The 54144-nt window shown below is 70.8% G+C and carries 61 protein-coding genes, 4 tRNA genes, 2 pseudogenes and 1 riboswitch (2 of these 68 only partly in view); of the genes and pseudogenes, 46 read left to right on the plus strand and 21 right to left on the minus strand.

Annotated elements, in window-relative coordinates; genetic code table 11:
- The 4 genes from N912_RS0127570 to N912_RS0127590 form a co-directional block, all read left to right on the plus strand.
- On the plus strand, nucleotides 1-914 hold the 3' portion of the coding sequence (locus tag N912_RS0127570) for a cobyrinic acid a,c-diamide synthase CobB (protein WP_028924943.1). 457 nt of this gene lie to the left of the window's left edge; only the last 914 of its 1371 coding nucleotides appear in the window; its start codon lies beyond the left edge, outside the window; the stop codon is at nucleotides 912-914.
- Nucleotides 887-1864, plus strand: coding sequence for a cobalamin biosynthesis protein (locus N912_RS65875; RefSeq protein ID WP_084211255.1), 978 nt, complete (start codon nucleotides 887-889; stop codon nucleotides 1862-1864). Before N912_RS0127570 ends, N912_RS65875 begins: the two co-directional genes overlap by 28 nt.
- Nucleotides 1865-1954: 90 nt before the next feature.
- Nucleotides 1955-3166: a uroporphyrinogen-III C-methyltransferase gene (cobA, locus tag N912_RS0127585; RefSeq protein WP_028924944.1), complete on the plus strand. Its 1212-nt coding sequence runs from the start codon at nucleotides 1955-1957 to the stop codon at nucleotides 3164-3166.
- On the plus strand, nucleotides 3163-3600 hold the full coding sequence (locus tag N912_RS0127590) for a hypothetical protein (RefSeq protein ID WP_028924945.1): 438 nt from the start codon (nucleotides 3163-3165) through the stop codon (nucleotides 3598-3600). Before cobA ends, N912_RS0127590 begins: the two co-directional genes overlap by 4 nt.
- Before the next feature lie 24 nt (nucleotides 3601-3624).
- Here N912_RS0127590 and N912_RS0127595 read toward each other — a convergent pair whose 3' ends face one another.
- On the minus strand, nucleotides 3625-3990 hold the full coding sequence (locus N912_RS0127595; RefSeq protein ID WP_051580860.1) for a cupin domain-containing protein: 366 nt from the start codon (nucleotides 3988-3990) through the stop codon (nucleotides 3625-3627).
- Between the two features lie 25 nt (nucleotides 3991-4015).
- On the opposite strand from N912_RS0127595, the gene N912_RS0127600 reads away from it, so the two are divergent.
- Complete coding sequence (locus tag N912_RS0127600; RefSeq protein ID WP_051580901.1) at nucleotides 4016-4381, plus strand: pyridoxamine 5'-phosphate oxidase family protein; 366 nt, start codon at nucleotides 4016-4018, stop codon at nucleotides 4379-4381.
- On the opposite strand, the gene N912_RS54975 is transcribed toward N912_RS0127600, so the two are convergent.
- On the minus strand, nucleotides 4345-5763 hold the full coding sequence (locus N912_RS54975) for an MFS transporter (protein WP_051580861.1): 1419 nt from the start codon (nucleotides 5761-5763) through the stop codon (nucleotides 4345-4347). The genes N912_RS0127600 and N912_RS54975 overlap by 37 nt on opposite strands.
- Nucleotides 5764-5788: 25 nt before the next feature.
- On the opposite strand from N912_RS54975, the gene N912_RS54980 reads away from it, so the two are divergent.
- Nucleotides 5789-6478 carry a GntR family transcriptional regulator gene (locus tag N912_RS54980; RefSeq protein WP_211261413.1) on the plus strand — a complete coding sequence of 230 codons (690 nt, stop codon included), beginning with the start codon at nucleotides 5789-5791 and terminating at the stop codon, nucleotides 6476-6478.
- Here the strand turns inward: N912_RS54980 and N912_RS0127615 are convergent.
- A complete protein-coding gene (locus tag N912_RS0127615) occupies nucleotides 6417-7715 on the minus strand; it encodes a sensor histidine kinase (RefSeq protein WP_028924947.1) in 1299 nt (432 codons plus the stop codon). The two genes, N912_RS54980 and N912_RS0127615, sit on opposite strands and share 62 nt — an antisense overlap.
- A gap of 124 nt (nucleotides 7716-7839) precedes the next feature.
- Here N912_RS0127615 and N912_RS0127620 point away from each other — a divergent pair, with 124 nt between their 5' ends.
- On the plus strand, nucleotides 7840-8829 hold the full coding sequence (locus N912_RS0127620) for a R2-like ligand-binding oxidase (RefSeq protein ID WP_028924948.1): 990 nt from the start codon (nucleotides 7840-7842) through the stop codon (nucleotides 8827-8829).
- A gap of 24 nt (nucleotides 8830-8853) precedes the next feature.
- Here the strand turns inward: N912_RS0127620 and N912_RS0127625 are convergent, their stop codons facing one another.
- The 3 genes from N912_RS0127625 to N912_RS0127635 all read right to left on the minus strand — a co-directional run bounded on the left by N912_RS0127625 (nucleotide 8854) and on the right by N912_RS0127635 (nucleotide 11912).
- Nucleotides 8854-9504 (minus strand): response regulator transcription factor, encoded by a 651-nt coding sequence (locus N912_RS0127625; RefSeq protein ID WP_028924949.1) that lies wholly within the window; start codon nucleotides 9502-9504, stop codon nucleotides 8854-8856.
- Nucleotides 9505-9528: 24 nt separating this feature from the next.
- Nucleotides 9529-10695 carry an acyl-CoA dehydrogenase family protein gene (locus tag N912_RS0127630; protein ID WP_028924950.1) on the minus strand — a complete coding sequence of 389 codons (1167 nt, stop codon included), beginning with the start codon at nucleotides 10693-10695 and terminating at the stop codon, nucleotides 9529-9531.
- A gap of 74 nt (nucleotides 10696-10769) precedes the next feature.
- Nucleotides 10770-11912 carry an EstA family serine hydrolase gene (locus tag N912_RS0127635; protein WP_028924951.1) on the minus strand — a complete coding sequence of 381 codons (1143 nt, stop codon included), beginning with the start codon at nucleotides 11910-11912 and terminating at the stop codon, nucleotides 10770-10772.
- Between the two features lie 148 nt (nucleotides 11913-12060).
- Here N912_RS0127635 and N912_RS0127640 point away from each other — a divergent pair, with 148 nt between their 5' ends.
- Together N912_RS0127640 and N912_RS0127645 are read left to right on the plus strand one after the other, a co-directional pair.
- A complete protein-coding gene (locus N912_RS0127640; RefSeq protein ID WP_037066764.1) occupies nucleotides 12061-13572 on the plus strand; it encodes an MFS transporter in 1512 nt (503 codons plus the stop codon).
- 22 nt (nucleotides 13573-13594) lie between these two features.
- Nucleotides 13595-14662 (plus strand): permease, encoded by a 1068-nt coding sequence (locus tag N912_RS0127645; protein WP_211261414.1) that lies wholly within the window; start codon nucleotides 13595-13597, stop codon nucleotides 14660-14662.
- Here N912_RS0127645 and N912_RS0127650 read toward each other — a convergent pair.
- The gene (locus N912_RS0127650; RefSeq protein WP_211261415.1) at nucleotides 14659-15165 is read right to left on the minus strand and encodes a hypothetical protein; all 507 of its coding nucleotides are present in this window, start codon (nucleotides 15163-15165) and stop codon (nucleotides 14659-14661) included. The genes N912_RS0127645 and N912_RS0127650 overlap by 4 nt on opposite strands.
- A 587-nt stretch (nucleotides 15166-15752) precedes the next feature.
- Here N912_RS0127650 and rpmF point away from each other — a divergent pair.
- Nucleotides 15753-15944: a 50S ribosomal protein L32 gene (rpmF, locus tag N912_RS62385; protein ID WP_425415321.1), complete on the plus strand. Its 192-nt coding sequence runs from the start codon at nucleotides 15753-15755 to the stop codon at nucleotides 15942-15944.
- 210 nt (nucleotides 15945-16154) lie between these two features.
- On the opposite strand, the gene N912_RS0127660 is transcribed toward rpmF, so the two are convergent.
- Nucleotides 16155-16478, minus strand: a complete 324-nt coding sequence (locus tag N912_RS0127660; protein WP_028924956.1) for a hypothetical protein — start codon at nucleotides 16476-16478, stop codon at nucleotides 16155-16157.
- A 424-nt stretch (nucleotides 16479-16902) separates the two neighbouring features.
- Between N912_RS0127660 and N912_RS0127665 the strand changes: the two genes are divergently transcribed.
- On the plus strand, nucleotides 16903-17412 hold the full coding sequence (locus N912_RS0127665; protein WP_156994061.1) for a hypothetical protein: 510 nt from the start codon (nucleotides 16903-16905) through the stop codon (nucleotides 17410-17412).
- A 573-nt stretch (nucleotides 17413-17985) separates the two neighbouring features.
- On the opposite strand, the gene N912_RS60750 is transcribed toward N912_RS0127665, so the two are convergent.
- Nucleotides 17986-18459 (minus strand): hypothetical protein, encoded by a 474-nt coding sequence (locus N912_RS60750; protein WP_051580862.1) that lies wholly within the window; start codon nucleotides 18457-18459, stop codon nucleotides 17986-17988.
- 308 nt (nucleotides 18460-18767) lie between these two features.
- Here N912_RS60750 and N912_RS0127680 point away from each other — a divergent pair, with 308 nt between their 5' ends.
- The 3 genes from N912_RS0127680 to N912_RS62395 all read left to right on the plus strand — a co-directional run bounded on the left by N912_RS0127680 (nucleotide 18768) and on the right by N912_RS62395 (nucleotide 20490).
- Nucleotides 18768-19334 carry a hypothetical protein gene (locus N912_RS0127680; RefSeq protein ID WP_156994063.1) on the plus strand — a complete coding sequence of 189 codons (567 nt, stop codon included), beginning with the start codon at nucleotides 18768-18770 and terminating at the stop codon, nucleotides 19332-19334.
- Between the two features lie 7 nt (nucleotides 19335-19341).
- Nucleotides 19342-19896, plus strand: coding sequence for a hypothetical protein (locus N912_RS0127685; RefSeq protein WP_169747958.1), 555 nt, complete (start codon nucleotides 19342-19344; stop codon nucleotides 19894-19896).
- Between the two features lie 66 nt (nucleotides 19897-19962).
- Nucleotides 19963-20490 (plus strand): HD domain-containing protein, encoded by a 528-nt coding sequence (locus N912_RS62395; RefSeq protein ID WP_342670879.1) that lies wholly within the window; start codon nucleotides 19963-19965, stop codon nucleotides 20488-20490.
- Here N912_RS62395 and N912_RS62400 read toward each other — a convergent pair.
- The 3 genes from N912_RS62400 to N912_RS55000 all read right to left on the minus strand — a co-directional run bounded on the left by N912_RS62400 (nucleotide 20478) and on the right by N912_RS55000 (nucleotide 22258).
- Entirely contained in the window at nucleotides 20478-20954 is a 477-nt protein-coding gene (locus tag N912_RS62400; RefSeq protein ID WP_037066773.1) for an NUDIX hydrolase, read from the minus strand. The genes N912_RS62395 and N912_RS62400 overlap by 13 nt on opposite strands.
- Nucleotides 20955-21719 carry a helix-turn-helix domain-containing protein gene (locus N912_RS62405; RefSeq protein ID WP_245645439.1) on the minus strand — a complete coding sequence of 255 codons (765 nt, stop codon included), beginning with the start codon at nucleotides 21717-21719 and terminating at the stop codon, nucleotides 20955-20957. It abuts the gene before it with no gap.
- A 194-nt stretch (nucleotides 21720-21913) separates the two neighbouring features.
- Entirely contained in the window at nucleotides 21914-22258 is a 345-nt protein-coding gene (locus N912_RS55000; protein ID WP_084211259.1) for a GntR family transcriptional regulator, read from the minus strand.
- 115 nt (nucleotides 22259-22373) lie between these two features.
- Here N912_RS55000 and N912_RS0127700 point away from each other — a divergent pair, with 115 nt between their 5' ends.
- The 20 genes from N912_RS0127700 (at nucleotide 22374) to N912_RS61595 (ending at nucleotide 37867) form a co-directional block, all read left to right on the plus strand.
- On the plus strand, nucleotides 22374-22679 hold the full coding sequence (locus tag N912_RS0127700; RefSeq protein ID WP_028924962.1) for a hypothetical protein: 306 nt from the start codon (nucleotides 22374-22376) through the stop codon (nucleotides 22677-22679).
- Nucleotides 22679-22921 (plus strand): hypothetical protein, encoded by a 243-nt coding sequence (locus N912_RS55005; protein ID WP_156994065.1) that lies wholly within the window; start codon nucleotides 22679-22681, stop codon nucleotides 22919-22921. The genes N912_RS0127700 and N912_RS55005 overlap by 1 nt, the downstream gene beginning before the upstream one ends.
- Nucleotides 22921-23220: a hypothetical protein gene (locus tag N912_RS0127710; RefSeq protein ID WP_028924963.1), complete on the plus strand. Its 300-nt coding sequence runs from the start codon at nucleotides 22921-22923 to the stop codon at nucleotides 23218-23220. The genes N912_RS55005 and N912_RS0127710 overlap by 1 nt, the downstream gene beginning before the upstream one ends.
- A complete protein-coding gene (locus N912_RS0127715; RefSeq protein ID WP_028924964.1) occupies nucleotides 23217-23471 on the plus strand; it encodes a DUF6197 family protein in 255 nt (84 codons plus the stop codon). Before N912_RS0127710 ends, N912_RS0127715 begins: the two co-directional genes overlap by 4 nt.
- Nucleotides 23468-24235: a hypothetical protein gene (locus N912_RS0127720; protein WP_028924965.1), complete on the plus strand. Its 768-nt coding sequence runs from the start codon at nucleotides 23468-23470 to the stop codon at nucleotides 24233-24235. Before N912_RS0127715 ends, N912_RS0127720 begins: the two co-directional genes overlap by 4 nt.
- Before the next feature lie 46 nt (nucleotides 24236-24281).
- On the plus strand, nucleotides 24282-24638 hold the full coding sequence (gene traA, locus N912_RS60755; protein ID WP_156994067.1) for a plasmid transfer protein TraA: 357 nt from the start codon (nucleotides 24282-24284) through the stop codon (nucleotides 24636-24638).
- A 121-nt stretch (nucleotides 24639-24759) separates the two neighbouring features.
- Nucleotides 24760-26859 (plus strand): plasmid transfer protein TraB, encoded by a 2100-nt coding sequence (gene traB, locus N912_RS60760; RefSeq protein WP_156994069.1) that lies wholly within the window; start codon nucleotides 24760-24762, stop codon nucleotides 26857-26859.
- Between the two features lie 230 nt (nucleotides 26860-27089).
- Entirely contained in the window at nucleotides 27090-27719 is a 630-nt protein-coding gene (locus N912_RS55020; RefSeq protein ID WP_156994071.1) for a Pycsar system effector family protein, read from the plus strand.
- Nucleotides 27720-27774: 55 nt separating this feature from the next.
- The gene (locus N912_RS0127740) at nucleotides 27775-27981 is read left to right on the plus strand and encodes a hypothetical protein (RefSeq protein ID WP_028924966.1); all 207 of its coding nucleotides are present in this window, start codon (nucleotides 27775-27777) and stop codon (nucleotides 27979-27981) included.
- A complete protein-coding gene (locus N912_RS0127745) occupies nucleotides 27978-28331 on the plus strand; it encodes a WhiB family transcriptional regulator (RefSeq protein ID WP_051580867.1) in 354 nt (117 codons plus the stop codon). Before N912_RS0127740 ends, N912_RS0127745 begins: the two co-directional genes overlap by 4 nt.
- An 83-nt stretch (nucleotides 28332-28414) precedes the next feature.
- On the plus strand, nucleotides 28415-29119 hold the full coding sequence (locus N912_RS0127750; RefSeq protein WP_028924968.1) for a hypothetical protein: 705 nt from the start codon (nucleotides 28415-28417) through the stop codon (nucleotides 29117-29119).
- A 2-nt stretch (nucleotides 29120-29121) separates the two neighbouring features.
- Nucleotides 29122-29754, plus strand: a complete 633-nt coding sequence (locus tag N912_RS55025) for a GGDEF domain-containing protein (protein ID WP_051580868.1) — start codon at nucleotides 29122-29124, stop codon at nucleotides 29752-29754.
- Nucleotides 29755-29855: 101 nt separating this feature from the next.
- Nucleotides 29856-30263, plus strand: a complete 408-nt coding sequence (locus tag N912_RS60765; protein ID WP_051580869.1) for an SsgA family sporulation/cell division regulator — start codon at nucleotides 29856-29858, stop codon at nucleotides 30261-30263.
- Nucleotides 30263-30820 carry a hypothetical protein gene (locus tag N912_RS0127765; RefSeq protein WP_028924969.1) on the plus strand — a complete coding sequence of 186 codons (558 nt, stop codon included), beginning with the start codon at nucleotides 30263-30265 and terminating at the stop codon, nucleotides 30818-30820. The genes N912_RS60765 and N912_RS0127765 overlap by 1 nt, the downstream gene beginning before the upstream one ends.
- Nucleotides 30817-31329, plus strand: coding sequence for a hypothetical protein (locus tag N912_RS63805; RefSeq protein WP_156994073.1), 513 nt, complete (start codon nucleotides 30817-30819; stop codon nucleotides 31327-31329). Before N912_RS0127765 ends, N912_RS63805 begins: the two co-directional genes overlap by 4 nt.
- 35 nt (nucleotides 31330-31364) lie before the next feature.
- Entirely contained in the window at nucleotides 31365-32126 is a 762-nt protein-coding gene (locus N912_RS0127775) for a hypothetical protein (RefSeq protein ID WP_028924971.1), read from the plus strand.
- A 275-nt stretch (nucleotides 32127-32401) separates the two neighbouring features.
- Nucleotides 32402-32857, plus strand: coding sequence for a single-stranded DNA-binding protein (locus N912_RS0127780; RefSeq protein ID WP_028924972.1), 456 nt, complete (start codon nucleotides 32402-32404; stop codon nucleotides 32855-32857).
- Between the two features lie 137 nt (nucleotides 32858-32994).
- Entirely contained in the window at nucleotides 32995-33936 is a 942-nt protein-coding gene (locus tag N912_RS0127785; RefSeq protein ID WP_245645440.1) for a bifunctional DNA primase/polymerase, read from the plus strand.
- Nucleotides 33933-35576 carry a YfjI family protein gene (locus N912_RS55035; protein ID WP_051580871.1) on the plus strand — a complete coding sequence of 548 codons (1644 nt, stop codon included), beginning with the start codon at nucleotides 33933-33935 and terminating at the stop codon, nucleotides 35574-35576. The genes N912_RS0127785 and N912_RS55035 overlap by 4 nt, the downstream gene beginning before the upstream one ends.
- A 788-nt stretch (nucleotides 35577-36364) precedes the next feature.
- Nucleotides 36365-37867, plus strand: a complete 1503-nt coding sequence (locus N912_RS61595; RefSeq protein WP_064745386.1) for a LacI family DNA-binding transcriptional regulator — start codon at nucleotides 36365-36367, stop codon at nucleotides 37865-37867.
- A gap of 108 nt (nucleotides 37868-37975) precedes the next feature.
- On the opposite strand, the gene N912_RS0127800 is transcribed toward N912_RS61595, so the two are convergent.
- From N912_RS0127800 to N912_RS0127815, 4 genes are all read right to left on the minus strand, one after another.
- Nucleotides 37976-38050 (minus strand) — tRNA-Val (locus N912_RS0127800).
- Between the two features lies 1 nt (nucleotide 38051).
- Nucleotides 38052-38123, minus strand: a tRNA-Cys gene (locus N912_RS0127805).
- A 53-nt stretch (nucleotides 38124-38176) separates the two neighbouring features.
- A tRNA-Gly gene (locus N912_RS0127810) sits at nucleotides 38177-38249 on the minus strand.
- An 84-nt stretch (nucleotides 38250-38333) separates the two neighbouring features.
- Nucleotides 38334-38765: an SsgA family sporulation/cell division regulator gene (locus N912_RS0127815; protein WP_028924975.1), complete on the minus strand. Its 432-nt coding sequence runs from the start codon at nucleotides 38763-38765 to the stop codon at nucleotides 38334-38336.
- Nucleotides 38766-39007: 242 nt separating this feature from the next.
- Here N912_RS0127815 and N912_RS55040 point away from each other — a divergent pair, with 242 nt between their 5' ends.
- The 5 genes and pseudogenes from N912_RS55040 to N912_RS55050 all read left to right on the plus strand — a co-directional run.
- Nucleotides 39008-39676, plus strand: a complete 669-nt coding sequence (locus N912_RS55040; RefSeq protein ID WP_051580872.1) for an RNA polymerase sigma factor — start codon at nucleotides 39008-39010, stop codon at nucleotides 39674-39676.
- Nucleotides 39673-40551 (plus strand): anti-sigma factor, encoded by an 879-nt coding sequence (locus N912_RS62415; RefSeq protein ID WP_084211263.1) that lies wholly within the window; start codon nucleotides 39673-39675, stop codon nucleotides 40549-40551. Before N912_RS55040 ends, N912_RS62415 begins: the two co-directional genes overlap by 4 nt.
- Before the next feature lie 41 nt (nucleotides 40552-40592).
- Nucleotides 40593-40955, plus strand: a complete 363-nt coding sequence (locus tag N912_RS0127825) for a TIGR02611 family protein (RefSeq protein WP_281176308.1) — start codon at nucleotides 40593-40595, stop codon at nucleotides 40953-40955.
- Between the two features lie 43 nt (nucleotides 40956-40998).
- Nucleotides 40999-41070: transfer RNA gene (locus N912_RS0127830), tRNA-Val, on the plus strand.
- 2271 nt (nucleotides 41071-43341) lie between these two features.
- Nucleotides 43342-43524: pseudogene (locus N912_RS55050) on the plus strand (NUDIX hydrolase); the annotation flags it as partial.
- A gap of 120 nt (nucleotides 43525-43644) precedes the next feature.
- Here N912_RS55050 and N912_RS0127840 read toward each other — a convergent pair.
- Both N912_RS0127840 and N912_RS0127845 read right to left on the minus strand, forming a co-directional pair.
- Nucleotides 43645-43932: a hypothetical protein gene (locus tag N912_RS0127840; protein ID WP_028924977.1), complete on the minus strand. Its 288-nt coding sequence runs from the start codon at nucleotides 43930-43932 to the stop codon at nucleotides 43645-43647.
- 192 nt (nucleotides 43933-44124) lie between these two features.
- Nucleotides 44125-44595, minus strand: coding sequence for an RrF2 family transcriptional regulator (locus tag N912_RS0127845; RefSeq protein WP_028924978.1), 471 nt, complete (start codon nucleotides 44593-44595; stop codon nucleotides 44125-44127).
- An 87-nt stretch (nucleotides 44596-44682) separates the two neighbouring features.
- Between N912_RS0127845 and N912_RS0127850 the strand changes: the two genes are divergently transcribed.
- A complete protein-coding gene (locus tag N912_RS0127850) occupies nucleotides 44683-45426 on the plus strand; it encodes an SDR family oxidoreductase (protein ID WP_028924979.1) in 744 nt (247 codons plus the stop codon).
- A gap of 107 nt (nucleotides 45427-45533) precedes the next feature.
- On the opposite strand, the pseudogene N912_RS65880 reads toward N912_RS0127850, so the two are convergent.
- Nucleotides 45534-46034, minus strand: a pseudogene (locus tag N912_RS65880) (nitroreductase/quinone reductase family protein); the annotation flags it as partial.
- A 20-nt stretch (nucleotides 46035-46054) separates the two neighbouring features.
- On the opposite strand from N912_RS65880, the gene N912_RS55055 reads away from it, so the two are divergent.
- Nucleotides 46055-46645, plus strand: a complete 591-nt coding sequence (locus N912_RS55055; RefSeq protein ID WP_037067024.1) for a TetR/AcrR family transcriptional regulator — start codon at nucleotides 46055-46057, stop codon at nucleotides 46643-46645.
- A gap of 2 nt (nucleotides 46646-46647) precedes the next feature.
- The gene (locus N912_RS55060; RefSeq protein WP_156994077.1) at nucleotides 46648-46986 is read left to right on the plus strand and encodes a cupin domain-containing protein; all 339 of its coding nucleotides are present in this window, start codon (nucleotides 46648-46650) and stop codon (nucleotides 46984-46986) included.
- Here the strand turns inward: N912_RS55060 and N912_RS55065 are convergent.
- Nucleotides 46940-47728: an IclR family transcriptional regulator gene (locus tag N912_RS55065; RefSeq protein ID WP_037066780.1), complete on the minus strand. Its 789-nt coding sequence runs from the start codon at nucleotides 47726-47728 to the stop codon at nucleotides 46940-46942. The genes N912_RS55060 and N912_RS55065 overlap by 47 nt on opposite strands.
- A gap of 85 nt (nucleotides 47729-47813) precedes the next feature.
- On the opposite strand from N912_RS55065, the gene N912_RS0127880 reads away from it, so the two are divergent.
- On the plus strand, nucleotides 47814-48593 hold the full coding sequence (locus N912_RS0127880) for an SDR family NAD(P)-dependent oxidoreductase (RefSeq protein ID WP_245645442.1): 780 nt from the start codon (nucleotides 47814-47816) through the stop codon (nucleotides 48591-48593).
- Here N912_RS0127880 and N912_RS0127885 read toward each other — a convergent pair.
- Nucleotides 48590-49585, minus strand: a complete 996-nt coding sequence (locus tag N912_RS0127885) for a sigma-70 family RNA polymerase sigma factor (RefSeq protein ID WP_028924982.1) — start codon at nucleotides 49583-49585, stop codon at nucleotides 48590-48592. The genes N912_RS0127880 and N912_RS0127885 overlap by 4 nt on opposite strands.
- Before the next feature lie 141 nt (nucleotides 49586-49726).
- Here N912_RS0127885 and N912_RS0127890 point away from each other — a divergent pair, with 141 nt between their 5' ends.
- From N912_RS0127890 to N912_RS55070, 3 genes are all read left to right on the plus strand, one after another.
- Nucleotides 49727-50473 (plus strand): DUF899 domain-containing protein, encoded by a 747-nt coding sequence (locus N912_RS0127890; protein WP_028924983.1) that lies wholly within the window; start codon nucleotides 49727-49729, stop codon nucleotides 50471-50473.
- Nucleotides 50474-50490: 17 nt separating this feature from the next.
- Nucleotides 50491-50690: riboswitch (cobalamin riboswitch) on the plus strand.
- 102 nt (nucleotides 50691-50792) lie between these two features.
- On the plus strand, nucleotides 50793-53030 hold the full coding sequence (metE, locus tag N912_RS0127895; RefSeq protein WP_028924984.1) for a 5-methyltetrahydropteroyltriglutamate--homocysteine S-methyltransferase: 2238 nt from the start codon (nucleotides 50793-50795) through the stop codon (nucleotides 53028-53030).
- An 11-nt stretch (nucleotides 53031-53041) separates the two neighbouring features.
- Nucleotides 53042-54144 carry the 5' portion of a glycoside hydrolase family 172 protein gene (locus tag N912_RS55070; RefSeq protein ID WP_064745387.1) on the plus strand. The gene runs 19 nt beyond the window's last position, so the window shows 1103 of its 1122 coding nt (coding positions 1-1103); the start codon lies at nucleotides 53042-53044; its stop codon lies off the right edge, out of view.

The following is a 54144-nucleotide window of genomic DNA, read 5'->3' on the forward strand; positions in this document are numbered from 1 at the left end:
ACCAGGTCGGTAGTTCGCGCCACGAGGCCGTGCTGCGCGAGGCGTGCGCGGAGGTGGGGCTGGCGGTGCTGGGTGCGCTGCCCCGCCGCGACGCGCTGGCCGTGCCGTCGCGGCACCTCGGGCTGGTGACCGCCGCGGAGAGCGGGCCGGCCGCGACCGAGGCGGTGGCCGCGATGGCCGAGCTGGTCGCCGGCCACGTCGACCTGGACGCCGTGCTCGCCGCTGCGGTGACCGGCCCGGTGGCGCCGGCATGGGACCCGGCGGCGGAGGTGGGGGAGACGGCGGCCGGGCGGCCGGTGGTGGCGGTGGCCGGTGGCACGGCGTTCAGCTTCGGTTACGCCGAACACCCCGAGCTGCTGGCCGCCGCCGGCGCCGAGGTCGCGGTGTTCGACCCGCTGCGCGACGAGTCGCCGCCCCCGGGCACGGCCGGGCTGGTGCTGCCCGGCGGCTTCCCGGAGGAGCACGGCGCCGGGCTGGCCGCCAACGCCGCCCTGCGCGCGTCCGTCGCGGCCGCCGCGCGCGCCGGCGCCCCGGTGCACGCCGAGTGCGGCGGCCTGTTGTACCTGGCCAGCGAGCTGGACGGGCACCCGATGTGCGGGGTGCTGCCGGCCGTCGGGCGGATGACGCCCCGGCTGCGCCTCGGTTACCGGGACGCGGTGGCGTTGACCGACTCGGCGCCGTTCCGGGCCGGCCAGCGGGTCACCGGGCACGAGTTCCACCGCACCACGCTGGAACCGGCCAGCGACGACTCCGGACCCGCCTGGCGGTGGACCCAACGCGGTGCGCCGGCCGAGCCGGAGGGCTACGTCCGAGGCCGGCTGCACGCCTCCTACCTGCACACCCATCCCGCCGGCCAGCCCGAGACGGTGGCCAGGTTCGTGGCCGAGTGCGCCCGGTTCGCCGCGAGCCGGTGACCGACCACGGGCTCGTGATCGGCCTCGGCGCCCGACCCGGCGTCCGGGCCGAGGACGTCCGCGCCACCGTCGACGCGCTGCTGTCCAGGCTCGCGCCCGTACCCGTCACCGTCCGCGCCTACGCCACGGTCGACGCCCGCGCCGACGAACCGGGCCTGCGCGCGGTCGCCGGCCCCGCGCTGCTGGCCTACCCGCCGCACGTGCTGGCCGGAGTCCCGGTGCCCAACCCGAGCCCGCTGGCCGCCGCCGCCGTCGGCACCCCGAGCGTCGCCGAGGCCGCCGCCCTGCACGCCGCCACCCAACTGGCCGCCCCCGGCGCGGTGGTCGAGCTGGTCGGCGAGAAGCTGGCCGGCCCCGCCGTCACGGCCGCCGCCGCCCGGATCGTGGAGCCGCTCAGGACGGCGGCCCAGCCCGCCACCCGTCCGAGGAACGAGGGGGCCGAACCAAGGTCAACCGCGGGATACTCCCACGTACGACGGCGTGTCCGGCGCCGCCCGCGCGTGGAAGGGATCGGCGAGATGGCCGACAAGCAGCGCCCCGGAGACCGGGGGCCGGTCGACGAGGGCAACGGCGGCCCCGTGGCGCCGGGCGCCGCCCCGCCCCGGGGCGGGGCACACGGGACCGGGGGCAACGGGGTCGGCGGCCCGCCGGCGCTCGCGCGCGGCTCGGACGTCGAGGCGCAGGCGGCGACCAAGACGATCAAGCGGACCCGGATGAGCGGGCTGTGGGTGGGCGTGACGCTGTCCGCCGTGGTGCTGATGTTCCTGCTGATCTTCATCGTGCAGAACATCGAGCCGACCCGGATCCGGTTCCTGGGCACCGAGGGCACCCTGCCGATCGGGGTGGCGCTGCTGTTCGCGGCCGCGCTCGGGGTGCTGCTGGTGGCCATCCCGGGTTACCTGCGGATCCTGCAGCTGCGCCGGCTGGCCCGCAAGCGCGACCAGCACTGAGCGGGCGCCGTCACGTTGACCGGGCTCGCGCGCGGTGGGGAGGATGCACCGTGCGCACCCTGACAGTCCTCACCCCCGACCGGGCGACGCATGCCTGACGGGCACTACCTGGTCGGCCTGGACCTGCGCGATCGGCTGGTGGTGGCGGTCGGCGGGGGCTCGGTGCTGCAGCGCCGCGCGCCCCGGCTGCTGGCCGCCGGCGCCCACGTCCGGGTGATCTCGCCGAGCGTCACCGCGGCGGTGGAGGGCATGGCCGGCGCCGGCCAGCTGGAGTGGCGGCCGAGGCGGTACGCGGACGGCGACCTCGACGGGGCGTGGTACGCGCTGGCCTGCACGGACGACCCGGAGGTGAACGCCGAGGTGGTGGCCGAGGCAGCCCGGCGGCGGGTGTTCTGCGTGCGCGCGGACGCCGGCGAGCGGGGCACGGCGGTCACCCCGGCGGTGGGTGAGCACGAGGGCCTGACCGTGGGCGTGCTCTCCGGCGGGGAGCCGCGCCGCTCGGCCGCCGTGCGGACCGCCCTGGTGGAGGCGCTGGCGGCCGGCGTGATCGACGACTCCAGCGCGCCGATGACACCGGGCGTGGCGCTGGTCGGCGGCGGCCCCGGTGACCCCGGGCTGATCACCGTGCGCGGCCGGCGGCTGCTGTCGCGGGCCGACGTGGTGGTCGCCGACCGGCTCGCGCCGCAGCGGCTGCTGGAGGAGCTGCCCTCGCACGTCCAGGTGATCGACGCGTCCAAGATCCCGTACGGCCGGGCCATGCAGCAGGACCGGATCAACGCCGCGCTCATCGAGGCGGCCACCGCCGGCAAGTTCGTGGTCCGGCTCAAGGGCGGCGACCCGTTCGTCTTCGGCCGGGGCTTCGAGGAGGTCATCGCCTGCGCCGAGGCCGGCGTCCCCGTCACCGTCGTACCCGGCGTGACCAGCGCGTTCGCCGCGCCGGCCGCCGCCGGGGTGCCGGTCAGCCACCGGGGGGTGGCGCACGAGGTGGTGGTGGTCTCCGGGCACGCGACCCCGGACGACCCGACCTCGCTGGTCGACTGGCCGGCGCTGGCCCGGCTGCGCGGCACCCTGGTGCTGCTCATGGCGGTGCACCGGATCGCGGCGCTGGCCGAGGTGCTCATCGAGCACGGCCGCCCGGCGGACACCCCGGTCGCGGTGATCCAGGACGGCACCCTGGCCGGCCAGCGCACGCTGCGCAGCACCCTGGCCAAGGTGGCCGACGCGATCGCCGACGAGGGGGTGCGGCCGCCCGCGATCATCGTGATCGGCGCGGTCGCCGGTCTCCAGGCGCGTCCCCGATGAACGCCGGCGACGTGGTGCGGATCGGGGTGCCGTTCGTCTGGCTGGGCGCGGTGCTGGCGATCTCGTTCCTGGAGGCGCCGCTGAAGTTCCGTGCGCCCGGGATCACGGTGCCGCTGGGGCTGGGCATCGGGCGGCTGGTGTTCCGGGCGCTCAACGTCGCGGAGCTGGCGTTCGCGGTCATCCTCACGGTCGCCGTCGTGGCCGGGGACGCGCGCTCGGTGACGCCGGTGGTGGTCCTGCTCGTGGCGCTGTGGGCGCTGCTGGCCGTGCAGCTGCTGGGCCTGCGCCCCCGGCTGGACCGCCGGGCCCGCGACCTGCTGGCCGGCCGTACCCCGCCGAGGTCACGGCTGCACCTGGGCTACATCGTGGCCGAGGCGGTCAAGGCGGTGCTGCTGCTCGCGCTGGCCACCGTGCTCGTCCTCGCCAACCCGTGAGTGGCTAGGGGGGTCATAGCGCCCCTAGCCACTCACGGGTGGCGGCGGGCCGATCCGCATGCCCGGCCGGCGCCGGTGCACGGTGAGATAGACCAGCCCCTGGTCGCCGGCGGCCAGCGCGCGGGTGGTGCCCTTCGGCAGCCAGGCCAGCGTCCCCGGCGCGAGCGCGAGCGGTTCCTCGCCGGGGGACGTGAGGGTGCCGGCGCCGGCCAGCACCACCAGGAGCACGTCCAGGTCGCCCTCGGTGTGGGTGTCGATACGCCGCCCCGGGGCGAGGTTCAGCGCGTTCGCGTCGAGCTGGCGGCCTGGCTCGGCCAGCCGCCACGCGACCCCGTGCCCGGCCGACGCGGGATCGGTGAGGACCTCGCTCAGGTCGTGGTGAACGCCCATGGCCAGATTCTGCAACAGTGGACGGGTGATCCCACCCGAGCTGGCCGGTGCCATCGAGCGCCACCCGCTGGCGTACCTGATCACCGTGGGCGGCGACGCGCGGGCGCACGTCGCACCGGTGACGCCGGCCGTGGACGGCGGGCGGCTGCGGGTGACCGGCGTGGGCCGGCGCTCGCGCGGCATGCTTGCCGCGAACCCCGCACTCACCCTGCTCTGGCCGCCGCCGGACGCCCTCGGCCACTCGCTGATCGTCGACGGCACCGGCGAGCTGCTCGGTGACGACCTGACGGTCACCCCCGTCCGCGCGGTCCTGCACCGACCCGCGGTGGAGCCGTCGGCGGACACCCAGGGCTGTCAGGCGGACTGCATCGAGCTGCTCGCCGCCCGGTAGCGGCGGTTGAGCGGCCCCAGCAGCAGCGCCGCCGCCAGCGACAGCCCCGCCACGCACCCGGCCAGCGCCGCGAACCCGCCGGCCAGGAACGGCGCCATCAGCACCGCCACCCCGAGCGAGTTGCCCAGCCGCTGCATGGTGCTCAACACCCCGGCCGCCACCCCGGCGTGGCGCTCGGCCACCGCGCTGAGGATGACGTTGAGGATCGGCGTGAAGAACAGCCCCTCGCCGAGCCCGAACAGGATCATCGCCGGCAGCAGCCCGCCGGGCAGCCACCCCGGCGCGGCCAGGCACACCAGCGCCGCCAGCACCCCGGCGAGGGTGTGCAGCACCGCCCCGGCGACCAGCATGGCGCCGGCGGAAACCCGACGCACCCGCCCGGCGACGAACGAGACCAGCGAGAACGCCAGCGCGAGCGGCGCGAAGTAGAGCCCGGCCGCCAGGGCGCCGGCGCCGAACCCGGTCTGCAACAGCATCGTGTAGCCGAGGTACAGCGGCGGCATGGTGGCGCTGAACAGCAGCATCACCACCGCGCCCAGCCGAAACGCCGGATCCGCCAGCAGCCTCGTGTCCAGCAGCGGGGACACGCCGGCCGCCGTCTTGCCGGCCTGCTGCCGTACGAAGATCGCCAACACCACCGCCGAGCCGGCCAGCATGCCCAGCGACCACGGCGGCCAGCCGGACTGCCGCCCGGCCACCAGCGGGAGCAGCAGCAGGCCGAGCCCGGTCGTGCCCAGTGCCGCGCCCGACCAGTCCAGCCGGGGCGGCCCTCCCGCCGACCCAGCGGCCCGCGACTCGCGCACCACCAGCGGGCAGGCCAGCAGCACCGCGACACCCAGCGGCACGTTGAGCAGGAAGATCGGACGCCAGGCCAGCCCGAACAGGTCGGCGGCCACGACCGCGGCGCCGAGGATCTGCCCGAGCACGCTGGCCAGGCCGACCGCCACGCCGAACGCGGCGAACGCCCGCGCCCGCCGCGCCCCCTCGGCGAAGGTGACCCGGATGACCGCGAGCACCTGCGGGGACAGCACGGCGGCCGCCGCGCCCTGCACCAGCCGGCCGGCCACCAGCGCGCCCGGCGTCGGCGCCAGCCCGCAGGCCAGCGAGGATCCGGTGAACCCGGCCATGCCGAGCAGGAACATCCGGCGCCGGCCGTACGCGTCGCCCAGCCGGCCGCCCATGATCAGACCGACCGCGTAGGTCAGCGTGTAGCCGGCCACCACGAGCTCGGCCTCGGCCTCGTTCGCGCCGAGATCGGCCCTGATGCTCGGGACGGCCACGTTGACCACGAAGGTGTCCATCATCGCGACGAAGGCCCCGGTCAGCACCACCGCGAGCGCGAACCGACCCAATGTGTCCTCCCGCGCCATGTCGACGGTCACCTATGACCGGTGATATTTTACTGTAGTGCTCAAGGATGTTGAACTGCGCCGGACCAGCCTGCGCGACCAGGCGCTGGGCGTGATCAGGGAGGCGCTGATCACCGGGCGGATCGTGCCCGGCAGCGTGCACTCCGCGTCAGGGCTGGCCGCCGAGCTGGGGGTGTCCACCAGCCCGGTCCGGGAGGCGATGCTCGCGCTGGTCGACGCCGGGCTGATGGAGCCGGTGCCCAACAAGGGCTTCCGCGCCGTCACGCTGACCGAGCGGGACCTGCGCGAGATCGTCGAGCTGCGGACGCTGCTGGAGCCGCCGGCGATGGGCAAGGTGGCCGACCTGGACCTGACCCACCGGGCCGCGCACTACACCGAGCTGGTCGACGCCATCGAGGCCACCGCCGCCGCCGGGGACGTGCCGGGCAACCTGCGGGCCGACCGGGAGTTCCACCTCGGGCTGCTCGCCGAGGGCGGCAACCGCCGGCTGGTCGACACCGTGGCCCGGCTGCGCGACCAGACCCGGCTGTTCAACCTGCCCGCCCTGGCCGGCACCGACCTGCTCATCGGCGCCGCCGCCGAACACCGCCCGCTGCTGGCCGCCGTGCTCGCCCACGATGCCGACCTCGCCGAGGAGCTGACCCGCCGGCACCTGGACCACATCCTCACCGAATGGGCACCTCCAGCCGCGCGACCAGCCCGCCGCCGTCCCGGGCGGACAGGGTGAGCTGACCGTTCATCCCGCCGACCAGCTGCGCCACGATCCACAGCCCGAGCCCGGCGGTGCCGCGCCGGTCGCCGACGCTGACGTACTTGCGGGACACCTCGCCGAGCTGGTCGGGCGGCAGCCCCGGGCCTCGGTCGCGGACCTCGGCGACCAGCCGCCCCGGCTCGCCGGACAGGTGCAGCTCGACCGGCCCGGTCCCGCTGTGCCGGGCGGCGTTCTCGGCCAGGTTGGTCAGCACCCGCCGCAGCCGCTGCGGGTCGCTCCATACGGTGGCCCCGTCCGGGGTGACGGTGCGGACCCGCCGCTGCGGAGGGATGCCCGCCGCGTCCAGCACCACCTCGGCCAGGTCGGCCAGCGCCACCGTCCGCTCCCGTGGCCGCCCGACCGGGCTGCCGTCCGCGATGGCCAGGTCGGCCAGGTTGTCCAGCATGTCGCGCAGGTGCTCGGCGTGCGCGGCGACCAGCGAGGCCGCCTTGGCCGCCGACGGCCCGGCGAGCCGACCGGAGGCCAGGTCGCGGCTCAGCGCCGTCATCGACGTGACCGGCGTGCGGAACTCGTGCAGGATCACCCGCAGCCCGTCGTGCCGGGCCTGCTGCGACTCCAGCAGCCGCGCCCGCAGGTCGCGCTCCTCCAACAGCGCCTCGTGCTCGGCGATGGCCTCCGCCCGCGAGCGCGCCGTCACGTCGAACTGCTCCTCGAGCAGCTTGCGGAACACCTCGACGAGCACGGCGGCGGCCAGCAGGTACCCGGCCCACCACAGCCCGCGCGCCACCCGCTCGCCGACCGGCATGGTCCCGCTGGAGAGCAGGATGGCCGCCGTGTACCCGAGGCCGAGGCCGACCGCGACCGGGTAGCCCTGGCGCCCGCCCAGCCCGGCCGCGATCACGATCAGCGGCAGCGCCGCGACCAGCGGGGTCTCCGCGCCGCCGAGCAACCCGCAGGCGATCAGCGCGAACACCGAGTCGGCCAGCGAGACCGACCAGGCCGGCGGCGCCCACGGCCCGCGCAGCGCCAGCCAGCCCATCAGCACCGAGTAGACGGCGCCGGCCCCGATCAGCGCCCACGCCCACGGCCGGTGCGGCTGGGCGAGCCGTTCGTCGGCCGCCACCATGACCACCCAGGTGACCACCACGGCGGCCCGCACGACCACCACGGTGAGCCGTTCGCGCGGGTCGAGCAGGCCGGTCAGTCCGGTCGACGGCCACGTCCAGGTCCGTTCCTGCTCGGCAGTGCGCATGCCGCAGTGTCCTCCGGGTTGGCCCGGCGGGGCCATGGGTGGCGCGGACGGCCCGCGCGGTCGCCGACCGCCTGTGTGATGATCCACTCTGCCCACCCCGTACCCAACGAGGAGTACAGACGCCATGGCGATCGACCGGATCATCGAACACAACAAGCGCACCGGGTTCGCCAGCCTCAGCCCGGGCGGGCTGCGCATGGACTCGTTCCCGATGCGGCTGTTCCGCAAGGGCAACAAGAAGTTCTGGAACCCCGAGGACATCGACTTCTCGAAGGACGCCGAGGACTTCGCGGCGATGACCGACGACGAGCGGCTGATGGCCGGCTCGCTGGCCGCGCAGTTCATGGCGGGCGAGGAGTCGGTGACCCAGGACATCCAGCCGTTCATGCAGGCCATGGCGGCCGAGGGCCGGATGGCGGACGAGGCGTACCTGGCCCAGTTCGCGTTCGAGGAGGCCAAGCACATGCAGGGCTTCCGGCTCTGGTGCGACGCCGTCGGCCTGAACGAGGACCTGCACGAGCACACCGACTACGGCGAGGCCTACGACCTGATCTTCAAGGTGGAGCAGCCGAAGGCGATGTACGCCCTGCTGGACGACCCGTCGCCGGCCGCCCAGGTCCGGGCCTCGGTGACCTACAACCACATCGTGGAGGGTTGCCTCGCGCTGACCGGCTACTACGGCTGGGCCCAGGTCTGCTCCAGCCGCAACCTGCTGCCCGGCATGCAGCAGCTGATCAAGCACATCAGCGACGACGAGCGCCGGCACATGGCCTGGGGCACCTTCACCTGCCGCCGCCACGTGGCCGCCGACGACGCGAACTGGACGGTCGTCGAGCAGCGCATGGCCGAGCTGATGGGTCCGGCGCTCCAACTGACCAGCGAGGGCTACAACCGGTACGAGGGCCGGCCGGTCCCGTTCGGCATCGACCCCGAGGAGATGACCAAGTACGCCGCCGACAAGCTCTCCCGCCGGCTGGAGTCCATCCAGGGCGCCCGGGGCCGCGACGTCTACGAGATCGACGAGGACTACTCGCCGATGGAGCTGGAGGACCGGTTCGGCGAGGAGGACGCCGAGGCTCACCGCCGCGCCCTCGCCACCGCCGTGAGCGGCTAGGGCCGTCATAGCGGCCCTGGCCACTCACGGGTCGTTCAGCAGGCCGTAGTGGCCGGCCAGGGCGGCGGCCTCGATGCGGTTGGGGACGGCGAGCTTGTGCAGCAGGGTGGCCACCATGCGCTTGGCGGTGCGCTCGGAGACGTAGAGGCGGGCGGCGATGTCCGAGGTCTCCAGGCCGCGCGCGATCAGGACCCACAGCGCGCGGTCCTGGGTGTCGAGGCGTTCGAGCAGCTCGTCGGGGGGCTTGCGGGCGGAGGCGAGCAGGGCGTCCAGCAGCGGCGCGGGCATCACGCACAGCCCGGAGGCGACCGTGAGCAGGGGAGCGATCAGCACGTCGGGGTCGGCGGACTTGGGCAGGAAGCCGTCGGCCCCGGCGCGCAGCGCCCGCTCGGCCAGCGCGAGGTCGTCGGAGCCGGACAGCGCCAGCACCCTGGTCGCCGGGCGGCGCTGCTTGACCTGGCGGATCGCGGCGGCGCCGCCCAGCGGGGGCATGGCCAGGTCGACGATGGCCAGGTCGGCCGCGCACGCATCCACCAGTGCGGCGGCCTCCTCGACCCGGGTGGTCGCCCCGCCGACGGTGAAGCGGTCACCCGCCCTGTTCTCCAGCAGCAGCGCGAGCCCCTGTGCGAACAGCTCGTGGTCGTCGACGATCACGACGACCAGCCGCTCGTTCACCCGCGCTAGCGTCCCACAGGACCCTCATAGGCGCAGAGTCTTGCCGATCACGTCGAGCATGATCTCGTCGGTGCCGGCGCCGATCCGGTAGAGCCGGATGTCGCGCAGCACCCGGGACACGTCGTACTCCTCCATGTACCCGGCCCCGCCGTGGATCTGGACGCACTGGTCGGCGACGTCCCACGCGGTCTGGGTGGCCAGCAGCTTGCACATGGAGATCTCGCGCACCGGGTAGTCGCCCCTGGCGTAGCCGCGCGCGGTCTGGTAGATCAGCGCCCTGGCCGCCTCCAGGCGGGTGGCCATGTCGGCGAACTTGTGCCGGATCGCCTGGTGCTGGCCGAGCGGGCGGCCGAACGTCTGGCGGGTCCGGGCGTAGTCGAGCGTCTTGTCGAAGGCGTACTGCCCATACGCCAGGCAGCCGGCGGCGCCGATCAGCCGCTCGGCCTGCAGCTCCCACATGATGTGCTCGAAGCCCTCGTTGACGGTGCCGAGCACGGCGGAGTCGTCCACCCACACGTCGTCGAAGGACAGCAGCGCGGTGTCCGAGGCGTGCATGCCCAGCTTGCGCAGCCGCCGTGCCCTGGTCACCCCCGGCGCGTCCATCGGCACCAGGAACAGGGTGAAGCCGTGGTGGCCGGCCGCCGGGTCGGTCTTGGTGACCAGCAGGATCATGTCGCTGCGGTGGCCGTTGGTGATGAACGTCTTGGACCCGTTGATCAGCCAGCCGCCGTCGCGGCGCACCGCCCTGGTCTTGATGGCGGCCACGTCGGAGCCGGCGTCGGGCTCGGTGATGCCCAGCGAGTAGATCGTCTCGCCGGCCACCCCGGGCCGCACCCAGCGCCGCTTCTGCTCCTCGGTGCCGAACTGCAGGATCGGCGGCATGACCATGTCGGTGTGCACGGACAGCCCCATCAGGAACCCGCCGCTGCCGCCCCTGGCGAGCTCCTCGGCGAGCACCAGGTTGCAGAAGTAGTCGCCGCCCTGGCCGCCGTACTCCTCCGGCACCGACAGCCCCAGGAAACCGAGCTCACCCATCCGCCGCACGATCGAGTCCGGGAAGGTGTGCTCCTCCCACTCGGCCACGTGCGGCACCACCTCGCGGTCCACGAACGCCCGGATGGCCGCCCGCAGCGCCTGGTGCTCCTCGGTGAACACGGAGTGGTTGGTGTTGATCGGGTTCGTGAGGGTCATGGCCTCGGACCGCCCTGTCCGTGAGAAACCGCCACGGATCATGACCATAGTGCAGCCGGCGGTTTTTGCACGCCCTACTTCACAACGGCCTCGTAGACCGCGCGGGTGTACGCCTCGCTGCGCCCGGAGCCGATCACACCGGGGGCCATCCGGTTCATCATGTAGGAGATCGTCAGGCGCCGGTCGAGGTCCATGATGATCATCGATCCGCCCCAGCCGCCCCAGAAGCAGACCCGGCCGTCCGGGATGTAGGGGATCGTGTCGGGCCGGGGCAGCCCGAAGCCGATGCCCCAGCGCAGCGGCAGGCCGAGCACCAGGTCGACCCCGTCGGCCTGCTCCTCGAAGATCAGCTTGATGGTGTCGGGGGAGAGCAGCCCGACGCCGTCGACGGTGCCGCCCAGCGTGACGGCCGACAGGATGCGCGCCACCGACCGGGCGTTGCCGTGGCCGTTCAGCCCGCCCAGCTCGGCGCGCCGCCAGGCGTCGGTGTTGGCGGCGGCGGCGTTCAGGGGCGGAGCGGTGAAGGTCTTGGCCGCGACGCTGCGCTGGTCCAGGGCGGACAGGTCGAACGGCGGCGGCGGGACGATCTCGGCGATCCGGTGCAGGTCCTTCTCGCGCGCGCCGATCTGGAAGTCCGCGCCCAGCGGCGTGGCGATGTCGCTGGCGACGAAGTCGGTGAGGGTGTCGCCGGTGATGCGGTGGATCAGCTCGCCGACCAGGTGGCCCTGGTTCTGGGCGTGGTAGCCGGACGCGGACCCCGGCGGCCACCACGGACTCTGCGCGGCCAGCCGCGCGGTGGCGTACTCCCGGTCGTACAGGTCCTCGGTGGTGAACGGCCGCTCCCAGCCGGAGACCCCCGAGGTGTGCGCCAACAGGTGGCGGACCTCGACGTCCTGCTTGCCGTGCGCGCCGAACTCGGGCCAGTACCTGGCCACCGGCGAGTGCACGTCCAGCTCGCCGTCGTCGACCAGCATCAGCGCGGCCAGGTTCGTGACGGTCTTCGTCGTCGACCACACGTTGACGATGGTGTGCTCGGTCCACCGGCGGGCACGGGCCTCGTCCTGGAAGCCGCCCCACAGGTCGACGACCGTCTCGCCCTCGACGTCCACGACCAGCGACGCCCCCAGCTCCTCACCGGAGGCCAGGTTCGCCGCCAGCGCCTCCCGCACGCCGGAGAAACGATCACTGCACAGCCCCTGCACGAGCGGTTCGGCCATTGCCGCATCCCACCAGAGTTGTCGGTGCGGGCGCACTGCCGAGTCGGCATCACCGCCCAACCCCATCGGCATGGCACCGTTGATCATCTGGCACAAGCTGGTCCGCACGGCTTGATTCGTAACGCCGCGAGGACGACCGTGGTGAACCATGGCGGGGGAGTCCGTGACCGGCGACGGCATCGAGTGGGGGAGCCCGGCCGCGCGCGGGGTACTGGCCGCGACGGTGCTCGGCGCCGGCCTTGCGTTCCTGGACAGCACGATCATCAACGTGGCGCTGCCCGGGATCGGCGAGGAGCTGGGCGCCTCGGTGGCCGGGTTGCAGTGGATCCTGGACGGCTACCTGCTCGCGCTGGCGGCGCTGATCCTGATCGCGGGCGCGCTGTGTGACAGCTACGGGCGCCGTCGGGTGTTCGCCGTCGGGATCGTCTGGTTCGGGGTCGCGTCGGTGCTCTGCGGGCTGGCCGTCTCGACGGAGATGCTGGTCGCCGCGCGGGTGTTGCAGGGCGTCGGCGGCGCGCTGGTCACCCCGGGCGCGCTGGCCATCATCCAGGCGGCGTTCCAGCGGCGGGACCGGGCACGGGCCATCGGCGCCTGGTCGGGGCTGACCGGGCTGAGCGGCGCGGTGGGGCCGGTGGTGGGCGGGCTGCTGGTGCAGGTGTGGTCGTGGCGGCTGGCGTTCCTGATCAACGTTCCGCTGGCCGCGGTGGCGTTGTGGCTGGTCGTGCGGTACGTGCCCGATTCGTGCGACGCCGACCGGGGTCGGCGGCCCGAGTTGCTGGGCTCGGTGCTCGGCGCGGTCGGGCTGGCCGGGCTGACCGGCGCGCTGGTGGAGGCGCCCGCGCGCGGCCCACTCGACCCGCTGGTGGCCTCGGCCTCCGTGCTCGGCGTGGCCGCGCTGGCCGCGTTCGTGGTCAGGCAGCTGCGCGCCCGCGACCCGCTGGTGCCGCCCGGGCTGTTCGCCGACCGCACGTTCGTGCTCGCCAACGTCGTGTCGTTCGTCGTCTACGCGGCGCTGATGGGCGTGATGGTGCTGTTCATGCTGCAGCTGCAGGTCTCGCTGGGCTACTCGCCGGCCGCGTCCGGGCTGGCCGGGCTGCCGACCCCGGCGCTGCTGCTGGTGTTCTCGGCGCTGTCCGGGCGGCTGGCCCAGCGGTTCGGGCCGCGCTGGTTCGTGGTCGGCGGCGCGGCCGTGGTCGCGGCCGGGATGGCGCTGATGGCGCGGGTCTCGCCGGGGGCGACGTACCTGGGCACCGTGTTGCCGGCCATCCTCGTCTTCGGCATCGGGCTGGTGCTGGTGATCGCCCCGATGACCGCCACCGCGCTGGCCGCCGCCCCGGACCGCTACGCCGGCGTCGCGTCCGGGGTGAACAACGCCATCGGGCGCACCGGCGGCCTGCTCGCCGTCGCCGCGCTGCCGGCCGCCGCCGGCCTGACCGGCGCCGCCTACACCGACCCCGTCGCGCTGACCGACGGCTGGCGGACCGCGATGTGGATCTGCGCCGGGCTGTGCCTGGTCGGAGGGGCGCTGGCCGTCGGCATCCGCAACGATGTGCTCGCCGGGGCCCCGGCGGACGCGATGGTTGAGGCTCCCCGCCCCGGGGAGTGCCTGCACTGCGGGGTGGAGGGGCCGCCGACGCACGTCGTGCCGGGCAGGCGGTGAGCCGCTTGTCTACGGTATGGAGGTGAGCGCGCTCGTTCAGAGGGACCGGGCGCCGCGCGCGACCGTCGCCGCGGTGGTGCTGGCGGTGGTCGTGTTCGTGGCGGTGCTGCTGTGGTCGAAGTGGTTCCCGTACGTGGCGAAGGCCGTCGAGACCGGTCGGGCGCACGGCTGGTCCGGGTCGAACATCCTGGCCACCGGCGGGGTTCGTCCCGGCGACCCGCCGAGCTGGGACGCGGCGGTGTCGTTCCTCTGGGCGTACGCGTCGGCGGTGTGGAAGGCGCTGGTCGCCGCGCTGCTGATCAGCGCCTCGCTGCAGGCGCTGGTGCCTCGGGCCTGGCTGTTGCGGGCGTTGAACCGGCGTGGACGGTTTGCCAGCGCGCTGGCCGGCGGGGTGGCGAGTTCGCCGTCGATGATGTGCACCTGCTGCACGGCGCCGGTGGCCGTCACGCTGCGGCGCAACGGCGTGTCCACGGCCGCGGCGGTGGCGTACTGGCTGGGCAACCCGCTGCTCAACCCGGCGGTGCTGGTGTTCCTGCTGCTGGTGGCGCCGTGGCAGTGGACGGCCACCCGCCTGGTCGTCGGTGCGTTGACGGTGTTCGCGGGCGCGGCGCTGGTGGCGATGGTCGCCGACCGGCCCGGGCGCGCGCCGGTGCCGGTGCCGCCGGACCCCGAGCCGGTCGCAGGCGGCGCGGGCATCGCCCGTCGGTTCGTGGGCTCGTTGTCGAAGCTGGCGCTCGTGCTCGTCCCGGAGTACCTGGTGATGGTGCTGCTGGTCGGCGCGTTCCGGGGCTGGCTGCTGGGCGTGGGCGGGCTGGCGGCCGGCGTGCTCGCCGTGCTCGTGGTCGCGGTGGTCGGGACGCTGGCGGTGATCCCGACCGCGGGCGAGATCCCGATCGCGCAGGGCCTGGCGCTGATCGGGGTGTCGACCGGCGTGCTCGGCGCGCTGCTGATCACGCTGCCGGCTGTGAGCGCGCCCGGGGTCGCCATGGTGGCGCGGAGCTTCGGCTGGCGGGCCACGGTGGCGACCACCGTGCTGGTGATCGTCGCGGGCGTGCTCGGCGGCGCGATGTTGTCGCTGGTGACGAACTAGGCCCATGTGGTCAGGCCGATGACCTCGCGCGCGATATCGGTAACGCCGCGACCATCGGTGGCGACGCGGTGCACCCATTCGGGCGTGACCTCGTCCAGTTCGCGCGCGACCAGGTTGCTGCGTTCGACGTGCCACTCCAGCGCGCTTCCTATCTCGCGGCCGCTCAGCCTGTGACGCGCTGTCGCGTCCGTCGCCGTCAGCAATACGGCGGTGACCCGAGGATTATCGCCCATTGCCGTCGTCAGCTCGTCGACGACCCGGACGCTGGCGGTGTTCGTATAAATCATCCGTTGATACCCGATCGCCCGGTAATTGGTCCACATCGCGGCCAGGTTGCGTTCCGCGAGGCTGTGCTCCCAGGGTGGCGGGTGTGCCTGGTCCAGGTTGTCGCCCTCGATGAGACAGTGCTTGACGTCGAGGCGAGCGAGCTGCGCGTGAATCTCGTATCCCACGCTCGTCTTGCCGACACCGGACCGGCCGCCGATGAGAAGTAGCTCACTCACCTTGTTATCCAGAGACCCGTGCTATTTGCATGTATCGGATTCTAGTGGCGATGTCGAGACGATTGCGCGGCTGGAGAACGAGCGGTTCGAGTCGGTGGTGGCCGGCAATTTCGACAGGCTGGCGGAGCTGTGTCATCCCGAGTTGGCGTATACCCACACCAATGGCGCGACCGACACCTACGAGTCGTAGGCTGCTCGCGTTCCACCCGACGCCGAGGGCCTGACGGCCCGGACGATGTGGTGACCAGGTGCCCGCCGATGAACCCGCCGGCCCCGGTGACCCTTGCGCGCCGCTCGTCCTCGGTGAAAGTGGTTTGCGTTCGGGCGTGGGCCGCCTGTTACCGTGCGCCCGTGGCACCCGAGTGCTCCGAGACGCCGAAGGCGTCCTAGCTACCCCGCCCCGGCCCCGTCCGCGTCGATGGGGCCGCTTTGGCGTGCTCTGCTCGAACCACGATCCAGGAGTCCCTCGTGGGTGCGCTCACCCTCAGTTCCGTCGATGTCGCCCTGGTCATCAGGCCCGAGGTGGGACGGGATCCGCCGAACCTCGCGGCCCCGTCAACCAGTCCACCTCGACCAAGGGAACCACCGTGTCCAGCTCAATGTTTCGGAAGAAGTCGCGCGCGAGGGTCAGGCACCACCGCGCGCGGTGGAACGCGAAGATCTCCGCGCCCCGGCTCACCCGCTGCCGCAACCCGGCCTGCGGCGAGCCCAAGCCACAGCACATGGCCTGCCCGGCCTGTGGCCAGTACAAGGGCCGCCAGGTGATCGACCCCGCGTGATCTCCGCCCGGCGCGCGCCCGCGTCCCGATTTGGAAAGGCGCGGGCGCGCGCCGTCCCAGCCGCGGAATTGGTTCTCTCTTTGCCGCACATGTCGTTCTCGGCGATCAGGGTCATCAGCCTGACACAAATGGCATCCGGCCGTTGGGGTAGCGGCCCCCGATGCATCCGGGGGCCGCTACCAGCCTCACCGTCGAGGCGTCGTTATTGGATCAGTAGCTCACGGCGGTCACGCCCGACCCGCCGGAGCTCGAGGCGTTGCACTGCATGTTGCCGTCGCCCGAGCCGTTGCCCAGGATCCCGATCCCGCCGGCGATCGCAATCAGGCACCATCCCTCCGCGGTGCCGGCCTTGCCGCCGGAACCACCGATGACGACGACGTAGTTGTCGCGGTGCTGGCCACCCTTGCCGCCGGACTTGCCATGCGCAAGCGCGGTGGCTCCGAACAGCGCGGACCCGCTGGCCGCCAGGGCGATCGCGACAACCGCAACGGCGGCCCGTCGCCCGATCTTACGAATCATCAGTCCCATCTCCATTCGACAGTCGAGGTGGCTTCTCACCTCAACCGGGGAGGCAGATCTAATGCCGTTCGGATCGAGTTGTCCACATAAGGTTCACCGCCACTTCCAAAAATTACCTCGTGGAGTGATCCCCGCCGGGTGACGAACCATTCCTTCGGGTGGTGGTCCCTATCGGCGACGCGAGGTGGCCGACGTCTTCCGTCATCGCCGCCTCGGGAGCCTCGAACGTTGAGCGCGGTGTTTACCGGCCGTCCGTGTTTTGACGAACAATGCGTATTGCGGTGCACTCTATTCGTTTACCGAATGCGAATTCGTCACGAGGGACGGACGGGAGGCACGGTGAACGTCGAAGAGGCCGAGGCGTACCTGGCCCGCCCGGGTTCGTCGGCGTCGTGGTGCATGCTCCTTCCATTGAGGCCCACACGCCCCCATCGAGGCGGTGTCCGTCGTCGCCTCGGTCGGTGGTGACAGTCGGGCCGGTGGTTACTCGATTCGGCCCGCCGAGGCGGGGGTAGTGCTGCATGCTCGGCGCATGGAACTCACACCTACCGGTTGGGTGGCGAACTACCGGACCACGCTCTCTGATGGCCGGGTGATTGCCCAGCAGCGAGATGTCGAGTCGTTCGATGCCGACGGGGACGCGATGGTGGTGGACGCGGAGCGCGCGGTGTTGTGCCGTGCTCGTGACGTGCCGGGGTTTGTCGGCCTGCGGCATGCCGAGAGGTTCGTAGTCAGCGTTCTGCCGGCCGAACCGGGGTGGCGCGTGGTGCGCAGGGGGGTCGATGAGAAGTGGACGCGGATCATCGCGTGGCTGGTCACTGAGCGAGGGGTGGCCTATCCGATGATCCCGGACTGGGAGTGGGGCACCCTCGCGTTGTTCGATGACCGCTTAGGGCGCATGCACGGCCCAGACCTGGAGGTGCGCCATGACGGCGCCGAATCCGAGTGAGAGCGACCCCAAGGGAGCGGCAAGGGAGCGAAGGGAGAGCGCCTCCCAGTGACCCGCACCCTTCGCTCTCTTGGGCGGAGAGCTGCCAGGAGACGTGATCGGTAGGCCGTATCCCTCGCTACGGGTCGGCGCTCGACGCCGGCAACGTCCGGCGAGCCTTCCGCAAGGTGGTGGACGCGGCCGGCCTGGTCGGCGCGGACTGGACACCGCGCGAGCTACGGCACAGCTGCGGCCCCGTGGTCGACGACGGCGCGACGGTGATGGACCGGATCCTGCCGGTGAGCGCAGTCAGGCAGTTAGTCAGGCACATACAGGTCAGGCCCCGTCCGGACGATCACGGAAGGGGCCTGACCTGCGTACCTGCTGGTGGGCGATACTGGGATTGAACCAGTGACCTCTTCCGTGTCAACAAGGTTCGGCTGGCCTCGGCACCTGGTACTGAGGTCGAACATGCAGGTCGGGACGTTGGTCTGTGTTGGTTTACCGCAGTGGTGATGGCCCCGGATTTCAAGATCGTCTCCCAAGTCTCTCCCAGGCGGGGCTGCGCCAAGACTTCGGTCGGTCTGGACGTCATCAAAGGGCGTCCGGATCTTCGCACGGGGACAGGGCGTACGCCGGCACGAGCTGCTGTCGCCAGAACACTGACTCTGTCCCGCCGTTGGCGTAGTGGACGTGGAAGTCGACGACCCCGACCCAGTCGCCACGGCAGCTGCGGCGCCAGCCGGTCAGGACCCCTTGGGTTCGACCGGACAGGTCGAGGCCACCGACTACGGCCTGTCCCCGGATCTCGGGATCGGGGGGAACCAACTTCTCCAGGTCGACCCATACTGCCTGCGCGCGTGGCGCGATCAGCTGGACGGGGGCGTCGGCGGCCGCCGAAGGAAGCACCTCCCAGCCTGGCTCAATCGAACACACGTTCGACATCATGCTCCTGGTGCCGAGCTGCCGCAACCGGCCTGGCCAGTGCGGTTGGCCCGACAGCCTGCGCACGCCATTCACCGCGCCAGTGACCCCGCCATCCACCCCGCCATCCACCCCGCCATCCACCTCGCCGCTCGTTGGCGGGGTGAATGGCGGACCAGTGGCGCGCGAAACCGCTGATCAGGGCATGCAGAGGGTCGCACTGTGCGCCCCGTGTATAAGGGGAGGTCCCTCCGCGAGCGTGCCATCGCGCTCACCCAACGACCGCTCGGCCGCATTTCCGCGCGAGAATCTTGCGGGGGCCATGTCTGAAAACGGGCCGAAAACAGGAGTTAGGGGTGCCGCACATCTGTGACCCAGCAACGGGCGCGTTGGTGCAGGGTGCTTCGGCAAAGTGGCCCCGCGGGGGGCGGCGTTCTGCCAGGCTTACGGCTATGTCGCTCTGGACGGAGTGGACCTCAGCGCGGGCATGGGCTCAGGCGTTGACCGCGTGGGACCAGCGGGTGTTCCCCTCGCGGTGGCCCCCGGGCGATCCCGCCGAGCGGCAGGCGGAGCTGGTTGAGCTGCTTCTCGCCTACGCGATCGAGGCGGCCGGCCGGCTCAGCCGCAAGCCCGCCGCCGCGCCGTCGCCGGCAGGGCTGGTGCGGGTGCGGCTGGAGCTGATCAGCGTGCTACTCGCCCCCGACACGGCGCGGGCGCTGGTGCACAACGGCGCCTCGCTGGGACCGATCGGCCACCAGCCTGGACTTGAGATCGTTGGCCGGGCGCTGTGTGTGAGCGGGGAGCCGGAGCGGTGGCGCGAGCTGGCGCGTCGCGCGGCCGAGGTGATCGCCGCCCACCACGACGACAGCCGGACAGGTGACGCGTTCGATCCGATGCTCGAACTCGGCGACCGCAGCGTGCCGATGGCCGAGCTGCACAGATCCCACGCGCTGCGACCCGACCAGCTCCTGATCACCACCGACTGGCCCACCTGGCCCCTTCTTCCCGACCGGGGATGATGCCGGCGTGATGGGTGAGCTGGACTTCCCGGCGCGGCGTGCACGAGCGCTGGAGTGGATGCACCTGGCCGAGAAGCAGCTGCGGTCCTACGAGTGGGAGCCCACCGACCTGGAGGCGGCGATCGCCGAGCAGCTGATGCGCGCCGTGCCTTGCCCGACGCGGACGCCGCCCCCGTACGTGGGGGAGGAGTTGTGGGCGCGGCTGCTGCGGTTGTCGGGCTGGGCGCCGGTGCTGCGGCTGGCGATGATGGCCGGCGGCTGGCAGCTACAGGTCGATGACGACGACCAGGTCGTCGAGATCGGCTCGCCTGAGCCCGGGGTGAAGGCCACCCTGGAGCGGCTGCTCGCGGCGGTGTACCTGCTCGCCGACATCGTCGAGGAGTGGAACCGCGACCACAACGACCAGCGCGGGAGAGTCCCGAACGAGCGCGCCGCGGCCGGCGTGATGACCCAGCAGGTCCCCGGCCTCGTCGAGCACCTGGCCGCCGCCGAGCGGTTCTTCATCGGCCCCGGCTCGGTCCGTGAGATGTTCGCCGTCATCGCAACCGGCCTCGTCGACTAGCGATACGGCGAAAGCCGGAGTTCTGAGGGTAGCGTGACGGTCGTGACACTTGAGCAGGCGGTACGGGTGGCAGAGCACTTTGTCGCCCCACTCGGTAGGCGCTGGTTGCATGTTCAGGCAGTCGCGGCCAGAGCTACCGGTTTGACTGCCGCAGTCCGATCGGACCAGCGAGACGACTTGGTCGCCGCAGCCTGGCTGCATGACATCGGGTACTCGCCAGAAATCGGGCACACGCGATTTCACCCGCTCGATGGAGCGCGATATCTACGAGATTCTGGCTGGCCACCCCTTGTCGTGCAACTCGTTGCGCATCACTCCGGAGCGCGATTCGAGGCAATCGAGCGGGGACTTTCCAAGCAACTACTTGCCGATTTTCCATTCGAGGACTCACCTAGTCTTGACGCGTTGGCAACTGCTGATCTAACAACAGGTCCCGGCGGTGAGGCAGTAACGTACGAAGAGCGAATCAGTGAGATCTTGTCGCGTTATTCCCCTGATGACCCAGTGCATCGAGCGTGGCTGAGAGCCCAACCCGTACTCGCCGAAAGTATTGAACGAACGTTCCGTCGCATGCGGAACGCTCAGCCCAAGTAGGGGCCAGTGCGCGTCTCGTCGAGCGCGTGCTCGATCCTCAGGCGCATTGAAGGATGAATTCTGAGTTCGCGGATCTTGTTTCCTTCGACCCATGCAACGGCCTTAGTTTCGATGCCATCCTTTCGAACATTACCGCCAATGACGTGACCTCTGAAACAGAGTGAAAACTGCTGTCGAACTTCTCCATCGTCGTACTTCATCACATGTCGCGGGTCGGTGTACGTGCCGATCAGGCCTGTAATCTCGACGTCAACCCCTGTCTCTTCCTTGACTTCGCGGACGGCCGTGTCAACAATACTTTCTCCGGGATCGTGCCCGCCTCCCGGAAGTGCCCAGTAGTCATTATCGATCTTATGAATAAGCAGCAAGGCTCCGAACTCGTTCTGCACGGCAACCGTAACGGAAGGCACCACGCTGTTGATGGCTGGCGCATTTGGGTCATTGAAGTAGTCAACTCGGGCCATCTAATTGCTTCCCTCTCGGGTTTCGGGCACGGCGAGCTGCCATACTCGCTCGAACGACTCAAGATAGTGTTCCCACATTAGTCCGCCATCAAGACGTCGCAAATGTAGAACTGGGTTCTGGCCAGCGAGGGCACCGTAAGCGTGCCCATTGATCAATGCCTGGTCGTCGAAACGATATATCGAATTGTAGAGGATGGTCCCATGAGTGCGAACCTGGACGTTCGGTAAGGTAACCACCTCCTGCAGGTAACGCCGCATCATCTGAACACGTCCTTCGAGGCCGCCAGTGGTCCCCTCTTCTTGAGCGCGTTGGATTACGGCGGCGGAGGTGTGGTCGCCAACGGCGAACCGGAATCGCACACCGGCCGCCGCCTTCGCGCGAATGACAGGTAGGAGATTGTGCTGCTCGACGAGGAACTGGCCTGAGAATACAAGTACATCGACTACGCGGTGTGCTGAGTGGATGAGTTCGGTCCAGATGTCGAACGGTACGGCTGACCGGGTCGGATAGAGGTGCACTAGCTCGCTTTCGCTGGTAGGACGTGTCCGCACGTCGCCAGCGAGCGACGGCCAGAGGTGCACCTCATCCACACTAAGCAACTGCACGAGTTGGATGCGGTTGGTCCGATGTGGAGTCCGCGTCTCATCACCAATCCAGCGTTCGACCGTCTTCGGGTCGACTCCCACCCGGCTGGAGACGTCCTCGATGGTCAGGCCACTGGCGTGGATCGCTGCTCGAAGTCGATCGTTCGCCACGTCATCCATCTTGACGTACTTGAGGACGTCCTGGGGACGTTGCAGACATTTCGTCCGTCGCTGAGACGTCTGGAACGATCCCGCGAGGTGCGGTGTAACCGTCCTCGGCTTCGCGGTCCCATTAATGCATGCGAGACACGTGGTGGTTGCCAAGAGCGCGAGGCCGAACGTTGAGATCTGGACCAGTCGCACGGTCTAGCGAGCTACGACTGGTGCTCCTGCTCGATGGCCTCCACTCTGCTGCGCAGATCGGCGACTTCGGACCGCAGGGCGTCGAGCGCGGTATGCACATCGGTGTCGTCGGGGGTCTCGGTCGGCAGGGTACGAACGAACGTCCCACGACCCGAAGCAGATTCCAAGATCCCCTCGTGCTGCAAGGCCTTGACCGCCGCGTGCACGGTCAGCTCGGCGATGCCGTACTCAGCGGAGAGCGCTCGGAGCGATGGGATCTTCTGGCCAACTGTGAACTCGCCAGCCGTGATCCGACGTCGGAGATCGTCTCTGACCTGCACGCTGAGCGGTTGCGCGCTCCGTTGATCGATCGCCACCCGCCAAGACTACAGCCCGCTTAGGCCACCACACAGCACCACAAGCACCCCTTGCCAACCAAAGCACCTTGTGGCACCTTAATGTGCCATGAGTGGTTCGAGAGGAACTCACGCGATGGAGACCGTTCGCCTCAGCAAGCACGCCCGCGAGTTCATCGACGCAACCGACGACGTCACGTTCGCGCGTGACTGCGGAGATGGCATGGACTTCCGGACCACGACCCGAGCTCAGTGGGACGTCGGCGCCGAGCTTCGCCGCACCGGCTTACGCCAGGAGCCCACGTCGTGGTTGTCGATGTCGGAGGCGGAGCGCGCACAGATCCGCCCGCCTCGGCGTCGCACGCCGGCAGGGCTGTTGGTGCTGGTTCGTGGCGAGGGCGCTGACCGCCCAGTCTGTGGTGATGCGGGTGAGGCGGCGTGATGGCCGGGGTGTTGGCGGAGATCGGCGCGTTGATGCGCTCGGCACCGCGCCCGAGTGCGCCGGCTGGTGATGTCGCGGCCTGGTACGAGCGTAAGGCCGAGCTGCTTGAGCATGTGGCGGCCGACCTGCTCGACAGGGGACCGGTGATGGGGGACGCCGGCTCGGATGCTGCGCGGTTCGTGTTGGAGGCGGGTCGTGCGCGTCGCCGCGCGTCTGCGCTGAGTGGGAAGGCGGCGGCGTGATGCGTACTCGTTCGATCCTGCTGTGGCCGTTCGCCCTGGCCTGGGGGCTGGTGCGGCTGATGTTCTGGCCCGCGCTGGTGCTCGGCGTGGCCTGGCTGTTCACGTACTTCGGGCTGTTGCCCTCGGGGTTGTTTGCGCTGCTGGTTGTTCTGGACGGGCTGTGGGCGTTGTGGTCGCTGCGGCTGTGGGCGGCGGTGGTCAAGGGCTCGATGCGCTCCATGGAGCGAGGCACCGTGACCATCCGCAACCAGGTGCCACGCCGGCGCGGGCGGGCTCGACGTCGGCGAGTGCGCCGATGAGCACGACGACCGAGATCGCGGTCGCCGACAGGCTCGCGGTCAACAGCTCTCAGGTGTACCGCGTGTCCGGCCGCGAGGTCGGCAAGTCCGAGGTACTCGGGTCACTGGTCACACGATGGAACGACGACCCCGACCGGGACGCCATCGAGGTGGCCGGCGCGCTCCGGTCGGCGGCCGCGTTGTCCGGGCGCGGCACCGGCGCGGACCTGATCGAGGTCGCCGAGGTGGCCGAAGGTGGTGACCAGCGATGAAGGTGCGCCGGTTGCTGTTGTTCGCGGTGATGTTGGGGGCGTTGTCGCTGTCGTTCCACGGCCAGGTGGCCTCGGTGGCTCCGCAGCTGGGTGTGCCGTTCGCGGTGGTGTTCGCCATCTCATATGACGTGGCTACGTTGCTCGCGCTGCACGAGGCCATGACCCCAGGCGTGAGCGGGCGGGTACGGCGCTGGGCGTGGACGGTACTCATCCAGGCTGGTGGCACCGCACTGGGGCTCAACACTTGGTACGGGCTGTCGACCGGCATGCTGCCCAGCCCGGTCGCGGTCGCGGTGGGCGCGGGTCCGGTGATGCTCGCCTGGTCGCTGTCGCACCTATTCGCGTTGGTGCTCGCCGAGCGCACCGGACGCACCGGAAGCACCGGCGACGGCGCCGCTTCCCGGACCGCTTCCGCGGATTCCCACCCGTCCCCCCGCGAGCAGCAGCCTGGACCGGTGCTCGACGCTCCAGCCGCGCGGGCGCTGCCCGCCCCCGAGTGCCCTGGCGGCGTTGACGGGCCGGTGCCGGTTGCGGCCAGTCGCGGTGCGTCCGACGAGGACGCGCTGGTGGATCGGGCCGAGCGGCTGGAGCGCCAGGCCCGGGCCGCCTCGGGCGGGAAGCAGGGCATCTCCTACCGGGCAGCAGCCAAGCGGCTGCGGGTGCGCTACGGAACCGCTCGGGCAGCGCTGGACGCCGCCCGCTCCCGCCTCGACGCCGACGCCGCTCCTGAGACCCCACGGACCGGCGGCGCTACCGCCGCCTGAACAACCCACCCAGACCCCGATAGCCAAGTTGAAGGGAAGCATGTAGATGGCTGAGCAGCAGAGGTTGGGCGAGCCGGAGTTCTTCTCCCCGCGCATGATCCGGGAGTACTGCGAGCGCGCCCGCAACTTCGTCCGGCCGCTGTTCCACGAGTTGCACGTCTCCGCCGAGGAGTTGGAGATGGTGTTGCGGGAGCTGCCGTCGAGCAACCCGCACGTGTTCGGGCAGGACTCGAAGGTGCGCGCCCGGTTGGTGGCCAACCACATGCGGCGGGCCGCGGACGGGGCCGAGGTGACCGCGGCGTCGCTGGTGCGGACCTACTTGTCGTTCCGCAAGCACTACATGCCCGAGATCCACCAGCGCGGCCAGCGCACCCGCCGCAAGTTCGACATCAACGACCAGTAGCCAGCGCCCAGGCCCGGCCACACCAGTGGGCCGACGTCGATTACCTGGAGGGATTGTCCGGATGGAGCTGTTCAGCCGTCGAGACCAGCGCGGTGGCGCTGGCGGTGGTGGCGGTGACTTCGTGCCCACTGGTGAGGCCAAGTTTGGGTTCTACGTGCCGCGTAAGTACTGGGCCTCGCGTGTGGCCCCGTACGCGGCGGAGTGGGCCGGGCTGGTGGTGACCTGGCCGATCGGGTACTTCCTGCACTCCGGGCTGGGCGCGCCCGCCCGGGTGCCGTGGGCGTCGGCGTTCCTGGTGCTGCTGGGCACCGGGCTGTCGGCGTTGACCTGGCAGCTGGGTCGGGCGCGGGGCGCGTCGACGCGGTGGATGGCCACAGCGACGGTGGCGATCGGGGGGTTGTGGTTCCTGGTCGCCACCGTGATCGGGCCGGCCGACCCGCTGCTGTTCTGGGTGTGGCTGCTGGGCGGGTCGACGTTGGCGCTGGCGTGGAACATCAAGTACGCGCTGCGCTCGGGTGAGGACGAGGGCACCAACGCCCTGTTCGAGAAGGTCGGGCTCGCCAAGGTCCGCACCGGGCAGGTCGAGGCCGCGCCCGGGTCGAACAAGGTCACCGTCCCGCTGTCGCTGCCCGCCGGCGAGGCGTCGGTGGAAGACGTGCAGAAGGCCACCGACCAGCTCGCCCAGGGGCTTCGGCTGCACAAGGGCTCGGTCCGGGTCACCCCCAACCAAGACGACCTGTCCCAGGCCACGATGACCATCGTCCCCACCGACGTGCTGCGCACCCCACAGCCGTGGCCGGGGCCGTCGCACCCGGGCGGGTCGATCACCGACCCGATCGTGCCGGGGCTGTATGAGGACAACGAGCCGGTGCGGCTGTGGCTGCCCGGCGACCCGAGCGCCAAGCGCAACGCCACCCATGTGCAGATCAACGGCATGAACGGCGCGGGCAAGTCCGAGGCGGGCAAGCTCACGTGGGCGGAGATCCTCACCCGCCGCGATGTGGTGCTGGTCATCCTCGACCCGTCCAAGGGTGAGCAGACAGCCGGGTTCCTCCCGGACGACTCCGCTCACCTGATCATCGGCGAACGCCAGTGCCAGGCGTTCGTGCGTAAGGTGCCCGCGGCGATCTCCGCGCAGGCCCACCAGCTCGGCCAGTGGGGCTATGACCAGTGGGTACCCGAGGTCTACGACCGGTTCGGCATGCCGTATGTGGTGCTGTGGGTCGAGGAGGCCTCCAAGGTCCTCCAGGACGCCGCCACGTTGACCACCATCGCCGAGACCGCCCGCTCGGCCGGGTTCGCGCTGGCGCTCTCGCAGCAGCGCTCGACGTTCCGGCGGATGAACACCGACATCCGCGCCCAGCTCGGCGCCGGCTGGTGCTTCGGGGTCAAGGACCCCGACGACGCCGCGTTCTGCCTGTCCGACGAGGTGATCGACGCCGGCGCCCGCCCGGACCGGTGGAAGAACCGCCGCCCCGGCTGCTTCTACCTCGAAGCACCCGGCATCCCCGAGGAGCGGCTGGCCATGCCCGCCCGCACCTTCAACCGCGACACCGACCGGCTGATCCAGGCCATCGCCGCGCACGCCGGCATCCGCGCCCGCCTGTTCGGCACGACCGCCGCCGCGCTCGGCCTGCCACCGCGCCCGGTGCGCACCACCACCATCCGCCCCAACCAGCCCGCCGGCCAGGCGGGTGACCAGCAAGGGGGAGATCACGTCGTGTCCATCACCACCCTGCCCGACCCCAACCAGCCAGGCCTGCACCGGCCAGAGAGCGGTCACGACCCGGCGAGCGGAGTGAGCGCGGCCGAGCTCGCGGACGCGACCGACCTCGACGCGCTGGCCGAGCTACCCGACGACCTGGACGCCGCCGTGTTCGGGCTACCCACCGACCCCGAGCCCGACCTGGCCGGCGACGGTGACACCAAGCTGCCAGAGGACCCGGACATCGCCGACGCCGCCCTGCCACGCAGCCGCCCGACCCGGGCCGAGGCGCGGGCGAAGCTGCGCGAGCTGGTCAACCGGCAGGCCGCGAAGGGGCTCACCGAGTTCTCCATCCGGGACCTGCCCGAGCCCGCGCAGCTGTTCGGGCGGGGCCGGTCGTGGCTGTCCGGGGAGCTGTCCCGGCTGGCCGACGCCGGCGTGCTGGAGGTGATCGGCCAGGACGGCAACGCCACCGTCTACCGCGTCCGCACCCGACACGAACGTAACGCAGCGTGACGGGCGCGCGGGTGAGTGGGCGCGGGCCGCCTGACGCGCGTGACGCGCACGCGTCAGACGTCTAACGCACCCGCTCACCCCGCGCTCAACGCGTGCGCGCGCACGTGCGCGCGGGCGTGCGCGCGCGAAACCCCCTAAACGATCAACCCCTCACAAGGCCGGGTGACCACCCCGGCCCAGCCCTACACACCCCCACACAGCTACACACAGTAACCATTGAGGAGAGTGTCATGCCCTCAGGAGTGACCCCCGTTCCCGGACCCCGCCGCCGCACCGGCAAGCACAACGACCCGGCTGGTGACCCGCCGCCGGAGGTGGTGACCCCGGTCGAGCTGGACGAGTTCCTCGACCCGGACGCCGAGGCCGCCGACCAGCGGGCCGAGGGCGCGCGCCGGCGCCGCGAGCGGGCGCTGTTACGCGAGATCCGGGCCGGGCAGCAGACCGCGTTGGAGGCCATCCGGCAGGGCGAGGCCAAGGCCACCAGCCTGCTGGGCTTGTTCGGCGCCGCGCTGGCCGCCGCGCTGGTCCTGGCCACGCGCGCGAGCCTGAGCGGGTTCTCCGCCGTGGTGCTCGTGCTGGCCACCGTGCCGCTGCTGGGCGCGGTCGTCGTCCTGCTCGACGCGCTGCGCGCGCGGCTGCGAGGGGACCACGGGTTCGAGCGGTGGGCGCGGCTGCATCGCCACCCCGAGGCGCTGATCGACCAGCTCGACCTGCCGCCGCGCTGCCAGATCCACGTGCAGGCCCGCCGGCTGGCCGACCTGTCCACGCTCGCCACGGCCAAGTTCCGCCGCACCAACCTCGCCATCACGCTGCTGGTCGCCGGGCTGCCCCTGCTCGCCCTGGCCGCCCTCATCGCCTGACCCACGCGCCCGGGAACACCGCCCCGCGCTCGCTCCGACCAGGAGGGACTGCCCGATGCACAAGAAGCTCAAGCCACGGCACTACTACGAGGGCCTGGCCCGTGACGCGCAGCTGGTCGCCGAGGCCCGCTACTGGGTCGAGGACTGCTGGCCTTACCACCGCGACATCGAAGAACTCGAAGAGATGCCCGACGCGATGGTCCTCAAGGGCGTGGACGCCCACTACGAGGGCGGGCTCGACCAGTTCATGGCGGACCGGTGAACCCGCCCGTGCGCAAGCTCTCTACCCGCCGGCCCGCGCCGGGGGAGGACCTGAACATCTTCGACCTGTTCGGTATCGCCCGCCCACCGGACTGGACGGCCGAGGCCAGCTGCGCGAAGGCTGCCCACCCGGACGCGTGGTGGCCGGAGAAGGGCGACCCCGCCGCGTACTTCAGCGCCCAGGCCGCGCTGCGGATCTGCCGCGAACGCTGCCCAGTCCGCGACCAATGCCTGCAAACCGCCCTGGACAACCACGAAATCGAGGGCATCTGGGGCGGCACCACACCCCGCCAGCGCCGAACCATCCGCCGCCGTCACCGCCAGGACCAGACCAACCGGCCGGCGGCCTGAGGACCCGCCCCGGGGTCGCCACCCCACCGCGACCCGTCCCGCCAGCGCCGTTGACCTGACCGCCAGCCGAGGAGCACGAAGCGATGTTCAACGAGGCCTGCCTGCACTTCCGCCGAACACCCATCACCTCCATCACCGAGCTGGACACCACCGCGAAGAGCCTGGCCGAGTTCACCGGCCGGGTCGCGGACCTGTCCAGCCGCGCCGCCATCACCGCCCAAGAGATCGCCATGAGCCGGCTGCCCCGGGATCACCGGCTCGCCCTGTGCTTCAGGGAAGCGTCGGAGGGGTTCGGGCAGGCCACTACACGGATAGCGCCGTGCTACCACGCCCTGGTCACGGTCGCCGAGCACACCGACGCCGTGCGCGACCGGATCCGGCGGACCCACCAGGATCAACAACCACAGCCCTACCCGCACCGCGACCCGCCGTCCAAGGGCATCCAGACCGCGCTGGCCGTCCTCGACCAACACCGCTCCCACCTGTACTCCCACCGGGCCGGGGGTCTACACAACGCCGCGGTCAGCTTCGCCGAGCTCTGTGTCCAGATCGGCCAGATCGCGGCGCTGCTGGCGTCCTCGGCCGACGAACAAGCCGCCAGCTACGACGAACCCGCCGGTGACCCTCACGTCGTCGAGCGCCTCACCGAGGCGGCAGCTCTCGCTCGTCGGATCGCGCGCGCCGCCACCCTGGCCAAGGACTACTTCCAGACCACCAGCGTGCACACCGAAGCCGCCGTCAAACGGCTCCGCCGACGCGGATATGACCCGAACAAGGTGCCGCTGTGACCATGGACACCACCACAGCCGCCGTCGTGTTCTCCGCCTGCTCGGCCGGGTGGCTGGCCACCGCCGGGCACGCCGCCAGGCTGGCCCGCCAGCTGCGCACCGACCAGCTGACCGAGCTGCCCAACCGCGAAGCCCTCACCGTGCTGGTACGCCGCGCCGCACGCCGAGCCCGCCCCGGCCGGCACGTGGGCCTGTTGATGATCGACGTGGACCGGTTCAAGGCGATCAACGACACCCACGGCCACGCGGTCGGCAACACCGTCCTACAGGTCATCGCCGGGCGGCTGGCCGCGATCGCCGGCCCCGGCGAGATGGCGATCCGGCTGCACGGTGACGAGTTCGCGCTCTGGCTCGGCCACCACACCACCCGCCAGCACGCGCACGTCTACGCCGTCCGGCGCGGTCACAACGTCCGCGCCGCGCTGGCCATGCCGGTCGAGGCCGGCCGGCACCGCCTGGCCGTCACCGCCTCGGTCGGCGCCGCCGTGCTCCCCGCTGTCGGGCTGTCGCGCGCCGCGCTGCTGGCCAAGGCCGATCACGACATGTACCAGGCCAAACGCGTCAGCTACCGCACCACCTGGCCGCACCCGGCCACCACCCGACCCACGCCCACACCCGGTGAGGACGCCGCCTGATGCCCCCACACAACCCGAACGACGAACACCACACGACCGCAGCCGACGAGCCCCAGCGTCGGAGGGCAATACGACGCCGGCTGCCCATCTTCTTCATCGACATGAGCGGCCGTGGCAACGACTACTGGGTGACGGTGTCGTGGAAACCGACCGACCCCTGGGCGGTCACGCTGTCGATCCCCCACAGCACCAGCCCGGTCGACTGGCTGCTCGCCCGCGACCTGCTGTGGTCCGGCCTGAACATCCCCACAGGGTCCGGAGACGTGCGCATCGAGCCCGTCACCGCCCGCGATCTCGACGACGAGGACCAGATCGAGATCCGGCTCTACGGCAGGCGCAATGCCCGCTGCGCGCACCTGATCGTCACCCGTCGCGACCTGTGGGAGTTCCTGCAGGCCACCAAGGCGCATTTCCCGGACGCCCGCGACACCGCGCGCGCCGGGATCGACGCCGAAATCGCCCGACTCCTCGCCCGGCCCACGGCCGCGCCCGGTGAGGAGGCGACCTGATGCTCCGAACCCAGCCCAACCCGCTCGCCGACCTCAACGCTCAACTACGACAGGCGGTCACCGCAACCTCCAGACACCGCCAACTCGCCATCTGCGCGCACGAAATCGGGCACGCGCTGCTCGAACTCGCCGGAGGCGGGGACGTCCGTTACGTCGAACTCAGGTTCAAGCTCACCGGACTCGCCGGGTACTGCCACTACGGCGACGACGCCCACGACGCCGAACAACTCGGCTGGAGCGGCGAACGCAAACTCGCCCGCCAAATCGCCACCATGGCCGGCCACGCCGCCGAGGTCCGGTTCTGCCAGCACTACCTCGGCATGGACCACTCCGCCGCGTTCCGCTACGGCCTGGACTGGGCCGAAGGCGACTACACCGACTTCTACTACTTCCGCCGCAAATTCGGCCTACGCCACATCTCCCCGGACTGGGCGTTCCACCGCGCCGGCATCTACCTCGACCGCCACGGCGGACTTCTCGACCGGCTCACCCTGCGACTCCACCACGCCCACCACGTCAACGGTGGGGCGTTCCCACCGCCGGCAGGTGTCCAGTGAACGAGCGCAACGAACACATCACCCACGCGCTGAACACCTGGCCCGAATCGGCCCGAGCCCGACTGCGGTTCGCCGCCCACGAAATCGGGCACGGCCTCGCCTTCATCGTCCACGGGATCCGACCCGAATGGGTACGACTCGAATTCGGACTTTTCGGTGGACTCAACGGCGGCCGATGCCGCATCAGCGAATCCGAGCCCAACCCCGGAACACCCCCGGAACAAGTCGAAGCATGGCTCATCGGCGCGTTGGCCGGACACGCCGCCGAAACCCGATTCGGCCAGCTCTACCTCGACCTCGACGACCAACACGCCCATCAGTGGGGCGCCCAAGGAGCAGCCAAGGACTACGACAACTTCCACCGCCTCCGCACCACCCACCGCGTCCGCCTGTCCGAACAGCGCGCCTACCAACGCGCCGCCGCGCTCATCGAACGCAACGGCCTCCGCGTCGACCACCTCACCTTTCGACTCGCCCGCGCCCGCCAACTCGCCGGACACGCCCTATGAGCACCAGACCAGAACATCGATCAGAAGGCTTCGAGATGAACACCACCGTCAACATCAGCACCGTCCTCGCCGCGCGTGACTTCGACCGCCTGCCCGCCGCTACCGCCGTTCTCACCGCGCACGATCTCGACCGACTTCTTGCCGACGCCGCCCGGGGCGCGGCCACCGACGAAACCCTGCCGGGCATTTGCGGGGTCATGCTCCACACCGACACCTACAACGGCACGCCCGTGCTGGTCGCCACCGCCACCGACCGGTTCATGCTTGTCCAGGCACACGTGCCGCTGGACGCCGGCACGTTCGAGGGTCGGCTCATGCTGACCAACGCCCAGGTCACGCAGGTCCGAGCCATGCTCCGGCCACTCACACGGCGCCGAGGCGGCCGTGATGACCAGGTCTCCGTCAGCACCGACACCTTCACCGGCCGCATCGCGGCAGCCGAGGGCACAGCGTTCAGCTTCGTCAACTACTGCGAGTGGTTCCCCAACATCACCAAGGTGACCGACAAGTACCGCGACACCCCACGGACTGACCAGCCGGTCACCCTCAACCCCAAGCTGCTCGCCCGCGCGGCGGCGCTCGGCCGGCGCGGCGAATACGTGCGCGTCGAGGTCCTCGCCGGCGAGCAGGCACCGGTCCGAATCACCATCGGCGAGTCCGGTGTGGCGCGGCTCTGGCTCTACCTCATGCCCGTCCGCACCCAGGCCGACGCGGCCGGGACCGCCGTGTGGAACGTCCCGACCGCGCCCGTGTTCGAACTCCCGCCCGTGACTCCGTGGCAGCGCGAGGCCGCGTGATCACCCACTCACCAGCACCGGCGCCCGTCATGGCACGCCGGGAGGATAGGCCGACACCTGGCCCACCCCAGGGCGGGTCGGTGCCCGCTGTGCTGTCGCTGTTCGCCGGGATCGGCGGCCTGGACCTCGGCCTGGAACGGACGTCGAGCCCTCGGAAACGCCGTCGTGCCCGCCGTCGCCGAACACATCGCCCGCCTGATCACCAACCACACCACTACCGCCGCATGAAGGAACTCGCCCACATCGCGCACTACCACCGAAAGGAGCCAGTTGTCATGGCCGGATTACCAGAGGTCACCGTGGCCGGCACGTTGACCGCCGACCCCGAGCTTCGCTACACCCCGAACGGACACGCCGTCGCCAACTTCACCGTGGCCGCGAACGACCGCCGTTTCGACAGGCGGACCGGTGAATGGGTCGATGCAGGGGCGACGTTCTTGCGCTGCCAGATCTGGCGCGACGCCGCCGAGCACGTCGCGGAATCGCTGAACCGAGGCAACCGGGTCATCGTCACCGGGCGGCTCAAGCAGCGCGAGTACGAGACCCGCGAGGGCGAGAAGCGCACCGTGTTCGAACTTGACGTCACCGAGATCGGACCATCGCTGAAGTGGGCCACCGCCGCCGTCAAGAAGGCCACCCGCACCGGCGCGAACACCGGCGGCGGTGACGACCCGTGGGGAACCGCACCCGCCCAGCCCGACGCTCCGGGCAGCGACGAACCTCCGTTCTAACCCCCCTCGACCCGGCCCGGGGGCGCTGGGACGCGCACAGCCGACAGACCTACCCCGCGTCTCAGCACTTCCGGGCCACCCACCTCCACCCGCCGCCGCACCACCCACGAACCTGCACACCGGAAGGCGACCCGGATATGAGCGTGCCCGACCCACCCAGCCCGCGCGCCCTGACGCCGATGCAACGGGCTCAACGCGACAATGCGCTGAGGGCCGCCGAGCGCGGCTGGCGCGTATTCCCCCTCGTGCCCGGCACCAAGCGGCCGGTGTTCGAGCAGTGGGAACGCCACGCCACCACCGACCCCACCCGGATCACCTCGTTCTGGACCCGCCGCCCGGGCTGCAACATCGCCGTCGCCTGCGGCCCCTCCCGCCTGCTCGTCATCGACCTCGACCTGCCGAAAGCCGGCCACCCCGAGGGGCGGAGCTTGAGCATCGGGGGGACCCGCACTGGTGCCCAGGTGCTCGACCAGCTCGCCGAGCGCACCGGGGGTGAGCTGCCGGCGACCTACACCGTGCGCACCCCGTCCGGCGGCACCCACCTGTACTACCGCGCACCCACCGCCCCGCGCCTTGGCTGCTCGCAGGCCAAGCTCGGCCCGCTGGTCGACACCCGTGGGCACGGTGGCTACGTCGTCGCGCCCAGCTCGATCACCCCGCAAGGCGGATACGAGCTCATCGACGACCGCGAACCTGCCGAGCTGCCCGGGTGGATAGCCCTTGCCCTTGCTCCCAGGCCGTCTCCGGCCATCTCAGCGGCTCCTGACGTGGCTCCTGGGCGGCTCGACGCCTACGTCGCCGCGGCGGTGCGCAGCCAGGTCGAGCGGGTGCGAGCGGCCCCACCAGGCCGGCACAACCACACCCTGTTCGTCGCCGCCTGCCGCCTCGGCGAACTCGTGGGAGCCGGAGCGCTCGACCCCGGCACCGCCACCCACATGCTCCAGCACGCCGCCGAGCCCATCGTCGTCTCGGACTGCGACTGCACCAAGCGCGAGGTCACCAACACGATCGCCTCCGGCCTGCGCACCGGCGCCGAACGACCTCGCCGCCTGCCGCCGCGGCACCGGAGAGCCGCGTGACCGCCGCTCGAGAACCCGACAACTCGCCCGAGCCGACCCGGCCCCCCTCGGTGGCGCGGCCGCTGCGCGCGGTGCCCACCACACCCGACCCACCCGGCGAGGATGACCTCTTGGACGAGCCCGACCACGATCCGGCGCTGGCCGGGTGGGAACCACCGGTGCCGCTCTCACCGGTCCGTGAGCTACCCCGGTTCCCGCTCGACGCGCTGCCCGGCTGGGTGTCCGAGCAGGTACGCGCGGTCGCCCAGACCTTCCAAACCCCACCCGACCTGCCCGGATGCATCGCGCTGGCCGCGTTGTCGGCGGCGGCAGCCGGGCGGGCGATCGTACGGGTCCGCGCCGGCTGGGACGAACCGATCAACATCTACACCGTCGTGGTCATGCCGCCCTCCTCCCGCAAATCACCCCCCTTCCGCGCCATGACCGCGCCGCTGCGTGACGCCGAGCGGGAACTGGTCGAGGCCAGTCGCGCCGAACGCGAACACGCCCGTATCACCCGCGCCACCGCCGAGAAGGCCATGGAGAAAGCCGAACGCGAAGCCGCCGGCGCCACCAGCGACCAACCCGGCGCGCTCGCCGCCGCCGTCGACGCCGCCCTGCAAGCCGCGTCCGTGGAGATCCCGCCCGAGCCCCGGCTCCTGGCCGACGACCTCACCCCGGAATCCGCCGCGACCCTCCTCGCCGCGCACGGCGGCCGCCTGGCCGTGCTCTCCGCCGAGGGTGGGCTGTTCGCCACCCTGGCCGGCCGCTACTCCGGCACCCCCAACCTCGACGTGTTCCTCAAGGGCTACTCCGGGGACACCCACCGCGTGGACCGCCTTGGCCGGCCACCCGAGTACATCGACCGACCCGCCATCACCCTCGGCCTGACCGTCCAGCCCGCCATCGTCGACGAACTCCGCAAAACCAAACTCCTACGCGGCGCCGGACTGCTCGCCCGCATCCTCTACTCTCTACCCCCCAACACCGTCGGCCACCGCCTGTCCCGACCGCCCGCCGCCGACCCCGCGACCGCCGAGGACTACGCCAACCAGCTACGCGGCATCGCCCTCGGCCTCGCCGGCTGGACCGACCCCGCGGTTCTGCAGCTCACCCCCGCCGCCGACGACGCCATGGCCACCTACCAGGACGCCATCGAACCCAAGCTCGACCCCGCCGGCGGCGAATGGGCATCCATCGGCGACTGGGCCGGCAAACTCGCCGGCCAAACCGCCCGCCTCGCCGGCCTGCTCCACATCGCCGAACACCCCACCGAACCCTGGAAACACCAGCTCACCGACACCACCATCACCGCCGCCCAACGCTTCGGCGACTACTTCACCGCCCACGCCCTCACCGTGTTCGACCAGCTCGGCACCGACCCACGCATCGACGACGCCCGCCACCTGCTCGCCTGGATCGAGCGCACCCGCCCCGCTCGGTTCACCCGCCGTGAGATCTACCGCCAGAACCGAGGCGGCCGGTTCAGCACCGTCACCGACATCGACCCCGCGCTCGCCGTCCTCGAAGACCACGGCCACATCCGACTGCAGCCCCCGGAACGCGGCGGGCGAGGTCGCACGCCCTCGCCGGTCTACCTGGTCCACCCAACCCATCAGGAAGGAGAGGGCGCTGGACGTGGACAGAATGGCCACAATTGACAGAAGCCACCTGGCCTCCCGTCTGCGCAGGTCACAGCCCCTGCAACGTGATCAAGCGCCGACGGGACAGATTTGGACAGAATGGACACAAATCGACCGCGTGGCGCCCACGTTCCGTAGTCGCACGCCCACGGTGTGTTTTGTGTCCATTTGTGTCCAGATCTGTCAAACGAGACCAAGATCGACGAGCGGCGCCCTGACCTCGATAAACAGCCGATCGGCAGGGCTTCTGTCAATTGTGTCCATTCTGTCCATCCACCCGGTACCCCTCACCCCAGCCAGCTCACCCGCCTCAGCCCTTACGACCAACGTCTGTGTCCGCCATCACCGCCTCGCGTCCCACTCGACGCGCCCAGCGTGCCCCGACCCCACCTACTCACCCGGAGAGGACTCAGCCATGGCGAGTCAAGCTCGCGCACGCAAGACCGGAAATGACCCAAACGCAAAGAACGTCCTCTATCGACCCATGGAAGTCGCCAAGATGCTCCGGTGCTCGGCGTGGTGGATCAAAGAGCAAGCGCGCAAACGCAGGATCCCATTTAGCTGGATCGGAGGCAGCTACCGGTTCACGGATGAGCACGTTGCAGAGATAGTCCGACTCTTTGAGTCGAGGCCGGAACGCTCCGTGCCGGCTTCTCCGCAAACGGTGCACAACGGAAAGGTCACGCGCCGTTCTATGGGCGAGGTGAAGGTCCGGCTGAGAGCACGGACGCCCAGGAGGGCAGCGAGAGCGACACGGCAGGAATCAGCCGAAGCTGCCTGACCCACACCGAAGGAAGGACCCGAAGTTGGGATACGCGGAAAAGCGCGGGAACTACTGGCGAGCACGATACAAGATCGAGCGTGGCAGGTACGGGACGGTCGTCGACTCCGCAGGCGAGACAGTCCGCTTCCGAACGAGGCGAAAGGCGGAGAAGGCCGCGAACGACGCCGAGGCCAGAATCCGTGAAGGCAGATGGCGTGACACTAGCGGCAAGATCCTCTTCGGTGACTACGTCAGCCGCTGGTATGCGGCGCAAGACTTGGCTGCGTCGACCCTTCAGAACTACCGCAGGCATATCGAGGAGCACCTCCTGCCCACCTTCGAGTCGTACGCCGTGGACGAGATCACACGTACGGACATCGGTGAATGGGAAAAACGTGAACGTGCTCTCGGGTACGCGGAGTCGAGCATCAAGTCCTGGCGCGCGGTCATGCATCTCATTATGGCCGACGCGGTAGACGAAGAACTGAGAGACGCGAACCCCGCAGCTCGACGCCGGGGGAGAGGTAGGCGGTCAGATCGGTTGAACCATAGAGGCCCTGAGAAGGTCGTGACCACTGCACTCGGCATACTTCTGATTGCTGAACGGGCTGCTCTCCTATCAGGCCGAGATGACGAATTCGTGGCGATAGTCGTCAAGGCGTACACCGGTATGCGCTGGGGCGAACTTGTTGGCCTGGAGACCCAATACGCGCGACCGGCCAGTCTCCGGGTGGAATGGCAGCTCTACGAACTCGACACGGGCGAGCTGCTCAGGTGTCCACCAAAGGAAGGGTCGCGGCGCCTGATCGACCTCCCCACGTGGCTGGCCGGGATGCTGCTGGGCCACATCGCACGCACTCAACCGAAACCCTGTTCATGTCATGGGCTGCGGTACGCCTTCGGCGGTCACCGTCCGGCACCGGGTGCACACCAGCGGCCCGGCCCAAAGCTGGTCGACGTAGCTCGGCGAGCCGGCGTGTCGATTGGCACGGCCTCAGCGGTCCTGAACCGGCCCGAGACCGTGTCAGGGACCACACGATCGGCGGTCAACGTCGCGATCACCGAGCTGGGATACATGCGGGGCGGACCGGTCGCCGAGCTCGCCCCGCACTGGCGGAGATCCAGTTTCGCCACCTGGCTGTTCCAGCCAGCCGCCACAGGCTGGTATCCGAAGAAGGGGCCACGAGGGGGCCACCCGGTATCGATTCTCGCCGAGCCGTGGCCGGGTGTGCCAGTCCGGGGCCGAGGCGCGGCCGCGCGAGCGACTGCCTGCTGGCTGCCGATCGCGGCCGGGCTGACTCCGCACGGCCTACGCCACACCCACAAGACGCTGATGGACGGGCTCAACACGCCGCCGAAGCTCATGGACGAACGCATGGGTCATGAGGATGGCTCGGTGCAAGCCCGGTACTCGCACATCACGGCCGACATGCGCCGGCTGCTCATGGCAGGCCTGACCGACCTGTGGGAGGCCGGCCTAGAGCAGCGACGAGCGCTGAATCCCGGCTCGCCCGTGGCGGTTCTGGACGCCTTGCTCAAGGGCTGACCGCGCCGCAGCACCTAAGATCGTCTCCCAGATTTCTCCCAAGAGGGGCCAGTAAACGACTCAGGGCCGGCCCCCTCGACGGGAGACCGGCCCTGACCTGGCCCTATATGGTGGGCGATACTGGGATTGAACCAGTGACCTCTTCCGTGTCAAGGAAGCGCTCTCCCACTGAGCTAATCGCCCGAGGCGGAGGCGGGAATCGAACCCGCGTACAGGGCTTTGCAGGCCCTTGCCTAAGCCACTCGGCCACTCCGCCGTAACCGTAGGGAGCCGAGATTGGTGGTCCGAGATGGACCCGAGCACCCTTCGAGCGGACGACGGGACTCGAACCCGCGACCCTCACCTTGGCAAGGTGATGCGCTACCAACTGCGCTACGTCCGCATGTTTCCCGCCCACTGAGTGGGGCGGGATGTTGTGGCTGAAGCCTATCCGACGCGGTGCGGAGGCTTCAAACCGGCCCCCCTGTTAGCTCGCCTCGCTGGACAGCAGGTCCTCCAACGCCAGGTCAAGATCGAGCCAGGCGTACTCGCTGCCCGGCGGGACCGCCTCGAAGGTGCGGTCCAGGAAATCGGCCAGATCCGGCGCGCTGGTGGAGAAGAGTGCGTGGCCGGAGGGGGAGCTGAGCTCGATCTCGACGGTGTCCGGGTCGCCGGCCGCCGGCCGGACCCTGACGTCGCCGGTACCGGCCTCGGTGAGGAGCCCGTCGGCGAACAGGTCGCGGGCGAAGACCCACTCGACGTCCGCCGCGTCCGTTCTCCCGGTTTGGAACACCGCATGTACCGCGTATGGGTCACGGCTGTCATACCGCAGCTCGACCCGCACCGGCATCGCGTCGGCCTGCTGGGCCAGCAGATCGAACACGGCGAGAGAGCGGATGGTGACGTGCTCGTTGCGCATCGTGCTGCCTCTCCGTGGGTTTGTCGCCCGTCCTTCAGGAGGGGCCAACGACCGGAACGCCGAGATGTCACGGTGCGAGCGAAGGAGACTGCCCTCTACCTAGGCAGACTTCACCCGGTTGGAGCAGCACGGACCCGATCTCTCACCGAGAACGGTGAGGTCAGCGGGCCGCGAGCGGGGTATGGCTACTACCCTGGATGGGCACCGTGCCGTGCGCCAACGTCTGACGTGAGGAACCCCTGGTGGCCGATGTCGCCAACGTCTCTGCCTCGTCCGGCAAGCCAGGCCGGGGCATCGGAGACGGCGCGTCCGGCCGGTGGCACGAGGTGCCCGACGAGGGCCTGTTCCAGCGGCTCGCGGACGGTGAGGCGGACGCCGTCGGACTGCTCTTCGACCGCTACTGCGGACTGGCCTACTCCTTCGCGCGGTCGGTCTGCGGCGACGACCGCTGCGCCGAGGACGCGGTGCGAGAGGCCTTCGTCACACTCTGGCGGGACCCGCAGCGGTTCGACCCCGGCCGCGGCGACCTCGTCGGCTGGCTGCTGGTCGCCGTCCACCGCGAGGCACTGGACCTGCTGCGCCGGCGGGGGACCGCGCGACGGCGCGCGCTGTTCGCGGCCGGAGAGCGCGACGGCTGGCCGCTGCCGGCGTGCCCCGACGCGTCGGACGCCTCGGACGGCGGGAGCAGCGGCCGGCAGGTCTCCGACGCGCTGGCCCGGCTGCCCACCGAGCAGCGCCGAGCGCTGGTGCTGGCCTTCTACGGCGGTTTCACCCAGCCGGAGATCGCCGTGCTCACCGGCGCGTCGACGCGGGCCATCGGCTCGCTGCTCTACGGCGCCATGAGGCGGCTGCGCCGGATGCTGCTCCCGCTGCGCTGGGCGGCGGCCGACTTCGTGGGGCACCCGCGATGACCGGCAAGCCGGCGTGCCCGCGCGCCGAGGAGGCGGTCGGCTGGGCCATGCACGCGCTCGAGCCGGCCGAGGAGGAGGTGCTCGTCGCGCACCTGCCCTGCTGCGAGCCGTGCCGCGAGGCGGTCCGGCAGGCCGAGGAGCTGGTCCGCGTGCTGGCCTCGGTCGGCGACCGGGTGGAGCCCCGGGCCGAACTGCGCGAGGAGCTGCTGGCCTCGGTCGCCGCGACCGCGCAGACGCCCAGGGAACGCCGCCAGCGCCCGCCCGACCTCGAATGGGAACCAGCCCCACCGCCGCCACCGCCGCCCCCGTCGCACGCCGGGTGGGACCCCGGTGCGCCGGAGCTGGACGCGCTCGCCGCGGGCCCCGCCGAGGCGCGCCGCTGGGCCGCCCGACGGCGGGGGACGGTGGTGCTGGTCGCGTCCATGCTGGTCGCGATGATCGTGATCGGCATCGGCGGCATGGCCACCCGGCAGATGGCGGACACCCAGCAGCGCCAGGCCGCGGCGGCCCAACAGCTGCAGCGCGTGCTGGCCCAGGCGTCCGCCGTCGGCGTGAGGTCCGCCGTGCTCAGCGCCCCTGGCGGACCTCCCGTGGCCGCCGTGCTCCTGGACGGTGGCCAGCGCCAGCTCGTGCCCGCCGGCCTGCCCGCCAACGAGCCCGACCGCTCCACCTACGTCCTGTGGGGCCTCGGCGGTCCTCGCCCCGTGCCGCTGGGCACCTTCGACGTAAACCCGGGCGACCGAGGCGCACGGACGGTAGGGTCAATGCCGCGAGACGACACCTTCACCGGCTACGCGGTCTCGATCGAGCGCGGCCGGAAGGCGCCGCCCTCGCCAACGGTAATGATGATCGCGAGCGGGCAGGTGACACGCTGAGCCGGACAGAACCACGCGCCGTTTCGACCCTGCGCGCGAAACTGGACGGCAAGCCGACCCTTCGCCGCTTCTACCGGATCGGCGTGGCCGTCCTGGGCGCCCTGGTCCTGGCGCTCGGCATCGTCCTGATCCCGTACCCCGGCCCCGGCTGGCTGGTCGTCTTCGCCGGCCTGGCCATCCTGGCCACCGAGTTCATCTGGGCCCGCCGCCTGCTCCACTACGCCCGGGCTCGCTACGACGCCTGGGTCCGCTGGCTGGGCCGCCAGAACTGGTTGGTCAAGCTGCTCGTCCTAGCCGGAACCGGCCTGGCCGTCCTGCTCACCCTCTGGCTGCTGAACGCATACGGCCTGCTAGCCGGCTGGATGGGCCTGGACTGGACCTGGGTGCGATCCCCCCTCTTCTGATCCGGTAAGGTTCACTGGGTCAGGGGCTGACGGCCCCCATCCCGGGCGATTAGCTCAGCGGGAGAGCGCTCCGTTCACACCGGAGAGGTCACTGGTTCGATCCCAGTATCGCCCACAAGTTTCCAGGTCAGATGGCCTCCCGACAAGATCGTCTTTAAGATCGGCGAGACCCGACAGGCTTGCGTGAAATCGAGTACGTGCGAGCTGACGAAGTGCCTCCCTCCCTCGCCCTGCCGGTCTGTTGGCGAAATCTCTGCCCGATTGCAGTGTGTAGCTGGTCGGCCAGGTCGGTGGTCCCTGTGAATGCCCGGCGGAAAACCCGAACGACCGGCCCACGGGACGACGCGCCGCGTCGGATCGTCAGCCTCGCTGTCGGGGCTGCGTATGCCGATGTGTCCATTCGTACACTGCGCCGGTACATCGCCCAGGGAAGGCCAACTGGTTACCGTGTCGGCCCCCGCCTGGTCAGGGTCGACCTCAACGAGCTGCGCCAGCTCGCCCGCCCTATCCCTACCGCCACCGGCACGGCCAACGACGGACGGCGACCTGATGGCTTTCAGTAGCCCCAGCGCAGGGTTGACGCGAGTGTGGCTCACGCCCCGGCGGCACGCTGGCAGCTGTCCAGCAGGCGCACGAGCGCTTCCTTGTGGGTGGCCAGGGGGGCGGGCCGGGGAGGGCGGCCCAGTGTTCGGTGCGGGCACGCCAACGTCTGGCGCTGCCCGTGCCGGTGTGTACGCCGGTTCGAGGTCGGTCAGATTGCCGCATGGTCACTCGCTCGTGGCCACTACCAGAAAATTGCCGGCGGTCCGTGGCCACTGCGGTCTGCTTCGTGATAGGCCCCAGAGAAGCCCTGGTTCGTTCTGACTCGTCGGTCGGTTCTCATGTGCCAGCACTCCCGCCACCAATCGAGTCGATCTCGTGATTCCTGTGGGAACACCCTGTGGACAAGCGTGCAGAGGACTCCTGCAACAAGCCCCAGCCCAAATAGCCACCAAGGTGCGTTCGAGAGCCCGAGAGAGAAGGTTCCCAATCCCATGATTGTGAGGCCTGCGTTGACATTACGGTGCGATCCAGCAGGAGTACTCTTCACTCAGACCGCCCCAAAGTTGACTTCAAGGCGGTATTGCCACGAATAGGGTGGCGTGCGGCTCCCACATCAGACGCAGTGTCAGCCGCCGAGCGAAGCACGAGCTCGATCGGCTCTTTCTTCTCCCAACGCACCTCGTAAAACCTGTTCAACGCCACAAGTTTTAGCGCGCCTTCACCAAGAGTTGCAATCTTGAAGCTGCCGGGTAGGCCAAATATTGGATCCTGCAAGCTGTCGGCAGCCTCAGCGAGTGACGGAGGTCCCGACCATTCTATTTTCCACGCGGGCCCGTGGGTCCAGGAGTCTATCCATCGCGCACCTCGAAAAATCTGGATACGCCGCAGGACCGAGCTCGCGAGACTTGGAGGAGTTTGAAACCGTCCCCCATAGCGTGAGTCGAAGTCAATCTCGTCTTGGGTGAGTTTATCTGGCGACTGTCGCCACAGCGATCGAAATTCGACTTCGCTAAGGTGTTTGACAGCCTGCTTCCAGCTTGAGTCGTCAACTGCCGCCACACTAACTGTCGCGCTGGTCCCCAAGAGACGTAGGCATAGATGTCGAGGATGCCGCGTCATCCGAAGCCCGGGCAAACCCCAGACTTCCCCATCCGCGGCCCGAGGCAACAGTTCTTCGAGCAGCGGACCAAGAGACGAGGGGCTGGCCAAATGTAACCTAATAGAATCAGCTGCCGGCTGTCCCAGTTCCATCGTCGGCAGCAGCTTCTCTGACGCATTCTGGACATTCTCAGTTGTAACTGCCCGAAAAATCCTGGCTTCCAGGCGCTGCTGATCTGGCGAACAAGCATCGGGAAGACACAAGGCGCTAACCCTGTCGAGTCCACGAAGGCCCGATTGTCGTGCCCTTACGGCCTTCGGCAAAGGTGCGCTCAACGCACTGATAACCGCCCTCTTCTCAGCGGCGTCCAGGTCGATTCGCTTCAGAGGCGGACTTGCCTGGCTGGAGCATTCCCCGGTGTAATAGCAACGGCGTTCGCGTAGTCTACGCAAGATATCTTTTGCGATCATGATCGTCCCCGTCCTCTGTCCCCGGCACGACAGAAAAGCAAGAACTACGTTCACGAACGCACGCCAACAATATGAACGATCGGACGGTGAGTACTCGATCTCTGCAGCGGCACTGTCACCTCGGTGCCGGGAGAGGTGACGCCTGCTTCACGCCCGCCTAGGCGCCACGACGACGGTACCACACCAGACGGCGGCCGATGTGGACAGGGCACCGAACCCGTCCGGTCCTCGAGACGCTCAAGTTCTGTCAGACGACGCAACGTATGGTGCCGAGGTGGCGGATGAGCGGGGCGCGTGGCGGACGTTTGGTGAGCGGCTGGTCTACGAGAACCGGTGGGTACGGCTTGCACCGGTTGATATGGAGGCACCGAATGGAGAGCGGTGGGAATACCACGTTGTCCACCTTGGCCGGATCGCGGTCGCGCTGATCGTCAACGACGCGGACGAGGGATTGATGTCGGTCTGTGGGGGTGGGAACTGAGCGGAATGGTCCGTGGAGCGCACGGTCATCAGGGTGCCAGGGGCACCGGCTGGATGATGTATACGGCGCGCTCGAGACCTCTCGGTCGAGAGGGCGTCAGTCGGCGGTGTTCAGTAGGGCTATCAGCCTCTGCGCATGGAGGTTGACCGTTGGGGCGGTGTCGGGGTTGACGGGGCCGTACGAACTCAGCTTGTCGGCTTGGATGTCGCAGGCGTTGGCCCAGTCGATCGAGAGCTTTCCTCTGATCAGTCCGCTCAGGCTCGCTTTGTCGGGCGTGAGGTCCAGCGCGTCGGCGAACTCGCGGATGCATTCTTTCAGCTGCTCGATCCTGTCCAGCAACGTGGATTTCTGGGCGTCGGTCAGGTCGTCCACCAGCTCGTACATTCTGCCTCTTGGCGGACTCCGCACGTAACGCTCTATCTCCAGGATGTCTTTCTCGACCTTGGACAGGGCGGTGGAAATCGTTCGCGCATGGTTGGCGCTCAGGCCCGGTTTCGGGGCGGCGTCGTGCGGTGGTCTGCGTGCTTTTCGCGCCATGTAGCGGTGTCCCGTCCTCGGTCGTCGTCCCGCACGAGACTAGGGGGCGCGCAGGCGGGAGCGGGTGCGGGCGGGGGCGGTGGGGGGCAGCTCGCCCAGGATGTCGGCCAGGGAGGTGGCGGCCAGGGTGGCGCGCCAGGCCTGGTGGGCCTCGGCCATTTTGGCGGCCAGGATGCAGGTGTCGCGGCAGTCCTCGGGGGGTAGGGCGCCTCGGCCCTGTTGGCGGATCTCGCGGCATTCGTAGGGCGAGGCGGCGCCGTCTACCGCTTCGACGATCTCCAGGAGGGTGATCTCGGAGGCGTTGCGGGCCAGGCGGAAGCCGCCGCGCGGGCCCGTTGTGGCGGCCAGGACGCCGGCCCTGACCAGGGACTGGAGTTGTTTGGCCAGGTAGGGGGCCGGGAGGTCGTAGTACTCCGCGAGCTGGGCGGCGGGGGCGGTCGCGCCGGGCTCGAGCTGGGCCAGCGTGGTGGCGCAGTGCAGGACCCACTCGGTGCTCACGGGCAGTTTCACGCGTCACAGTCTATCGTAGATATTGCGGATCTGTTTAGTCCGGGATACGGTGACGGCAAGAGCGGTGAGAGCGAAGGAGAGGTCGTCATGCGGATCGCGGTCGCCGGGGCCACCGGCAACATCGGGTCGTTGACCGCCCAGGCGCTGGAGCGGGGCGGGCACGAGGTGGTGCGGATCAGCAGGTCGCTGGGGGTGGACCTGGTGAGCGGTGAGGGGTTGGACGACGCGTTGGCCGGCGTGGACGCGGTCGTCGACACCACGAACAGCACCGCGGCGGACCCGGCGGAGACGGTGGCGTTCTTCGGCGCCTCCACCCGGAACCTGCTCGCGGCCGAGGGGCGCGCGGGCGTCAGGCATCACGTGCTGCTCTCGATCATGGGGATGGACCGGGTCGAGGGCAACGCGCACTACGCCGGTAAGCGGGAGCAGGAGCGGCTGGTGAGCGCCGGTTCGGTGCCGTGGACGATCGTGCCGGCGACGCAGTTCCACGACTTCGGCGCGATGGTGGCGAGCTGGACCGAACGGGACGGTGTCGCCACGGTCCCGCCGCTGCTGGTCCAGTCGATCGCGCCGGGCGACGTCGCCGACGTGCTCGCCGAGGTGGCGGTGGGCGAGCCCAGGGGGCGTTACCCGGACCTGGCCGGGCCGGAGCCGCAGGACCTGGTCGACATGGCCCGGCGCACGAACCGGGCGCGTGGTCACGAGGTGAAGCTGGTGCCGAGCTGGGACGGGGTGTTCGGGCCGGAGATGGCGGGCAACGTGCTGCTGCCCGGCGAGGGGGCACGGCTGGCGCCGACCACGTTCGACAAGTGGCTGGCCGAGCAGGGCTGATCGTCGGCGGTGGTCAGGTGGATGCGGACGGTCAGTAGGTCGGCGCCGAGGACCCGCACGGTCACGGCGTTGAGCGCCCGCAGCGGATGCCAGGCGATGATCCGTCGTTGCCTGGCCAGCGGGTCGTCGTCGGGCAGGATCTCGGCGATGCCGGGTACCCAGCGGTAACGCCAGCCGGTCCGCAGCCGCACGCGCACCCTCGGGTCGCGCTGGATGTTGCGGACGTAGCCGGCGCGCGTGCCGTGCTCGGCGATGATCCAGAACGTGTCGCCGTCGCGGCCGTTGCCCACCGGGGTGCGCCGGGGCAGGCCGGAGACCCGGCCGCGCGTTTCCAGCAGTGCCAGCCCGAGCGGGTTCAGCCCGGCCGCCAGCAACAGCCGTACCAGCGGGTTGATGACGAACCGCTGCAGTATCCGCACCAGTTGCACCTTCAGGCGACGGCTGCGGGCGGTGAGCAGCAGGTTCGCCAGTAGCAGGCCGGTCTGGACGAGCGCGCCGGGCAGGCCCGGCCAGGCGTCGGGGGAGAGCAGATAGAGGCCCCACACCACGACGAGGGCAACGGCGGTGGCGGCGGCGAGACCGCGAGGCATACGACTGTATAGGTTCATACGACTGTATGGTGGTCGCCGTGGGGGAGCCTGCCAAGCCTTTATCCCGTAAAGATGCGCTGATCGGCGCGATTCTGCGCATCGTCGGCGAGCACGGGCTGGAGCGGGTCAGCGTCCGTGAGGTGGCCTCGGCGGTCGGTGTCTCGATCGGCACCGTGCAGCACTACTTCCCGACCAAGGACGCCATGCTGGTCGCGGCGTTCAGCGAGGTCGTGCGCCGGATCCGGGCGAGGGTGGCGGCCGTCGAGCTCGGGCCGGACGTGCGCGCGAACCTCTCGGCGGTGCTGCGCGAGCTGCTGCCGCTGGACGCGGTGCGGGCCGAGGAGGTGCGCATCCAGGTGGCCTTCGCCGCCCGCGCGGTGACCGAGCCGTCGCTGGCCGCCATCCAGCGGGGCGTGCTCGGCGAGATCACCGCCGAGCTGGCCGAGGCGTTCGCGCGCACGCCCGCCGGCGGGGACCCTGAGCTGGCCGCGCGCCTCGCGCTGGCCGGCGTCGACGGCCTGGCGCAGCACGCGGTGAGCTCCGGCGCGCACCCCCCGTCCGCCGAGCTGACCGAGGCGTTGGACCACCTGATCGCCCTGCTGGTCACCGCCTCGGCCTGGTCGAGGTGATCATGCCGCCCGGCATCCCGGGTCCGCCCCAGCACGTGCACCGGGAGCACGACGAGACGTTCTACGTCCTGTCCGGCACGCCCACCTTCACCCGCGGCGCCGACGTGATCGTCGCCGAGCCGGGCACGCTGGTCACCGCCCCGCCCGGCGCCCCGCACACCTTCGCCAACCCCGGCGAGGAGCCCGCGCGGCTGCTGTGCACCGTCACGCCTGACCGCTACATCGACTACTTCCGGGAGCTCGGCCGGCTGCCCGTCGGCCCGACCGGCCCGGACCCCTCGGCGATGGCCGAGATCATGGCGCGCTACGCGACGGAGGTGGTGGGCCCGCGCCCAGGCTGAGGGTGCGGGTGATGCCGAGGGCGGCGGCGCGCACGGCGGGGACCAGGGTGGCCAGGTTCGTGGTCACGCTGGGCACCACCACGGAGACCGCCGCGGTCACCGCGCCCCGGTGGTCGAAGACGGGCGCGGCCACCGAGGAAGCGCCCACGGTGATCTCGTCGCGGGTCAGCGAGACCTTGCTGTGGCGGATGTCGGCGATCGCGCGGCGCAGCCGGTCCGGGTCGGTGATGGTGTGCGCGGTCAGCCGGGGCAGGCCGGCGGCGATCACCTCGTCGAGCAGCTCCGGCGGGGAGAACGCGAGCAGCACCTTGCCGGGGCCGGTGGCGTGCAGCGGCAGCCGCCTGCCGACCTGGGACACCACCGACACCAGGTCCTCGGTCGGGCGGGCGGCCAGCTTCTCCACGTAGAGCACCTGGTTGTCGTCCAGCACGGCGAGGTGCACGACCTGGTGGGTCACCTCGTAGAGGTCCTCCAGGTAGGGCAGCGCCACGTCGCGCAGCCGCCGGTTGGCCGGGGCCAGCGCGCCGAGCTGCCACAGCCGCAGCCCGACCCGATAGCGCCCGCGCCCGGAGCGTTCCAGGCCGCCCCAGGCGACCAGCTCGGCGAGCAGCCGGTGCACGGTGGCCGGGGCCAGGCCGGTGGTGCGCACGATCGAGGTCAGGGTCTGCTCGGGGCGGTCGTGGGAGAACGAGTCCAGGATCGCGATCGCGCGGCTGAGCACCGTGCGTCCCGGGTCGGCCATGTCCCGCCTCGTTTTCCGGTCAGTGCGAGCCGCGGCGAATCGCCGGCGCGGCAGGTGTCACAGTGTCCCCGCTGCGGTGTGGCCGGTGAAGGAGGAGCTGACGTTGGGGCTGTTGGACGGGAAGGCCTGCCTGGTCACCGGGGGTGCGGGCTCGATCGGGCTGGCCACCGCGAGGTTGTTCCTGGCCGACGGTGCGCGGGTGGCGCTGTTCGACAGGGACGCCGAGCCGCTGGCGCGCGCGGCGGACCAGGTCGGCGGGGATGACCGGGTCCGCACGGTGGTCGGCGATGTGACGAACGAGGACGACGTCGCGGCCGGGGTGGCCGCCGCCGTCGAGCGGTTCGGGCGGCTGGACGTGCTGGTCGCGAACGCCGGCACCCCGGCGGCCGCCGCGCCGGTCACCGAGTTCGGCGTGGAGGAGTTCGACGCGACGTTCGCGGTGCACGTGCGCGGGGTGTTCCTGGCCTGCAAGCACGCGCTGCGGGTGCTGTCCGACGGCGGCAGCGTGGTGATCGTCTCCAGCGTGGCGGGGCTGCGCGCGGACGCCGGCGTGTGCGCGTACGTCGCGGCCAAGCACGCCCAGGTCGGGCTGATGCGCTCGATCGCCAAGGAGGTGGCCGGGCGGGGCATCCGGGTCAACACCATCCACCCCGGCCCGGTGGACAACGCCTTCCAGGCCGGCATCGAGGACCGCCTCAGCGCGCTGACCGGCGGCGATGCTACCGAGGCGTTCAACGCCGCCATCCCGCTCGGCCGCCACGCCGGCGCCGACGAGATCGCCCGCTCGATCCTCTACCTGGCCACCGACCAGAGCAGCTTCACCACCGCGAGCACCCTGGTGGTGGACGGCGGCATGAGCGCCTAGCCGAGCGTGCGGGGAAGCCCGAGGTAGGGCGCGACCGACGTCTCGAACCGGGTCAGTTCGTGGATCTTGTCCCCGGCCAGGCCGAGGATGATGACGCCGCCGATGTGGAAGGTGCCGGTGACCTCGTCGCGGACGTACTGGCCCCACCCGGGTTGGCCGTTGGCGCGGACGGGCACCATCCGGTCGAACCGCCCGCAGTGGGTGCGGTGCGCGCGCACGACGCTGAAGAACCGGTGCACGGCGTCGCTGCCCCGGTACTCGAAGGGCAGGGGTGGCATCCGTACCCACGCGTCGTCGGTCATGAGCGCGATGAGCGCGTCGACGTCGAGCTCGGTGAAGGCGGCGACGAAGCGGTCCAGCAGCGCGCGCTCGGCCGGCGAGCCGGGCGCGGGCGGCGGCGGGTGGTTGGACCGCGCTGCGTTCATCGTGGCGCGGGCCCGTTTGAGGGCGCTGGTGACCGCGTCCTGGGTGAGCCCGAGCAGTTGTGCGGTCTCGGCGGCGCGGTAGCCGAGCACGTCGCGCAGCAGCAGCACCGCGCGCTGGTTGGGCGGTAGGAGCTGGACGGCGGTGACGAACGCGAGCGAGATCGCCTCCCGGGACTCGTAGCGGGCCTCGGGTCCGGGCACCTGGTCGGAGGGCTCCATCGCGTCCGGGTAGGGCTGCAGCCACAGTGCCTCGCCGAGGCGGGTCGGCTCCGGGAGCGGCCCCGGCGCCGCGGCGGCCACCGGCTGGCGGGTGGACGAACGCAGCAGGTTCAGGCACCGGTTGGTGGCGATGCGGTACAGCCAGGTGCGCAGCGACGAGCGCCCCTCGAAGCCCTCCAGGCCCAGCCACGCCGCCAGCAGCGTCTCCTGCAGGGCGTCCTCGGCGTCCTGCAGCGAGCCCAGCATGCGGTAGCAGTGCACGTGCAGCTCGCGGCGGTGGGGCTCGACCAGGGCGGCGAACGCGTCCCGGTCGCCGGCGCGGGCCCGCCCGAGCAGTTCTGCCGACATCTGCCACCTCCGTCTGGGTCCTTCCTACGTACAGACACCGACAACCTCCGGAACTGGTCGCCTCCCGGGTGACCAGTTTCGGGGCGGCGCCGTGTCCATCCGTAGGTCCGCACACCCGAACCAGAAAGCGGGGACACCGCGATGAAGACACCCCCGATCGTCTCGCCGGAGCAGTGGGAACAGGCGCGCCGGCGGCTGCTCGTGAGGGAGAAGGAGCTGACCAGGGCCCGCGACGCGATGGCCGCCGAGCGCCGGCGGATGCCGTGGCTGGCCGTGGAGAAGGACTACGAGTTCCACGGTCCCCGGGGCCGGGCGAGCCTGCTCGACCTCTTCGAGGGACGCCGCCAGCTGATCGTCTACCGCGCGTTCTTCGAGCCGGGCGTGCACGGCTGGCCCGATCACGCCTGCCCCGGCTGCTCGATGGGGGCCGACCAGGTCGCCGACCTCGCCCACCTGAACGCCCGCGACACCACCCTCGCGTACGTCTCGCGCGCGCCGCTAGCGGACATCGAGCGGGTCAAGGCCCGGATGGGCTGGCGGATCCCGTGGTACAGCTTCGGCGGCGACTTCGACGCGGACTTCGGCGTGGACGAGTGGCACGGCACGAACGCGTTCATCCGGGACGGCGACCGGGTGTTCCGTACGTACTTCGTCAACAGCCGGGGCGACGAGGCGATGGGCAGCACCTGGAGCTACCTCGACATCACCGCGCTCGGGCGGCAGGAGACCTGGGAGGACTCGCCCGAGGGCTACCCCCAGACCCCGCCCTACGAATGGTGGAACTGGCACGACGAGTACGACCACGCCGAGGCGACCGACCAGGAGTGGCTCAGCCGTATCGACGGCGCCATCGACGCCGGCCAGGCCACGGCCCGACGACACCCGTAGTGCCGTAGGGTCGCGGGTGCTGGTGGTTCGCGCCGGCCCTTCGGTGGGGCGGCGCGAGGCAAGAGGGAACCCGGTGCGAATCCGGGACTGCCCCGCAGCGGTGAGCGGGAACGACAGCCGTCACCAAGCACTGGGCCGATGGCCTGGGAAGCGACGGCCGGTAGGTGGCGCACCTCCCGTGCGCAGAGCCCGCGAGTCCGAAGACCTGCCACCGGTGCGGGCGCCGCCGGTGCCCGCGTACCCGTGGCCTCGAGGGCGGGCTCGGTGAACGCCACCGCCCGAGTTGCCACGGCTCTGACACGCTCGCGAGGAGAGAGCCGTGAACAACACACTGGGCAGCACCGTGCTCGGATACCCGCGCATCGGCCCGAACCGGGAGCTCAAGCGCGCTGTGGAGCGCTACTGGGCCGGCCAGATCGACGACGACGAGCTGCGCCGGGTCGCGGCGGGCCTGCGCCGGGACACCTGGCGGGAGCTGGCGGCGGCCGGGCTCGGTTCGGTGCCGGGGAACACGTTCTCGTACTACGACCAGGTGCTGGACACCGCGCTGATGGTCGGCGCGGTGCCGGCCCGGTTCTCCGGACCGGGGCCGCTGGACACGCTGTTCGCGATGGCCAGGGGCCGCGACGGGGTGCCCGCGCTGGAGATGACCAAGTTCTTCGACACGAACTACCACTACCTGGTGCCCGAGATCGGACCCGAGACCCGGTTCGAGCTGGCCGGCCGCAAGCCCGTCGAGGAGCTCGTCGAGGCGCTGGAGCTGGGCATCCGCACCAGGCCGGTGCTGCTCGGTCCGGTGACCTTCCTGCTGCTCGCCAAGGGGCACCGTCCGCTGGAGCGGCTGGACGCGCTGCTGGAGGTGTACGCGGAGCTGCTGGTCGAGCTGCACGCGGCCGGCGCGGAATGGGTGCAGTTGGACGAGCCCGCGTTCGTCGCCGACCGCACCCCGGCCGAGCTGGACGCCCTGGCCCGCGCCTACCAGCGGCTCGCCGGCGTGCCCGGCCGGCCGAGGCTGCTGGTGGCCGGCTACTACGGTGACCTGGGTCCGGCGTTGCCGGTGCTGGCGGATTCTCCGGTGGACGCGATCGGGCTCGACCTGGTGGCCGGTTCGGCGGACCTGTCCCGGGTCGCCGCGCTGGGGGACAAGACGGTGCTGGCCGGCGTGGTCGACGGCCGCAACGTCTGGCGTACCGACCTGGAGGCCGCGCTGGCCAAGGCCGCCGTGCTGCTCGGCAGCGCCGGCCGGGTGGAGATCGGCTCGTCCTGCCCGCTGCTGCACGTGCCCTACGACGTCGCCGTGGAGACCGGCCTGTCCGGGGTGGTCCGTGACCGGCTCGCGTTCGCCCGGCAGAAGCTGCGCGAGATCGAGATCCTGGACCGGGCACTGCACCACGGGCGGGACACCGTCGCCGAGGAGTTCGCCGACGCCGCCCGCCGGCGCCACCCGGACCGGACCGGCGAGCGCGACGACCGGGTGCGCGCCCGGCTCGACGCCCTGGGCACCACCCACTTCCGCCGGGGCCCCGCCGGCCGGCGCGCTCGGTTGCAGAGGGACAACCTGAAGCTCGGCCCGATCCCGACCACCACCATCGGCTCGTTCCCGCAGACCGCCCGGATCCGCGCCGACCGCGCCGCGCACCGGGCCGGGCGGCTGGACGGCGGTGAGTACGAGCGGAGGATGCGCGCGGAGATCGAGCGGGTGGTCCGGCTGCAGGAGCGGATCGGGCTGGACGTGCTGGTGCACGGCGAGCCGGAGCGCAACGACATGGTGCAGTACTTCGCCGAGCACCTCGACGGCTTCGCCGCCACCGAGCACGGCTGGGTGCAGTCCTACGGCACCCGCTGCGTGCGCCCGCCGGTGCTCTACGCCGACGTGTCCCGGCCCGAGCCGATCACCGTGCGCTGGAGCGGCTTCGCGCAGTCGCTCACCGCGCGCCCGGTGAAGGCCATGCTGACCGGCCCGGTGACGATCCTGGCCTGGTCGTTCGTCCGCGACGACCAGCCGCTGGGCCAGACCGCCCGGCAGGTCGCGCTGGCCCTGCGCGACGAGGTCCGCGACCTGGAGGCGGCCGGGCTGCGGATCGTGCAGGTGGACGAGCCCGCGCTGCGCGAGCTGCTGCCGCCGCGCACCGCCGGCCGGGCCGACTACCTGGCCTGGGCGATCGACGCGTTCCGGCTGGCCACCGGCGGGGCGGCCGACACCACGCAGGTCCACACCCACCTGTGCTACTCCGAGTTCGGCGACGTGGTGGACGCGATCGACGCGCTGGGCGCGGACGTCACCACCGTGGAGGCGGCCCGTTCCAACATGGAGGTGGTCGCCGCGCTCGGCGCCGGCATCGGGCGCGGGCTCGGGCCGGGGGTGTACGACGTGCACTCCCCGGAGGTTCCCACCGTTGACGACATCGCCGGCCTGCTCACCGCCGCCGCCCGCGAGGTGGCACCGGAGCGGCTGTGGGCGAACCCGGACTGCGGGCTGAAGACCCGGGCCGAGCCCGAGGTGGTGGCCGCCCTGCGCAACCTGGTGGCCGCCGCGGCTACCGTCAGGGGCGGATGAGGGGAGCATTCATGGCGGAGCTGTGGGAGCTGGACGGCGGGGTGTCCCGGTCGGCCAGCGCGGAGAACCCGACCGGCGCGAAGGGCGCCGGCGCGATGGCCACCGAGGGCACCGGCGCGCACGCCGCCCGCGACCTGGGCCGGGGGTGGAAGGTCTCGCCGTCCATCCACCTCGCGAACGGCGACACCGCCACGCTCGCCGACATCGAGGGGCCGGGCGTCATCGAGCACCTCTGGCTGACCACGGACCGCAACCGGCTGCGCGGGATGCTGCTGCGGATGTACTGGGACGGGGAGGAGTCGCCGTCGGTGGAGGTGCCGCTCGGCGACTTCTTCTGCAACGGCTGGGCCGGCGACCTGGCGCTGGTCAGCTCCGAGGCGGTGGTCGTCGCCCCGGCCGGCGGCCTGAACAGCTACTGGCCGATGCCGTTTCGCGGCCGGGCGCGGATCACGCTGGAGAACGCCAGCGGGGACGACGTCCCCGTCTACTACCAGGTGGACTACCAACTGCGCGAGCTGCCCGAACGGACCGCCTACCTGCACGCTCACTGGCGGCGGTCCAACCCGCTCGGGGACCCGGCGGTGCACACGATCCTGGACGGCGTCTCCGGGGCCGGCCGCTACGTCGGCACCTACCTGGCGATCGAGCCGGGCGACCCCGGCTGGTGGGGCGAGGGCGAGCTGAAGTTCTACCTGGACGGGGACGAGGAGTTCCCGACGATCTGCGGGACGGGCACCGAGGACTACTTCGGCGGCGCCTGGAACTTCGACGTGAACGGGCGCTACGTGCGGTACTCCACCGCGTACCTCGGGCTGCACCAGGTGCTGCCGCCGGACGAGATCTACCGCCCGTACCAGCGGTTCGGGATGTACCGGTGGCACCTGCGCGACCCGATCCGCTTCGAGCGCGACCTGCGGGTCACCGTGCAGGCACTGGGCTGGAAGAGCGGCCGCCGCTACCTCCCGCTGGAGCGCGCGGACATCGCCACCACCGCGTTCTGGTACCAGACCGAGCCGCACGCGCCGGGCCACCGGCTGGCGACCGAGCACCTGGCCACCGCCCCGCAACGGCTCCCGGCCGTGCCCCGCCCGCGCCTCACCGCGCGGCTGGGTGC

Source organism: Actinospineispora acaciae DSM 45401 (assembly GCF_000620785.1).
GTDB classification, from domain to species: domain Bacteria; phylum Actinomycetota; class Actinomycetes; order Mycobacteriales; family Pseudonocardiaceae; genus Pseudonocardia; species Pseudonocardia acaciae.

What these genes read in the sequence shown, in the direction of transcription:
- N912_RS55060 (WP_156994077.1), top strand. Translation starts at nt 46,648, where the DNA reads ATGCCGCCCGGCATCCCGGGTCCGCCCCAGCACGTGCACCGGGAGCAC.
- N912_RS0127680 (WP_156994063.1), top strand. Translation starts at nt 18,768, where the DNA reads ATGTCGCTCTGGACGGAGTGGACCTCAGCGCGGGCATGGGCTCAGGCG.
- N912_RS0127740 (WP_028924966.1), top strand. Translation starts at nt 27,775, where the DNA reads ATGCACAAGAAGCTCAAGCCACGGCACTACTACGAGGGCCTGGCCCGT.
- N912_RS62400 (WP_037066773.1), bottom strand. Translation starts at nt 20,954, where the DNA reads ATGGCCCGAGTTGACTACTTCAATGACCCAAATGCGCCAGCCATCAAC.
- N912_RS0127615 (WP_028924947.1), bottom strand. Translation starts at nt 7,715, where the DNA reads ATGCGCACTGCCGAGCAGGAACGGACCTGGACGTGGCCGTCGACCGGA.
- N912_RS0127720 (WP_028924965.1), top strand. Translation starts at nt 23,468, where the DNA reads ATGAAGGTGCGCCGGTTGCTGTTGTTCGCGGTGATGTTGGGGGCGTTG.
- N912_RS0127640 (WP_037066764.1), top strand. Translation starts at nt 12,061, where the DNA reads ATGGCGGGGGAGTCCGTGACCGGCGACGGCATCGAGTGGGGGAGCCCG.
- cobA (WP_028924944.1), top strand. Translation starts at nt 1,955, where the DNA reads ATGCCTGACGGGCACTACCTGGTCGGCCTGGACCTGCGCGATCGGCTG.
- N912_RS0127750 (WP_028924968.1), top strand. Translation starts at nt 28,415, where the DNA reads ATGTTCAACGAGGCCTGCCTGCACTTCCGCCGAACACCCATCACCTCC.
- N912_RS55065 (WP_037066780.1), bottom strand. Translation starts at nt 47,728, where the DNA reads ATGGCCGACCCGGGACGCACGGTGCTCAGCCGCGCGATCGCGATCCTG.
- N912_RS0127775 (WP_028924971.1), top strand. Translation starts at nt 31,365, where the DNA reads ATGAACACCACCGTCAACATCAGCACCGTCCTCGCCGCGCGTGACTTC.
- N912_RS0127630 (WP_028924950.1), bottom strand. Translation starts at nt 10,695, where the DNA reads ATGACCCTCACGAACCCGATCAACACCAACCACTCCGTGTTCACCGAG.
- N912_RS0127620 (WP_028924948.1), top strand. Translation starts at nt 7,840, where the DNA reads ATGGCGATCGACCGGATCATCGAACACAACAAGCGCACCGGGTTCGCC.
- N912_RS0127635 (WP_028924951.1), bottom strand. Translation starts at nt 11,912, where the DNA reads ATGGCCGAACCGCTCGTGCAGGGGCTGTGCAGTGATCGTTTCTCCGGC.
- N912_RS0127780 (WP_028924972.1), top strand. Translation starts at nt 32,402, where the DNA reads ATGGCCGGATTACCAGAGGTCACCGTGGCCGGCACGTTGACCGCCGAC.
- N912_RS0127815 (WP_028924975.1), bottom strand. Translation starts at nt 38,765, where the DNA reads ATGCGCAACGAGCACGTCACCATCCGCTCTCTCGCCGTGTTCGATCTG.
- N912_RS0127700 (WP_028924962.1), top strand. Translation starts at nt 22,374, where the DNA reads ATGGAGACCGTTCGCCTCAGCAAGCACGCCCGCGAGTTCATCGACGCA.
- N912_RS0127890 (WP_028924983.1), top strand. Translation starts at nt 49,727, where the DNA reads ATGAAGACACCCCCGATCGTCTCGCCGGAGCAGTGGGAACAGGCGCGC.
- N912_RS0127885 (WP_028924982.1), bottom strand. Translation starts at nt 49,585, where the DNA reads ATGTCGGCAGAACTGCTCGGGCGGGCCCGCGCCGGCGACCGGGACGCG.
- N912_RS0127785 (WP_245645440.1), top strand. Translation starts at nt 32,995, where the DNA reads ATGAGCGTGCCCGACCCACCCAGCCCGCGCGCCCTGACGCCGATGCAA.
- traA (WP_156994067.1), top strand. Translation starts at nt 24,282, where the DNA reads ATGGCTGAGCAGCAGAGGTTGGGCGAGCCGGAGTTCTTCTCCCCGCGC.
- N912_RS0127660 (WP_028924956.1), bottom strand. Translation starts at nt 16,478, where the DNA reads ATGGAGATGGGACTGATGATTCGTAAGATCGGGCGACGGGCCGCCGTT.
- N912_RS0127765 (WP_028924969.1), top strand. Translation starts at nt 30,263, where the DNA reads ATGCTCCGAACCCAGCCCAACCCGCTCGCCGACCTCAACGCTCAACTA.
- N912_RS0127710 (WP_028924963.1), top strand. Translation starts at nt 22,921, where the DNA reads ATGCGTACTCGTTCGATCCTGCTGTGGCCGTTCGCCCTGGCCTGGGGG.
- N912_RS62415 (WP_084211263.1), top strand. Translation starts at nt 39,673, where the DNA reads ATGACCGGCAAGCCGGCGTGCCCGCGCGCCGAGGAGGCGGTCGGCTGG.
- N912_RS60765 (WP_051580869.1), top strand. Translation starts at nt 29,856, where the DNA reads ATGAGCGGCCGTGGCAACGACTACTGGGTGACGGTGTCGTGGAAACCG.
- N912_RS0127595 (WP_051580860.1), bottom strand. Translation starts at nt 3,990, where the DNA reads ATGGGCGTTCACCACGACCTGAGCGAGGTCCTCACCGATCCCGCGTCG.
- N912_RS55025 (WP_051580868.1), top strand. Translation starts at nt 29,122, where the DNA reads ATGGACACCACCACAGCCGCCGTCGTGTTCTCCGCCTGCTCGGCCGGG.
- N912_RS55020 (WP_156994071.1), top strand. Translation starts at nt 27,090, where the DNA reads ATGCCCTCAGGAGTGACCCCCGTTCCCGGACCCCGCCGCCGCACCGGC.
- N912_RS62405 (WP_245645439.1), bottom strand. Translation starts at nt 21,719, where the DNA reads ATGGATGACGTGGCGAACGATCGACTTCGAGCAGCGATCCACGCCAGT.
- N912_RS0127590 (WP_028924945.1), top strand. Translation starts at nt 3,163, where the DNA reads ATGAACGCCGGCGACGTGGTGCGGATCGGGGTGCCGTTCGTCTGGCTG.
- N912_RS0127715 (WP_028924964.1), top strand. Translation starts at nt 23,217, where the DNA reads ATGAGCACGACGACCGAGATCGCGGTCGCCGACAGGCTCGCGGTCAAC.
- N912_RS0127840 (WP_028924977.1), bottom strand. Translation starts at nt 43,932, where the DNA reads ATGTACGAGCTGGTGGACGACCTGACCGACGCCCAGAAATCCACGTTG.
- N912_RS55005 (WP_156994065.1), top strand. Translation starts at nt 22,679, where the DNA reads ATGGCCGGGGTGTTGGCGGAGATCGGCGCGTTGATGCGCTCGGCACCG.
- N912_RS0127850 (WP_028924979.1), top strand. Translation starts at nt 44,683, where the DNA reads ATGCGGATCGCGGTCGCCGGGGCCACCGGCAACATCGGGTCGTTGACC.